At 62.6% G+C, this 57147-nt stretch carries 58 protein-coding genes and 1 tRNA gene (1 of these 59 only partly in view); 30 read left to right on the forward strand and 29 right to left on the reverse strand.

The window, feature by feature from the left end; genetic code table 11:
- Positions 1-88: 88 nt before the first annotated feature.
- Positions 89-697 carry a nucleotidyltransferase domain-containing protein gene (locus PG2093B_RS04155; protein ID WP_207214998.1) on the reverse strand — a complete coding sequence of 203 codons (609 nt, stop codon included), beginning with the start codon at positions 695-697 and terminating at the stop codon, positions 89-91.
- 215 nt (positions 698-912) lie between these two features.
- Here PG2093B_RS04155 and PG2093B_RS04160 point away from each other — a divergent pair, with 215 nt between their 5' ends.
- A complete protein-coding gene (locus PG2093B_RS04160; RefSeq protein WP_129897431.1) occupies positions 913-1290 on the forward strand; it encodes a transcriptional regulator in 378 nt (125 codons plus the stop codon).
- A gap of 128 nt (positions 1291-1418) precedes the next feature.
- Positions 1419-2012, forward strand: coding sequence for a M23 family metallopeptidase (locus tag PG2093B_RS04165; protein WP_165369704.1), 594 nt, complete (start codon positions 1419-1421; stop codon positions 2010-2012).
- A 3-nt stretch (positions 2013-2015) separates the two neighbouring features.
- Here the strand turns inward: PG2093B_RS04165 and PG2093B_RS04170 are convergent, their stop codons facing one another.
- Positions 2016-3467 (reverse strand): hypothetical protein, encoded by a 1452-nt coding sequence (locus PG2093B_RS04170; protein ID WP_129897433.1) that lies wholly within the window; start codon positions 3465-3467, stop codon positions 2016-2018.
- Positions 3468-3642: 175 nt separating this feature from the next.
- The gene (locus PG2093B_RS04175; protein WP_129897434.1) at positions 3643-4863 is read right to left on the reverse strand and encodes an NADP-dependent isocitrate dehydrogenase; all 1221 of its coding nucleotides are present in this window, start codon (positions 4861-4863) and stop codon (positions 3643-3645) included.
- 147 nt (positions 4864-5010) lie between these two features.
- Here PG2093B_RS04175 and PG2093B_RS04180 point away from each other — a divergent pair, with 147 nt between their 5' ends.
- The 10 genes from PG2093B_RS04180 (at position 5011) to rlmN (ending at position 15446) form a co-directional block, all read left to right on the forward strand.
- Entirely contained in the window at positions 5011-6132 is a 1122-nt protein-coding gene (locus PG2093B_RS04180; RefSeq protein ID WP_039171753.1) for a GuaB3 family IMP dehydrogenase-related protein, read from the forward strand.
- Between the two features lie 309 nt (positions 6133-6441).
- The gene (locus PG2093B_RS04185) at positions 6442-6954 is read left to right on the forward strand and encodes a hypothetical protein (RefSeq protein WP_022857458.1); all 513 of its coding nucleotides are present in this window, start codon (positions 6442-6444) and stop codon (positions 6952-6954) included.
- A gap of 37 nt (positions 6955-6991) precedes the next feature.
- Positions 6992-9034, forward strand: coding sequence for an AMP-dependent synthetase/ligase (locus PG2093B_RS04190; protein WP_129897435.1), 2043 nt, complete (start codon positions 6992-6994; stop codon positions 9032-9034).
- Between the two features lie 4 nt (positions 9035-9038).
- Positions 9039-9524 (forward strand): peptide deformylase, encoded by a 486-nt coding sequence (locus PG2093B_RS04195; protein ID WP_026643020.1) that lies wholly within the window; start codon positions 9039-9041, stop codon positions 9522-9524.
- Positions 9525-9773: 249 nt separating this feature from the next.
- Entirely contained in the window at positions 9774-10688 is a 915-nt protein-coding gene (gene rpsB, locus PG2093B_RS04200; RefSeq protein ID WP_022857460.1) for a 30S ribosomal protein S2, read from the forward strand.
- Between the two features lie 72 nt (positions 10689-10760).
- A complete protein-coding gene (tsf, locus tag PG2093B_RS04205; protein WP_022857461.1) occupies positions 10761-11621 on the forward strand; it encodes a translation elongation factor Ts in 861 nt (286 codons plus the stop codon).
- Positions 11622-11813: 192 nt separating this feature from the next.
- Positions 11814-12560, forward strand: coding sequence for a UMP kinase (gene pyrH, locus PG2093B_RS04210; RefSeq protein WP_026643021.1), 747 nt, complete (start codon positions 11814-11816; stop codon positions 12558-12560).
- Between the two features lie 42 nt (positions 12561-12602).
- Positions 12603-13157 (forward strand): ribosome recycling factor, encoded by a 555-nt coding sequence (gene frr, locus PG2093B_RS04215; protein WP_095507706.1) that lies wholly within the window; start codon positions 12603-12605, stop codon positions 13155-13157.
- 119 nt (positions 13158-13276) lie between these two features.
- Entirely contained in the window at positions 13277-14242 is a 966-nt protein-coding gene (locus PG2093B_RS04220; protein ID WP_129897436.1) for a phosphatidate cytidylyltransferase, read from the forward strand.
- A 7-nt stretch (positions 14243-14249) separates the two neighbouring features.
- Positions 14250-15446, forward strand: a complete 1197-nt coding sequence (rlmN, locus tag PG2093B_RS04225) for a 23S rRNA (adenine(2503)-C(2))-methyltransferase RlmN (RefSeq protein ID WP_129897699.1) — start codon at positions 14250-14252, stop codon at positions 15444-15446.
- A gap of 127 nt (positions 15447-15573) precedes the next feature.
- Here rlmN and PG2093B_RS04230 read toward each other — a convergent pair whose 3' ends face one another.
- Positions 15574-16647, reverse strand: coding sequence for a helix-turn-helix transcriptional regulator (locus PG2093B_RS04230; RefSeq protein WP_129897437.1), 1074 nt, complete (start codon positions 16645-16647; stop codon positions 15574-15576).
- Between the two features lie 311 nt (positions 16648-16958).
- Here PG2093B_RS04230 and hisF point away from each other — a divergent pair, with 311 nt between their 5' ends.
- From hisF to PG2093B_RS04245, 3 genes are all read left to right on the forward strand, one after another.
- Positions 16959-17729 (forward strand): imidazole glycerol phosphate synthase subunit HisF, encoded by a 771-nt coding sequence (gene hisF / locus PG2093B_RS04235; RefSeq protein WP_129897438.1) that lies wholly within the window; start codon positions 16959-16961, stop codon positions 17727-17729.
- Positions 17730-17801: 72 nt separating this feature from the next.
- A complete protein-coding gene (hisI, locus tag PG2093B_RS04240; RefSeq protein WP_129897439.1) occupies positions 17802-18209 on the forward strand; it encodes a phosphoribosyl-AMP cyclohydrolase in 408 nt (135 codons plus the stop codon).
- Positions 18206-19762 carry a chorismate-binding protein gene (locus PG2093B_RS04245; protein WP_129897440.1) on the forward strand — a complete coding sequence of 519 codons (1557 nt, stop codon included), beginning with the start codon at positions 18206-18208 and terminating at the stop codon, positions 19760-19762. The genes hisI and PG2093B_RS04245 overlap by 4 nt, the downstream gene beginning before the upstream one ends.
- Before the next feature lie 79 nt (positions 19763-19841).
- Here the strand turns inward: PG2093B_RS04245 and PG2093B_RS08955 are convergent, their stop codons facing one another.
- Positions 19842-19991 carry a hypothetical protein gene (locus PG2093B_RS08955; RefSeq protein ID WP_165364371.1) on the reverse strand — a complete coding sequence of 50 codons (150 nt, stop codon included), beginning with the start codon at positions 19989-19991 and terminating at the stop codon, positions 19842-19844.
- Positions 19992-20209: 218 nt separating this feature from the next.
- A complete protein-coding gene (locus PG2093B_RS04250) occupies positions 20210-20524 on the reverse strand; it encodes a hypothetical protein (RefSeq protein ID WP_129897441.1) in 315 nt (104 codons plus the stop codon).
- A 225-nt stretch (positions 20525-20749) separates the two neighbouring features.
- On the opposite strand from PG2093B_RS04250, the gene PG2093B_RS04255 reads away from it, so the two are divergent.
- From PG2093B_RS04255 to PG2093B_RS04315, 13 genes are all read left to right on the forward strand, one after another.
- Positions 20750-22834: a bifunctional indole-3-glycerol phosphate synthase/tryptophan synthase subunit beta gene (locus PG2093B_RS04255; protein WP_101398661.1), complete on the forward strand. Its 2085-nt coding sequence runs from the start codon at positions 20750-20752 to the stop codon at positions 22832-22834.
- Positions 22827-23723 (forward strand): tryptophan synthase subunit alpha, encoded by an 897-nt coding sequence (gene trpA, locus PG2093B_RS04260; RefSeq protein ID WP_242502822.1) that lies wholly within the window; start codon positions 22827-22829, stop codon positions 23721-23723. Before PG2093B_RS04255 ends, trpA begins: the two co-directional genes overlap by 8 nt.
- A gap of 76 nt (positions 23724-23799) precedes the next feature.
- Positions 23800-24735, forward strand: coding sequence for a prolipoprotein diacylglyceryl transferase (gene lgt, locus PG2093B_RS04265; RefSeq protein ID WP_129897443.1), 936 nt, complete (start codon positions 23800-23802; stop codon positions 24733-24735).
- A 33-nt stretch (positions 24736-24768) separates the two neighbouring features.
- A complete protein-coding gene (gene rpe / locus PG2093B_RS04270) occupies positions 24769-25434 on the forward strand; it encodes a ribulose-phosphate 3-epimerase (RefSeq protein ID WP_039171777.1) in 666 nt (221 codons plus the stop codon).
- A 52-nt stretch (positions 25435-25486) separates the two neighbouring features.
- Positions 25487-25750 carry a phosphoribosyl-ATP diphosphatase gene (locus PG2093B_RS04275; RefSeq protein ID WP_022857478.1) on the forward strand — a complete coding sequence of 88 codons (264 nt, stop codon included), beginning with the start codon at positions 25487-25489 and terminating at the stop codon, positions 25748-25750.
- A gap of 67 nt (positions 25751-25817) precedes the next feature.
- The gene (gene hisG / locus PG2093B_RS04280) at positions 25818-26669 is read left to right on the forward strand and encodes an ATP phosphoribosyltransferase (protein ID WP_039171780.1); all 852 of its coding nucleotides are present in this window, start codon (positions 25818-25820) and stop codon (positions 26667-26669) included.
- A gap of 11 nt (positions 26670-26680) precedes the next feature.
- Positions 26681-27280: a CDP-alcohol phosphatidyltransferase family protein gene (locus PG2093B_RS04285; protein ID WP_129897444.1), complete on the forward strand. Its 600-nt coding sequence runs from the start codon at positions 26681-26683 to the stop codon at positions 27278-27280.
- 3 nt (positions 27281-27283) lie between these two features.
- Positions 27284-28255 carry a DUF881 domain-containing protein gene (locus PG2093B_RS04290; RefSeq protein ID WP_129897445.1) on the forward strand — a complete coding sequence of 324 codons (972 nt, stop codon included), beginning with the start codon at positions 27284-27286 and terminating at the stop codon, positions 28253-28255.
- Positions 28255-28587, forward strand: a complete 333-nt coding sequence (locus PG2093B_RS04295; protein ID WP_022857482.1) for a small basic family protein — start codon at positions 28255-28257, stop codon at positions 28585-28587. Before PG2093B_RS04290 ends, PG2093B_RS04295 begins: the two co-directional genes overlap by 1 nt.
- 3 nt (positions 28588-28590) lie before the next feature.
- The gene (locus tag PG2093B_RS04300; protein WP_129897446.1) at positions 28591-29493 is read left to right on the forward strand and encodes a DUF881 domain-containing protein; all 903 of its coding nucleotides are present in this window, start codon (positions 28591-28593) and stop codon (positions 29491-29493) included.
- Positions 29494-29499: 6 nt separating this feature from the next.
- Positions 29500-29940, forward strand: coding sequence for an FHA domain-containing protein (locus PG2093B_RS04305; protein ID WP_022857484.1), 441 nt, complete (start codon positions 29500-29502; stop codon positions 29938-29940).
- Between the two features lie 98 nt (positions 29941-30038).
- The gene (locus PG2093B_RS04310; protein WP_129897700.1) at positions 30039-30701 is read left to right on the forward strand and encodes a MerR family transcriptional regulator; all 663 of its coding nucleotides are present in this window, start codon (positions 30039-30041) and stop codon (positions 30699-30701) included.
- Complete coding sequence (locus tag PG2093B_RS04315) at positions 30698-31126, forward strand: C4-dicarboxylate ABC transporter (protein ID WP_129897447.1); 429 nt, start codon at positions 30698-30700, stop codon at positions 31124-31126. Before PG2093B_RS04310 ends, PG2093B_RS04315 begins: the two co-directional genes overlap by 4 nt.
- Positions 31127-31266: 140 nt before the next feature.
- Here the strand turns inward: PG2093B_RS04315 and PG2093B_RS04320 are convergent, their stop codons facing one another.
- The 6 genes from PG2093B_RS04320 to PG2093B_RS04345 form a co-directional block, all read right to left on the reverse strand.
- The gene (locus tag PG2093B_RS04320) at positions 31267-31998 is read right to left on the reverse strand and encodes an HAD hydrolase-like protein (RefSeq protein WP_101429520.1); all 732 of its coding nucleotides are present in this window, start codon (positions 31996-31998) and stop codon (positions 31267-31269) included.
- Between the two features lie 72 nt (positions 31999-32070).
- A complete protein-coding gene (locus PG2093B_RS04325; protein ID WP_129897448.1) occupies positions 32071-32418 on the reverse strand; it encodes an RNA polymerase-binding protein RbpA in 348 nt (115 codons plus the stop codon).
- Between the two features lie 79 nt (positions 32419-32497).
- Entirely contained in the window at positions 32498-35098 is a 2601-nt protein-coding gene (locus PG2093B_RS04330; RefSeq protein WP_129897449.1) for a DEAD/DEAH box helicase, read from the reverse strand.
- A 33-nt stretch (positions 35099-35131) separates the two neighbouring features.
- Entirely contained in the window at positions 35132-35449 is a 318-nt protein-coding gene (locus tag PG2093B_RS04335) for a hypothetical protein (RefSeq protein WP_129897450.1), read from the reverse strand.
- A 14-nt stretch (positions 35450-35463) separates the two neighbouring features.
- Positions 35464-37392 carry a helix-turn-helix transcriptional regulator gene (locus tag PG2093B_RS04340; RefSeq protein ID WP_129897451.1) on the reverse strand — a complete coding sequence of 643 codons (1929 nt, stop codon included), beginning with the start codon at positions 37390-37392 and terminating at the stop codon, positions 35464-35466.
- A 145-nt stretch (positions 37393-37537) separates the two neighbouring features.
- Positions 37538-38965, reverse strand: a complete 1428-nt coding sequence (locus tag PG2093B_RS04345; RefSeq protein ID WP_129897452.1) for a UTP--glucose-1-phosphate uridylyltransferase — start codon at positions 38963-38965, stop codon at positions 37538-37540.
- 265 nt (positions 38966-39230) lie between these two features.
- Here PG2093B_RS04345 and PG2093B_RS04350 point away from each other — a divergent pair.
- Positions 39231-39307 (forward strand) — tRNA-Pro (locus PG2093B_RS04350).
- Between the two features lie 112 nt (positions 39308-39419).
- Here PG2093B_RS04350 and der read toward each other — a convergent pair.
- Positions 39420-41561, reverse strand: coding sequence for a bifunctional cytidylate kinase/GTPase Der (gene der, locus PG2093B_RS04355; RefSeq protein ID WP_129897453.1), 2142 nt, complete (start codon positions 41559-41561; stop codon positions 39420-39422).
- Positions 41558-42331: a pseudouridine synthase gene (locus PG2093B_RS04360; protein WP_022857494.1), complete on the reverse strand. Its 774-nt coding sequence runs from the start codon at positions 42329-42331 to the stop codon at positions 41558-41560. The genes der and PG2093B_RS04360 overlap by 4 nt, the downstream gene beginning before the upstream one ends.
- A gap of 159 nt (positions 42332-42490) precedes the next feature.
- Here PG2093B_RS04360 and PG2093B_RS04365 point away from each other — a divergent pair, with 159 nt between their 5' ends.
- A complete protein-coding gene (locus tag PG2093B_RS04365; RefSeq protein ID WP_129897454.1) occupies positions 42491-43462 on the forward strand; it encodes an MIP/aquaporin family protein in 972 nt (323 codons plus the stop codon).
- Here the strand turns inward: PG2093B_RS04365 and PG2093B_RS04370 are convergent.
- The 15 genes from PG2093B_RS04370 to thrS form a co-directional block, all read right to left on the reverse strand.
- Positions 43421-43711 carry a DUF3017 domain-containing protein gene (locus PG2093B_RS04370; RefSeq protein ID WP_101429527.1) on the reverse strand — a complete coding sequence of 97 codons (291 nt, stop codon included), beginning with the start codon at positions 43709-43711 and terminating at the stop codon, positions 43421-43423. The genes PG2093B_RS04365 and PG2093B_RS04370 overlap by 42 nt on opposite strands.
- A gap of 46 nt (positions 43712-43757) precedes the next feature.
- Complete coding sequence (gene purH / locus PG2093B_RS04375; RefSeq protein WP_129897455.1) at positions 43758-45389, reverse strand: bifunctional phosphoribosylaminoimidazolecarboxamide formyltransferase/IMP cyclohydrolase; 1632 nt, start codon at positions 45387-45389, stop codon at positions 43758-43760.
- The gene (locus tag PG2093B_RS04380; RefSeq protein ID WP_129897456.1) at positions 45340-46722 is read right to left on the reverse strand and encodes a cell division protein PerM; all 1383 of its coding nucleotides are present in this window, start codon (positions 46720-46722) and stop codon (positions 45340-45342) included. Before PG2093B_RS04380 ends, purH begins: the two co-directional genes overlap by 50 nt.
- The gene (sucD, locus tag PG2093B_RS04385; RefSeq protein ID WP_129897457.1) at positions 46722-47636 is read right to left on the reverse strand and encodes a succinate--CoA ligase subunit alpha; all 915 of its coding nucleotides are present in this window, start codon (positions 47634-47636) and stop codon (positions 46722-46724) included. Before sucD ends, PG2093B_RS04380 begins: the two co-directional genes overlap by 1 nt.
- Complete coding sequence (sucC, locus tag PG2093B_RS04390) at positions 47633-48829, reverse strand: ADP-forming succinate--CoA ligase subunit beta (RefSeq protein WP_129897458.1); 1197 nt, start codon at positions 48827-48829, stop codon at positions 47633-47635. Before sucC ends, sucD begins: the two co-directional genes overlap by 4 nt.
- Positions 48830-48868: 39 nt before the next feature.
- Complete coding sequence (locus PG2093B_RS04395) at positions 48869-49450, reverse strand: adenine phosphoribosyltransferase (protein WP_129897459.1); 582 nt, start codon at positions 49448-49450, stop codon at positions 48869-48871.
- Between the two features lie 23 nt (positions 49451-49473).
- Complete coding sequence (yajC, locus tag PG2093B_RS04400) at positions 49474-49902, reverse strand: preprotein translocase subunit YajC (protein WP_129897701.1); 429 nt, start codon at positions 49900-49902, stop codon at positions 49474-49476.
- A 64-nt stretch (positions 49903-49966) separates the two neighbouring features.
- Positions 49967-51046, reverse strand: coding sequence for a Holliday junction branch migration DNA helicase RuvB (gene ruvB / locus PG2093B_RS04405; RefSeq protein ID WP_165369705.1), 1080 nt, complete (start codon positions 51044-51046; stop codon positions 49967-49969).
- 5 nt (positions 51047-51051) lie between these two features.
- Positions 51052-51675 (reverse strand): Holliday junction branch migration protein RuvA, encoded by a 624-nt coding sequence (ruvA, locus tag PG2093B_RS04410; RefSeq protein WP_129897460.1) that lies wholly within the window; start codon positions 51673-51675, stop codon positions 51052-51054.
- A 41-nt stretch (positions 51676-51716) separates the two neighbouring features.
- Positions 51717-52298, reverse strand: a complete 582-nt coding sequence (ruvC, locus tag PG2093B_RS04415; protein WP_129897461.1) for a crossover junction endodeoxyribonuclease RuvC — start codon at positions 52296-52298, stop codon at positions 51717-51719.
- Positions 52299-52306: 8 nt separating this feature from the next.
- Positions 52307-53062, reverse strand: a complete 756-nt coding sequence (locus tag PG2093B_RS04420; protein ID WP_026643055.1) for a YebC/PmpR family DNA-binding transcriptional regulator — start codon at positions 53060-53062, stop codon at positions 52307-52309.
- Between the two features lie 63 nt (positions 53063-53125).
- Positions 53126-54316 carry a glycosyltransferase family 4 protein gene (locus tag PG2093B_RS04425; RefSeq protein WP_129897462.1) on the reverse strand — a complete coding sequence of 397 codons (1191 nt, stop codon included), beginning with the start codon at positions 54314-54316 and terminating at the stop codon, positions 53126-53128.
- A 38-nt stretch (positions 54317-54354) separates the two neighbouring features.
- Entirely contained in the window at positions 54355-55377 is a 1023-nt protein-coding gene (locus tag PG2093B_RS04430; RefSeq protein ID WP_129897463.1) for a phosphatidylinositol mannoside acyltransferase, read from the reverse strand.
- Positions 55378-55380: 3 nt separating this feature from the next.
- Entirely contained in the window at positions 55381-56043 is a 663-nt protein-coding gene (gene pgsA / locus PG2093B_RS04435; RefSeq protein WP_129897464.1) for a phosphatidylinositol phosphate synthase, read from the reverse strand.
- Between the two features lie 141 nt (positions 56044-56184).
- Positions 56185-57147 carry the 3' end of a threonine--tRNA ligase gene (gene thrS, locus PG2093B_RS04440; RefSeq protein ID WP_129897465.1) on the reverse strand. 1116 nt of this gene lie beyond the right edge of the window, so 963 of the gene's 2079 nt are visible here — the last part of the coding sequence; its start codon lies beyond the right edge, outside the window; the stop codon is at positions 56185-56187.

Raw genomic sequence — 57147 nt, forward strand, 5'->3', positions numbered from 1 at the left:
GGGAATCATTTCGGACACACGAAATGGCCAGGCGCCATAATGACCGGACACATCATGAACACCCCGACACGCCAATCGGCAGAAGGCTTCAGCTCAGATTAGAGACACATCTTTTGGCGTATAACCCGAGGAATGCGGCCACACGGTGATTGACACTCACCAGGTCTCCACGGGAGGCAGCTTTATGGATCTGCGCGTCGTATGCCGGCAGTGCGCCGTGGAGCAAGGGCATGTTGGCGTGGATGATCGCGTCGCGCAGCGCGTCCGGGTATGGCACGTCGAAGCGCCGTTGGAGGGCCTCGAGGCGGCTGTGGCGGTCGAACACCACCTTGCAAGTGCGTAGGTTGTGCCACATGCACGTTGTATAGCCCAGTGAGGCCTCGTGCCCTTCGACCACGCGGCGCACGTCGGCCGCGAACCCATCCAGGTCGCGGTGCAGCAGGTCCAGATCCACACCGTCGCGGAACGTGCAGTTGTCTTCGTACTCCCAGTAGTGGTTGCCGATCTCCATGACCGTGCAATAGCGGGCGAGCAATGTCCTGCGCACCTCTTCGTCAATCGGTGCGGTGCAGTAGAGATACACGTCGTAGTCGGAACGGGCGTCGTGTAGGCCCGATGCCCGTGATCCGCCGAGTGCGATCGCCTCGACTTGTGGCAGTTCCTGAAGCTGGGCGAACAGTTGGTGTGCGAGGTCCATGATGGCTCCTTTGCGTTGTGGCAGATGCAGGTTGCGCCTCCATGCGCGTACCGCAAGCTCCAACATATCAATACTTTCCGAAAGAAAGAAAATGAGGCCACAAAGTGGACAATCAATCTTGCGTATGATGGCCGAAGAACAATCATGCGATATGGCGTGCGCCGGCAGTGTCGTCGTCCTGCCACGCGTGCGGCCTATGTAGGAAAGAGGTGCGTATGAGTGCCAATGGCATCGACAGGAAGGCGCTTGAGCAGCTCCACGCCGAATCCATGGAAGAACAGGTCTCCTATTACCGGCGCCCGTTCATGGTGCTGTGGGCAGCGGTGCAGGAAGCATCGGTGGAACTCGAAGAGGACTACGGCATGTCGGCCGAAGTCGCGCAGGTATGGGTCGCCGAACAGCTGCGGCAAGTGGCCGATTCGCTCGTCGACCGCCTCGCGGAGAAAGCCGTTGCGCACGGGGTCAGCAAATCCAACGTGGCGCGCGCCGCAGGAGCCGACCCCACAAACGCACTGCGCCGCTTCCCGCGCCTCACCAGTGACGTGCCACGCGAACGGCTCCTCATCGACGATGTACTGGACGCCTTGGAATAGCACGCACACCGAATCCGACACGCCGATGCCGGACCGTCCGACCACATTGCCCCTCCCGCATTGGCACACGGATGCGTGACGGTGCATACTGTGCCCATCCACGGCATCGGCACAGAAAGGACGAGACCATGACACCGAAATCAAGAGAAGAGCACATCGCGCGCATCCGCAGAAGGCGGAGGCTGATCCGCGCGGGAATCGCGCACCGCGAAGGAATGATGCGCCGTGCCGCAGCATTCGCGCTCTGCAGTGCGCTGATGGCGGCCTGTCCGTGGGGGAAGGCCGCCATCAGCGCACAGGCGGGCGAATCGTGTACAGCCGGCATGGTGATGCCGGTGCAAGGCAGTGAGATTATCGCACGGTTCGACGGGCCGTACCAAGCGTGGATGGCCGGGCACCGCGGCATCGACATCCGCGCACAGAAAGGGGATGAGCTCGTCGCGCCCGCCACCGGCATCATCAGCCACGCAGGCACCGTCGCCGGCAAATCGACGGTGAGCATCCGCGTACGGTCATTCACACTCACATTCGAACCGGCGCAGACTGCACTGCCAGTCGGCACGCCGGTACTGCGCGGCAAACCGTTCGCCAAAGTCGCCGGCGGCAGCGACCACTGCGACGATGCATGCGTGCATTGGGGCATCAAGCTGGGCAAAGGAGCCTATGAAGACCCCGAGCGATGGCTCACCCCACAATCGATCCGGCTTGTACCCGTGGCGTAAGGATCACAGTCCGGCTTCGGCGAGCGTGATGTACCCCGGGTCGATGAGCTCGGTCTTCATATTACCCGCGCTCACCGAGAGCAACGGCAGGCTCATCGTCGGCACGTTCTGGCCATAGAGGTCCTGCACACTGACGAAGTCCAGACCGTCAAGGGAATCACCTTGGGCGAAGGCCGCACAGATCCGCGCAAGGTCGGCGGCGCTCGCGACGCGGTCGACGAGGCCGGTCGCCCATTGCTTGCCGTTCACGATGTTGGGCATGGCGCTGATATACGCGCCGAAGCCGGTGACGATGGGCCAGCGGTTCTGCGCCTTCTGGTTCTCCTGACGCACCTCTTCGGGCGTGCTGAGCGAGGGGGCGCGCTTGGGGTCGGGCACGCGGTTTTTCTGCAGGTCCTGCCTGCCCGCGATGTTGCCGACGATGTCGCCGATGGTGATCGACGGGTTGACGTCGGCGGCGGACCCGGTGTACTTGAGTGCGGTGAGGCCCTTGACCACGCCGTTGGCCACATAATCGTTCATCGCGATCACGCCGTCGATGCGCACGTGCCCTTGGCCATTGGCCGGCCGGCCCAGCCGTTGCCGGAACTCCGTCTCGATGCTGTCGGCATCGGTGGCCTTGATGGTCACGTCACGCCAATCCTGCACCGTCGTGGATGCGGTCGTCCTCATCGACGGGCTGAGCACCACGCCCGAGCGGAAATACGGCCCAATGACCTCCCATACCCCACTGAACGCCTCGCGTGCGAATGCCTCGTCGAGCTGCGGATAGTCGGAGTCCGCGTCATAAGGCAGCAGGATCTCGATGTACTTGGGGTTGTACCGGCTTGCGCTGTCCAACTGCAGTTTGCTGACGAGTTGGCGCGCCTGCAGGCGCCCTATCTCGCGGGCCGAGCACAGGCTCACAAAGGCGTCCGGGGTGAACCCTGGCAGGGGGGTGGCAATCACCACAACGTGCATGCCCGCCTTCTTCGCCAATCCGAGCGCGCGTGTCATGCGGCTGAGGGATTCATCCAACGATTCATCAGTGGCGTTTTCTTCGCTGAGTGATTGTGTGACGTAGTCGCCGTAGCGTTTCACCGTGTCGGTCATCGGTGCGGCCGGGGCGACAACGAGCGTCGTGGACTGCGCTTCGGGGTCGGCGCTTGAGCCGTCCGTGGAGCCGTCGAGCGCATCGACGACATAATCCTGAATGCGGTGGCTTTGCCGTTCCAAGTCGGAATCGGCGTGGGTCTGCACATGGTCCGCCTCGAACCCGCGGTCCTCAAGCGAATCCTTGGTGGCGTCGGCGAAGTCATGCCAGGAATTGAGCGGCACATCCTGCGAGACGGTGAATCCGTCGTTCGGCAGGAACAGCGCCACCGACCCCGTGAGCCTTGTCTCTCCGGCCACGGTTGTGGTGCTCGTGGGGGCGGGGCTGGCTCCCGACCCGCAGGCGGCGAGCGGCAACGCCATGCATAGGCATGCCGTTGCCGCCAAGAGTCGTCGTGCCGTTGAGCTGCTGTGGATACCCACCATACAACCGCCTTGTCAAGTCGAACGTGTGCATGTGCACCGCCGATTGTACCCGACATATGGCATAGGGCCCGCCTCCCCTCATGGTCGGCGGGCCCTATGGGTCGGGATTGCGTCAGCGTTCCTGCAGCGCGCGGCGCAGGTTCGTGTCGAGCGCGTCCATGAATCCCTCCGTATCGAGCCACTCGTGGTCGGGGTCGATGAGCATCGCGAGGTCCTTGGTCATCTGGCCGCCTTCCACGGTCGAGATGATGGTCTGCTCAAGGGTTTCGGCGAAGTCGGCCACCGCTGGGGTGCCGTCGAGCTTCGCACGGTGCTTGAGGCCGCCGGTCCACGCGTAGATCGAGGCGATCGGGTTCGTCGAGGTCTTTTCGCCCTTCTGCCAACGGCGATAATGGCGCGTCACCGTGCCGTGTGCGGCCTCGGCCTCGACCGTCTGGCCGTCCGGCGTCATCAGCACAGAGGTCATCAGGCCGAGCGATCCGAAGCCTTGGGCCACGGTGTCGGACTGCACATCGCCGTCGTAGTTCTTGCATGCCCACACATAACCGCCGTGCCACTTGAGCGAGCTGGCCACCATGTCGTCGATCAGGCGGTGCTCGTACGTCAGGCCCTCCTGCTCGAAACGCGTCCTGTATTCGGTGTCGAACACCTCGGCGAAGATGTCCTTGAACTCGCCGTCGTATGCCTTGAGGATCGTGTTCTTCGTGGACAGGTACACGGGGTAGCCGCGCATGAGGCCGTAGTTGAAGCATGCGCGCGCGAATCCGCGGATCGACTCATCGAGGTTGTACTGCACTTGTGCCACGCCGCTGCCGGGGTAGTCGAACACGAGGTGCTCGATCGGCGCCGAGCCATCCTCGGGCGTGAACGTGACGGTGAGCGAACCGGGGCCAGGCACCTTGAAATCGGTCGCCTTGTACTGGTCGCCGAAGGCGTGGCGGGCCACCACGATCGGCTTGGTCCATCCCGGCACCAGGCGTGGGATGTTCGAGATCACGATCGGTTCGCGGAAGATCGTGCCGCCCAGGATGTTGCGGATGGTGCCGTTGGGGGATTTCCACATCTTCTTGAGGCCGAACTCCTCGACGCGCGCTTCGTCCGGGGTGATCGTGGCGCATTTGACGCCCACATGCTCGCGCTTGATGGCCTCAGCCGCGTCGATCGTCACTTGGTCGTCGGTGGCGTCGCGGTTTTCGATGCCCAGATCGTAATAGTCAAGATTCACGTCCAGATACGGCAGGATCAGTCGGTCCTTGATGTCTTTCCAGATGACGCGGGTCATCTCGTCGCCGTCGAGTTCGACGATGGTTCCTTCGACCTTGATTTTGGCCATGGGCTGCTTTCCTCCATGAGTGCTGATGCGTCCAACAGATTCCCCATATGCATAACGCATCCATGTTTCCGGTCGTGCACAATGTCCAAAAACACGTGGTGCACCGTGGCCCGCGCCGTGTCACGGCGGGGCATTAGCCTTGGAGCCATGTCTCAGGAAATTGAAATCGGCCTCGGAAAAAAAGGCCGCATCGCATACGGGCTCGACGACATCTCGATTGTGCCGTCGCGCCGTACGCGCGACCCACAGGATGTGTCGACCGCGTGGCAGGTGGACGCCTACGAATTCGACATCCCGGTGATCGGAGCGCCGATGGATTCGGTCACCAGCCCGAGCACGGCGATTGCGATGGGCAAGCTCGGCACGCTCGGCGTGCTCGACCTTGAGGGCTTGTGGACCCGTTACGACGACCCCGAGCCGATCCTGACCAAAATCGCCGAACTGCCGATCGACGAGGCCACCGCGTACATGCAGCAGGCATATGCCGAGCCGATCAAACCGGAGCTCATCGCAGCGCGCCTGCACGAGATCCGCGACGCCGGCGTCACCGTCGCCGGCTCGCTTTCGCCGCAGCGCACCCAGCAGTACTATTCGACCGTGCTCAACGCGGGCGTGGATTTGTTCGTGATCCGCGGCACGTCCGTCTCCGCCGAACACGTCTCCACCGACCATGAGCCGCTCAATCTGAAGAAGTTCATCTACGACCTCGACGTGCCCGTCATCGTCGGCGGCGCCGCCAACTACACCGCCGCGCTGCACCTCATGCGCGCCGGTGCGGCGGGTGTGCTCGTGGGCTTCGGCGGAGCGGCCGTCTCCGCCAATCGCAACACGATCGGCGTGCACGTGCCGCTCGCTACCGCCATCTCCGACGTGGCCGAAGCGCGCCGTGATTACATGGACGAATCCGGGGGTCGCTACGTGCAGGTCATCGCCGACGGCGGCATGGGCGATTCCGGCAGTTTCGTGACTGCGTTGGCCATGGGCGCCGACGCCGCGATGCTCGGCGCCCCGCTCGCCCGCGCCACAGAGGCGCCAGGGCACGGCACCCACTGGGGCGCCGAAGCGCGCCACGCAAGCCTGCCGCGCGGCATGCGCACGAACGTGGGCACCGTCGGCACACTCGAGGAAATCCTCTATGGACCGAGCCATCTGGCCGACGGCAAGACGAATTTCATCGGTGCGCTGCGCCGCGCCATGGCGTCGACGGGATATGTCGACGTGAAGAACTTCCAGCGTTGTGATGTGGTGGTGACGCCGACCGGACAGTGACCGGGTCTTCCTGCGCATTGGACCGTGTGGGCCGCCGTCCCCTATGGGATGGCGGCCCACACGCGTATATGCGGCGGGGACGAACCGGGGCGTGTAGCAGGTATATATATCGAAATTGTGAAACATTGGATATTCATACTATACATTTTCTTTAATAAACAATATGTGTAGAAAATAGGAATAATTTGTAAAGCTTATTGTATTCCTCCTATTGGCGCAGTCTGTGGTTGCAATAATTGGGCACGGTTGGGCGTAATGCGACCCGACCGGTCCAAGGCGATATGCCACCACAAACAGCAAAGGAGGATAATGACCGAACAGAAGATAGAGGAACTCGAACCGGTCACCCCGTTCATGATGCGAAGGCCGGAGACGCTGCCGTCGTTCGACGGCGTGATTCCACTGCAATCGTCTTCGGAGCCCGCGCGCTACCGTGTTGTATCGTGTCTGTCGCGTACATTCAACGCGGAACAAGTCCACGAACTCGTCATGCACGTGTGCCGTGTGACCTGCGTGGCCGTCGAGATCCTGCGCAGGCGCCAGCCGAGCCGAATCCTCGCGAAATTCGCGGAGCCGGAATGCATCGAACGGCTCGAATACATGCGTTCGCTGCTTTCCGACTACATGGAGGAACTCGCAGTGCTGCACAAGCGGCACATCTACCCGCCAGTTGAGTTCGTCTGGCTCAACGGGGTATTGACGAGCGAATGCAAGCTCGACATCTCGTTGGGCATGCGCGTCGGCGCGCAGACCCATGTGGGAGGCTTGGTGTTCGAGCGCAAACGGGGCCGTTGGATCTGCATGATGGTGGATATCGGCTGACGGCGAGCGTACGGGCGTGTGGGTTATAGTGGAATGCATGCTCAGGGAATATGGACTCGACAACATCTATGTCACCACTCAGAATGACACCGTCTATGCATTGCTTTCGGACCGCGCGTTGGCGGATCCGGACGATCTGATAGCGCAGTGGAAGGATGAGCGCACACGGCAATGGAACGACGTGTACGCCGGTGAGATGTTGGCGCAGGTGCGCAGCGTGGCCAAAGGACTCATGGCGCTTGGCGCGAAGCAGGGGAGCACCGTGGTGATTTACTCCGCCACATGCTATGAATGGGGCGTGCTCGACTTCGCCTGTGCGGCCATCGGCGCGGTCTCCGTGCCGATCTATGAGACCGATTCCATGAAACAGGCTTCCTCGATCGTGCATGAGGTGCACCCCTCGATCGCCTTCGGCGGCGATGAGGCGCACACCCAGACGCTCGAGGCGATCGCCGAGGTTGAAGACGTGCTCGCGCACGTCTTCAACCTGAACAACGGCGCGCTTGAGGCGTTGATCAATCTGGGTGAGGCCGTCGGTGACGATGCACTCGATGAGGCGATCGCGCGCGTGCGCGCCGACGACCTGCTCACCATCGTCTACACATCCGGTTCCACTGGGGCCCCCAAGGGTGCCATGCTCTCCAACCGCAACTTCACGCACATCGTCAAGAACGGCTACGAAGTGCTTCCCGAGATGCTCTATGAGCCAAGCCGCCTGCTGCTGTTCCTGCCCCTCGCGCATTGCTTCGCGCGCTACATCCAATACACGGCCATCGGCGGCCACGGCGTCGTGGGCTATGTGCCCGGCGCCAAGCACCTGCTCGCCGATCTGCGCGGGTTCAAACCCACCTATCTGCTCGGCGTGCCGCGCGTGTTCGAAAAGGTGTTCAACGCGGCCTCGCAGAAAGCCGGCGCCGGATTGCGCGGGCGCATCTTCGCGAATGCGGTCAAGCATTTCGAGGACTGGTCCAAGATGGAAAGCGAGCACAAGCACCCATCACTGGCCATGCGCATGAAGCATTCGTTCTACATGAGCACGGTCGCCACATCGTTCCGCTCCGCGCTCGGGCCGAACCTGCGTTACCTCGCGTGCGGCGGCGCTCCGATCAACACCGACCTCGTGCACTTCTTCAACGGCATGGACGACATCACGTTCATCCAAGGCTACGGCATGACCGAAACGGCCGCGCCGATGATGGTGAATTGGCAGAAGGCCAACCGCCCCGGCTCCGTGGGGCGCCCCGGCCCGGGTATGGCGGTGCGCACCGCCGAAGACGGGGAGATTGAAGTCAAGGGCCCCAACGTGTTCCTGGGGTACTACAAGAACCGCGAGAAGACCGACGAGGTGCTCGAGCCGAGCGGCTGGCTGCACACCGGCGACCTCGGGTACATCGACGACGATGGGTTCCTCTATATCACCGGGCGCAAGAAAGACATCATCATCACCGCCGGCGGCAAGAACGTCTCGCCGGCGCCGATGGAGAACGCGATCAACGAATGCCCGATCGTGGCGCACACGGTCGTGGTCGGCGACAACAAGCCATTCATCGGCGCGCTGGTCACGCTCGACCCGGAGATGATCGGCAGCTGGCTCGCCGAGCGCGGGCTGGACCCCCACATGCCCCTTGAGGACGTGTCGCACAGTGACGCCGTGCATGCGTACATCCAGCAATACGTGGACCAGGCCAACGCCAATGTGTCGCGCGCGGAATCGGTGCGCAAGTTCATCGTGCTGCCGCAGGACTTCAGCGTCGAGGAAGGCACGATGACCGCCAGCATGAAAGTGGTCCGGCCGAAAGTGCTCGCCGCATACGCCGAGGTCATCGAGGGTGAGCTGTACGCTCCTGTCCCGTCGAACCGTCCTGTGCCCGTGAGCATGCAGATCCTGGAAAGCACCACGGAGACCGTCAAGCGGGCGGGTGAATCGATGCGCCACGCCTCTGAGAACGTCTCGCCGCGCGTGCGCCAGGCGATCGACACCGTGCAGGAGCGTCTCGGCGAATGGCAGCAGGACCATGCCGAGACCGCGGAAGACGCATCGGCGGCCAAGGAGCCGCCAAACCAAGAAGAGGAGAGGTAATACCGTGGCAATCCGAGACATACGAGTGGTTCCTGACCCCGTGCTGCGCACGCCGTGCGACCCGATCACCGACATCACGCCGGCCATCCGGCGTCTTGTGGACGACCTGCTCGACACGGTGAACGACCCGGGCCGTGCAGGCGTCTCCGCGAACCAGATCGGCGTAAGCCTGCGTGCGTTCTCCTACAACATCGACGGCACGATCGGATACATCCTCAACCCGGTGCTGGAAGAGACGAGCGGCGAGCAGTACGGTGACGAAGGCTGCCTGTCGCTTCCCGGCTTGTGGTATAAGACGCCGCGCGCGGATTATGCGCGTGTGCGAGGCATCGACCTGGACGGCAACGAGGTCGTGCTCGAAGGCTCCGGGCTCATGGGCCGCATGCTGCAGCACGAGACCGACCATCTTGACGGGCACCTGTACATCGACCGTCTTGAGAAGGACGAACGCCGTGCGGCGATGCGCCGCATGCGCAGCCTGAACGCCTGAGGGCATACCCGCCAAGGCCCGCACCACGCCCATGCCGCGTGGTGCGGGCCTCATGCTACCATGTGCAGTTGGTGCGCCAACCGGCGCCCACCGCGTTCGCGAGCGGTGGCGCCACCCCAATATCGTCAACCGGCGTGCCGCCAAATTCGCGCCATGTACGCGAAGGCCCGTGTCGGTCGGTCATCGCACACGATGACTGCACGCGGGAACGCATGGCCAGGCAATAACCGACAGGAAGGTAGTAATACCATGGCTCAGATTACGATGAGCGAAATGCTGAAGGCCGGTCTCCAGTTCGGCCACCAGACCCGCCGCTGGAACCCGAAGATGAAGCAGTACATCCTCACCCAGCGCAACGGCATCTACATCATCGACCTCTTCAAGACGCTCGACCTGATCGACGTCGCCTACGACTTCATCAAGACCACCGTGGCCCACGGCGGCACCGTGCTGTTCGTCGGCACCAAGAAGCAGGCCCAGGAGGCCATCAAGACCCAGGCCACCCGTGTGAACATGCCTTACGTGTGCGAGCGTTGGCTCGGCGGCATGCTCACCAACTTCCAGACCGTCTCCAAGCGCGTCACCCGTCTCAAGGAACTCGAGGAGATGGACTTCTCCGACGTGCACGGCTCCGGCCTGACCAAGAAGGAGCTCCTGCTCCTTGAGCGTGAGAAGGACAAGCTGGAGAAGCAGCTTGGCGGCATTCGCAACATGAACCGCACACCGTCCGCGATGTTCGTCGTCGACGTCAACAAGGAAGCACTGGCTGTCGAGGAAGCCCACAAGCTGGGCATTCCGGTTGTCGCGATCATCGACACCAACTCCGATCCGGACGTCGTCGAATACCCGATTCCGGCCAACGATGACGCCATCCGCGGCATCGAACTGCTCACCACGCTGTTTGCCGACGCCGTCGCCGATGGTCTGCTGGAGCGCTCCGGCAAGTCCACCAAGGCCGAAGGTGAATCCGATGCGCAGCCGATGGCCGCCTGGGAGAAGGAACTGCTCGAGAACGACGAGAAGACCACCCTGCGTGAAGACGCCGTGGTCACCGAGAACGCCGTCCTCAAGGCCGACGAGAAGGAAGGCGCTTCGTCCGAAGCGGCCCGCGCCGACGCGCAGTTTGAGGAATCCGAAGCGAAGCAGGACGAAGAGTCCAAGTGACGTTTCCCGGTGGCGCGCAAGGCGCGCCACCGCTTCCAATCGTTACACCATTCATCAATCAAGGAGATATCAATGGCAGCCATTACCGCAGCATTGATCAAGCAGGTCCGTGAAGAGACCGGCGCAGGCATGATGGACGTCAAGAAGGCGCTCACCGAAGCCGAAGGCGACGTCGCCCGCGCAAAGGAAATCATCCGCGCCAAGGGCATTCAGGCCGCCGGCAAGCGTGAAGGCCGCAAGGCCCAGGAAGGCACGATCGCCTCCACCGTCGTCGACTCGGCCAACGGCCAGACCGGCTATGCCGTCGAGCTCAACTCGGAGACCGACTTCGTGGCCAAGACCCCGAAGTTCGTCGACTTCGCCGACACCGTGCTCGCCGCGGCCGTCAAGGTCAACGCCAACGGCATCGACGATGTGCTCGCCGCCCCGAGCGACGAAGGCACCGTCAAGGAATCCGTCGAAGAAGCCGCCGCGCTGTTCGGCGAGCATGTCAAGATCGGCCAGTTCGCCAAGATCGAAGGCCCGCGCGTCGAGATCTACGCGCACAAGAAGTCCGCAGAGATGCCGCCGAGCATCGTCGCGATGATCGCCACCGATGAGGCCGGCGCAGCCGTGGCCCATGAGGCGGCCCTGCAGATTTCCGCCATGGGCGCCCAGTGGCTGTCGCGCGAGGACGTGCCGGAGGACATCGTGGAATCCGAGCGCCGCGTCGCCACCGAGAAGTCCCTCGCCGAGGGCAAGCCGGAGAAGATCGTCCCGAAGATCGTCGAAGGCCGCCTCAACGCGTTCTTCAAGGAGAACGTGCTGCTCGAGCAGGCCTATGTCAAGGATCCGTCCAAGACGATCGGCGACCTGTTCAAGGAAGTCGGCGGCCAAGCTCTGGCCTTCGCCCGCCTCGAGGTCGGCAAGGGCCCGGAGGCCGACGCCGAGTGACTTTGACGGCATAGCCCACGCCGGGCATGCCGCACACTGTCGTGACGGGGTTGTCGACGCATGCGAGCCATGCGCCGACAACCCCGTTTTCGTATGCGTCCCGTGGTGTCGCGCGTCATGGGGGCGGTGTCGCACCGGGCCGATACGCTAAACAACGGTAAGACATGAGATACATGTGCAGAAAGGTGCGGCATGGCACTTGACAACACCGAGGACAAACCTCGTAGAGTATTGCTCAAACTGTCCGGCGAGGCATTCGGCGGTGGCCATGTGGGGGTGGACACCGGCGTGGTCCGCCGCATCGCTTCGGAAATCGTACCGGCGGTCGCCCAAGGGGTGCAGGTCGCGATCGTGACCGGCGGTGGCAACTTCTTCCGCGGTGCGGAACTGCAGCAGGCGGGCATCGACCGCTCGCGCGGCGACTACATGGGCATGCTTGGCACCGTCATGAACTGCTTGGCGTTGCAGGACTTCCTCGAGCAGGAAGGGCAGGCCACCCGCGTGCAGACCGCGATCACGATGGGGCAGGTCGCCGAGCCGTACATTCCGCTGAAGGCCATCCGCCACTTGGAAAAGGGCCGCGTGGTCATTTTCGGCGCCGGTGCCGGCATGCCGTATTTCTCGACCGACACGGTGTCGATCCAGCGTGCCCTCGAAATCCATTGCGACGAAGTGCTCATGGGCAAGAACGGCGTGGACGGCGTGTACACCGCCGACCCTCGCAAGGACCCGCAGGCCAAGCGTTTCTCCGCGTTGAGCTACAAGCGCGCCCTGGTTGACAACCTTGCGGTCATGGACGCTTCGGCCATGGCCATGGCGCGCGACAACAACCAGAGCATCCGCGTCTTCGGACTCGAGGAACCGGGCAACGTCACGGGAGCCCTCTTGGGCGAATCCATTGGTACGCTGGTGTCCAATGGAGAATCGCACCTCGCCTGACGGCGGGCGGGCACGACCAATTCCATATCAAAGGAGAACAACATGGCAAATCTTGTGGACCAGGCCAAGGGCCAGATGGAGAAGTCCATCGAATCGACCAAGGAGAACTTCGCGGGCATCCGCACGGGCCGCGCGAACCCGGCTCTGCTCAACGGCATCACCGTCGAGTATTACGGCGCCCCGACCCCGCTGAAGGCCGTGGCGACGATCGGTGTGCCGGAGCCGCGCACGCTTTCGGTGACACCGTTCGACCCCTCGCAGGCGAACGCGGTGGAAAAGGCGCTGCGTGACTCCGACCTGGGCGCAAGCCCGCGCCGCAATGGCGCGCAGATCCTGCTCACCATGCCCGAACTGACCGAGGACCGCCGCAAGGAATACGTCAAGCTCGCCAAGACCAAGGCGGAGGATGGCAAGGTCGCGGTGCGCAACATCCGCCGCAAGGCCAAGGAATCCATCGATAAGGCCGTCAAGGACGGCGAGATGGGAGAGGATGAGGGCGAGCGCCTGCTCAAGGACCTCGACAAGGTGACCAAGCAGGTCACCGACCAGCTGGATGCGCTGCTCGACAGCAAGCAGAAGGAGATCATGGAGGTGTGACCTCCCCATGGTGAACGGGTGCGCCGCATGCATGCCGCCGTCGCACGGCGGCCCTCCATGCGGCGCACCCGTTCGCATTATTCACGACGAACCGGTTTTTCGAAGACGCGAGGCACCGCATGAACTCCACAACACCACCGAACCATCAGGCCGAAGAGGCGATTGACGCCATCAACAAGAAGACGGGCCGCAACATGCCGCAGGCGATCGGCACGGCTGTGGTGCTCATCGTGCTGATCCTTGCATGCCTGCTAATCAGCCCCGCGCTGTTCGCGCTGCTTGTGGTGATCTTCATGATCCTCGGCTTGTGGGAGCTCCGTGTGGATTTCGCCGTCTGCAACCTCAACATTCCGATCGGCACGCTGTGGGTGTGTTCCACCGTCTCGTTGTGCACGGTGTATCTTGCGCCGAACCACGTGGTGGCGATGGGCGCGTGCGCGTTGGGTACGCTTGTGCTTGTGGGGATCATGGCGAGCCTGCAGATATCGCTCAATGGCCGGGCGGGCAAGGCGTTGGCCACCAAAACGCTCACATCGCCGTCGGCGGTGCCGTCCGACGGCACGCCCACGCACAGCAGGCTGACGCATGTGGCGGTCTCCATGTTCACGGTGCTGTACATCCAAGTGCTCGCCTCGTGCATCATCATCCCGCTCACATTCCACGGGCACCCTGTGTCGCATGCCATCATGATCGTATTCATCCCCGCGTTGAGCGATACCGGCGGCCTGTTCGCAGGCGCCTGGCTTGGACGGCACAAGCTGTGCCCAGGCATTTCGCCGAAGAAATCGGTCGAGGGCCTGCTCGGATCGATTCTCTTCGCGATGGCCGGGGCCTACGCCGTGTTCGCCTGCACCTATGACCAGACCATGTGGGCCACACGCTGGTGGGTGCCTGCGGTGGCCGGCGTCATGATCGGTGTCGTCGGCACATTCGGCGACCTGTGCGCCTCGATGATCAAACGCGATCTGGGCATCAAAGACATGGGTCATCTGCTCAAAGGCCATGGCGGTGTGTTGGACCGCGTGGATTCCATTCTGCTGGCCGCACCGTTCACGTGCGTGCTCCTCTGGATGACGGGACTGTGATATGGAGATGGAAACAACCACGACCGAGCATGCCGTGGAAAGCGGCATCACGCCGGGTGGCACGACCGGTGCGTTCCGTGACGTGCTGGCTAAGGACCACGCGCGCCGCGGCAAGCCGCCGGTCCACTTCACCGACATGACGCCCGACGAGCGCATCGAGGCGGCGAAGGGGATGGGCCTGCCGAAGTTCCGCGTCAAGCAGCTCGCCAACCATTACTACGGTCATTTCGACACCGAGGCCGCGCAGTTCACCGATTTTCCCGCCACGGCGCGCCAAGCCGCCCAGGACCTGTTCTTCCCGACATTGATCAGCGAGGTCACACGGCAGGTGACCGATGACGGGCAGACGGTCAAGACGCTGTGGAGCCTGTTCGACGGTTCGAAGATCGAATCCGTGTTGATGCGCTACCCGAACCGCACCACATTGTGCATCTCGAGCCAGGTGGGCTGCGGCATGGGATGCCCGTTCTGCGCCACCGGCAAACTCGGTTTGACCCGCAACATGTCCACTGGAGAGATCCTCGAACAGGTGCGCATCGCCGCGCGCATGATGAGCCGCGGGGAAGTGGCAGGAGGTCCGGGCAGGCTCAGCAACATCGTGTTCATGGGCATGGGGGAGCCGATGGGCAATTACCGCTCCATCATGAGCGCCGTGCGGCAGATCAGCGCCATGCCTCCTGAAGGGTTCGGCATCTCCGCGCGCAACATCACCGTGTCCACGGTGGGTGTGGTGCCGGGTATCCGCAAACTGGCGCAGGAGGGCATCCCCGTGCGCCTCGCCGTGTCACTGCACGCCCCGAACAACGACCTGCGCGATGAGCTTGTGCCGATGAACAAACGCTTCAATGTCGAGCAGGTGCTCGATGCGGCGCACGACTATTATCTGGCGAGCAAACGCCGCGTGAGCATCGAATACGCACTCATGCGCGGCATCAACGACCAGGCCGAGCATGCGCGCCTCCTGGCGAAGAAACTCAACCATTACGGTGACAATTGGGCGCATGTCAACCCGATTCCACTCAACCCGATCGAAGGGTCGAAGTGGACGGCCTCGAAACCCGAAGATGAGCAGCGGTTTCTCGAGATCCTCAACAACGCCGGCGTCACCGCTACACTGCGTGACACGCGCGGGCAGGACATCGATGGCGCCTGCGGACAGCTCGCCGCCAAGACGATCGACACGACGATGCCGCAGATGTCCTGAACGGCCTATGGCGGCTGGGGCGGTCAAGGTCGCGATGACGGATCATGTGAAAGGCTCTGTGAGACGGATTCGAATCCGTCTCACAGAGCCTTTCACACATCAGGGTCAGCTTCCGCCAGCCCATGGATCACACGATGATGTCGTCATCATGCTTGCCGTGGGCTGCCTTGACCGCTTCGATGATGACCGAGGAGATGCCGCACAGCAGGCCGCCGATGACCCACGACAGCCAGAACAACCCACGTGGACCTCCATCAAACCCGAAGAGCATCGTCAGACCGACAATCGTGGCGATCATCATGATCGTGCCGCAAATCGCGCCATTGACCATGTCATACGAGTCATTCAGGCCCTTCGCCTCACGGTACTCCCGCTCCGCGTCCTTATTGTATTCGGCAAGATTGAGACGGCCGAAGTGCATACCTCCATACACGATGGCCGCCACACCACAGGCCACGAGCATCAGGAACACACCAATCGGCCACCCATCCTCTGTATGCAGATACTCGTTGACGAAAATCAACTGCGCAAGTCCGACAAGAATCAGGCCGATGCCGCCAACAAGCGCAACCGTCAACGTGCGCCGCGCCTCCGCATGATCATGCTCGGTATAGAAATCCTCAACATAGGGATGACTGCGCATGAACGCGGAATGCCCAAGCCCGGCGGGAACCAGAAACACCAAGCCAATGATGACCCCAAGCACAATGCACAGGAACATGAGGAAATCATTGAACGGACTCACCCCAAGGATGGAATTGTCCGCATCGAAAAACATCCCGGCGCCGACACCGAAAATGATGGCAAAGATGCCAGCCGGAATCTTCGCGTCAAAACTGCGCATATGGGCCTCATACCCCGTGATGTCCCGCGGCAATGGCGCGGGATTCTGCTGGAGCATGGACAGCGGCGGGCGATCACTGATCGCCGCTGGGACACCCGTGTCGTCTGGCTCATCGGCGTGCCCCTGCGCGGGTGACGCGTTCCGACGTGGCCGGGCCACATCGCCGATGACAAGGTCGTCGAGCGTGACGTCGAACAGGTCGCAGATCACGAGCAGCTTATCCATCTCCGGGTACGCCTTCTCGCTCTCCCACTTGCTGATGGCTTGGCGGGAGACGCCCAGAAGCATTGCCAATTGCTCTTGCGTCATGTTTCGCTGCGCCCGCAGATACTGCAGGTTGGTCTTGAAATTGCTCATCATCCTGTCCTTATGTTCGAGTCGCTCCCATTCGAAGAAGGAGCCATGGCCTCACTATGCAACACAACGAGACGATCCGTCCATCATCTTCTGGTTGCATCACACAACGCAACCGCAATTCGGCACGCAACCGATGGTTGCATCCGCGACATTCCAACGATTCCACACATACAGCACCAGCGGCGCGCACACGAACCCATTTCACGATGTGGGCGCCAAACCGTACACCAAAACCGATGTAACAGGGAATCAGTACTCTTAACACCAGCACAACCGGCTACGCGCACCCGAGTAGAGATGGAGACCCAAACATGTCGTTGGCGGTACGAGTGATCCCTTGCCTGGACGTCGATGCAGGACGCGTCGTCAAAGGCGTCCACTTCGAAAACCTCAAGGACGCCGGTGACCCCGTGGCGCTCGCTGCCGAATACTACCGCCAGGGCGCCGATGAACTCACGTTCCTCGATGTGACCGCCTCCAGCTCGCACCGGCAGACGATGGTCGACGTCGTCACGCGCACCGCCGAGCAGGTCTTCATTCCACTGACCGTGGGCGGCGGTGTGCGCACACCCGAAGACGTCGACTCGCTGCTGCGCTGTGGCGCGGACAAGGTCGGTGTCAACACGGCGGCGATCAACGACCCCACATTGATCAGCCGTGTGGCGGAACGTTTCGGCAGCCAGGTGCTCGTCCTTTCTGTCGACGCGCGCCGCGAACAGGGGGAGTGCCACACCCAGTCGGGCTTCGAGGTCACCACCATGGGCGGCCGCAAATCCACCGGCATCGATGCGCTGTGGTGGGCCAAGCGCGCCGAGGAATTGGGCGTCGGCGAGATCCTGCTCAATTCGATGGACGCCGACGGCACTCAGCAGGGGTTCGATTTGGAGATGATCTCGGCGATGCGGCGTGAGGTGTCCATCCCGATCATCGCCTCAGGCGGCGCGGGCAAGGCCGAGGATTTCCCGCCGGCGATCGCTGCGGGCGCCGACGCCGTGCTCGCAGCGTCGATCTTCCACTTCGGCAAGGTCACAATCGGCGAGGTCAAGAGCGCCCTGCGCGCCGCAGGCTACACCGTGCGCTGAAGCCACGCACTGGCGGCGGAGGCCAAGCCCGTTTACAATGCTTGGGGTAAGTGTGATATCTGGATGGAAACGATGAACGACGAACAATTCGACAATGCAGTGACACTCGATCCGCGCATCAAGGCGCGGCTCAAATACGACGGGCTCGGCCTCGTCGCCGCCGTGGTGCAGCAGTACGATTCCCGTGAGGTTCTCATGGTCGGCTACATGAACGATGAAGCCCTGCGTCGCACGCTCACCGAAGGGCGCGTGACGTTCTGGTCGCGTTCCCGGCAGGAGTATTGGCGCAAAGGCGACACATCGGGCCATGCGCAGTATGTGAAGGCCGTGCATCTGGATTGCGACGGCGACGCGCTGCTCGTCCAAGTGGACCAAGTGGGCGCCGCATGCCACACCGGCAAGTATTCCTGTTTCGACGAGGGCGGCCCGCTGCCGGTCGTGGTGGGCTCCCGTGACCGCAGTGAGGAGGAGACGCGATGACGCAGTGCAGTGTGGCCAATCTGGAGTGGGGCGAGACCTGGCCCTCGCGTGAACAGTTCCAGACACTGGCCGATGAAGGCTACCGCATCATCCCCATCGTGCGCCGCCTGCTTGCCGATTCGATCACGCCCGTCGGATTCTACGAGCGTCTGGCGAACGGAAGATCCGGCACTTTCATCCTCGAATCCGCGGAATACGGAGGATCATGGAGCCGCTACAGCTTCATCGGCGTCAATGCGATGGCGCAGTTGCGCTCAGATGGAGGCCAAGCGAGCTGGCTTGGCACCGTGCCCGTGGGCGTGCCCACCCATGGTGATGTCATCGACGTGGCCCGTGCCACGCTCGAAGTGCTCAAGGCGCCACATGTCGAAGGACTGCCCAACCTCACCAGTGGATTGGTGGGCACCGTCGGGTGGGACGCGATCCGGCATTGGGAGCCCACGTTGCGTGCCACGGCGCCAGACGAGACGGGGCAGAGCGAGCTCGTGCTCGCGTTGGCGACCGACATCGCCGTCGTCGACCACGTCTCCGGTTCCGTGTGGCTCATCGCGAACGCCGTGAATGTGAACGACAAGCCCACCCGTGCCAACGAGGCGTACCGGGCCGCGGTCGCCCGCCTCGACACGATGGAGCGCGACGCCGCGACACCGACGCCAGGAGAATTCCGCGTCAACGTGCGCGACACTTCCATGCCCCAGCCTCAATTGCGCTTCCGCACCGCGAAGCAGGTGTATGAACAGGCGGTCGAGCGGTCGCGCCAGCACATCATCGACGGCGACGTGTTCCAGGTGGTGATCTCGCAGCGCCTCGACATCGATTCGCCGGCGGACCCGTTCGACGTCTACCGCGTGCTGCGCACGCTCAACCCCAGCCCGTACATGTATTTCATGGCCCTCACCGACGCGCAGGGCCGTGATTTCAACGTCATCGGATCAAGCCCCGAAACGCTTATCAAAGTCGACGACGGGCAGGCGATGACCTTCCCGATCGCCGGGTCACGCCCGCGCGGCGCCACACCCGAGGAAGACGAGTTGTTGGCGAAGGAATTGCTCGCCGACCCCAAGGAGACGAGTGAACATGTGATGCTCGTCGACCTGTCGCGCAACGACCTGAGCCGGGTGTGTCTGCCGCAGACCGTCGAAGTCGTCTCATTCATGGACATCAAACGGTTCAGCCACATCATGCACATCTGCTCGACGGTCACCGGAACGATCGATCCGGCGCTGTCCACGTTCGACGTGTTCACGTCCGCGTTCCCCGCGGGTACGTTGTCCGGGGCTCCCAAGCCGCGCGCGGTGGAGATCATCGATGAGCTCGAGCCAGCCGACCGTGGCATCTATGGCGGTACGATCGGCTACTTTGATTTCTCCGGCAACATGGATATGGCGATCGCGATCCGCACCGCGTTCATCCGTGACCATGAGGCCAGCGTGCAGGCCGGTGCAGGGCTTGTGCTTGACTCGGTGCCCGCCACGGAATGGCAGGAGACGCGCAACAAGGCCGAGGCGAGCGTGGAAGCCATCCAGATCGCGGCCCAGCTCAAGCGACTGTAATCGCGCACGCGTATACGACAGCAGCCCGCAGAACGTCATGTTCCGCGGGCTGCTGCGTGGTGTGGGGATGGGCGCTGAACTACTCGGCTTTGTCCTCATGGTCCTTCTTCATTTCGTCGAGCTTGGCCTCTGCCTTGCCCTTGAGCTCTCCGGCCTTCATCTTGATTTCGTCGGCCTTGACTTCTGCCTTGCCCTTGAGTTCACCGATTTTTTCTGCCATATCAGCCATGATAGGCTCCTTTCGTGGTTGCCGCCGTTTGTGCGGCTCATCCCATTACACCATGCGCGGCGAGCGCGCCGTACCGGATTCCTCGTGTGGGTGAATGCCGGCCGGCCCTTGAGGTGTGCTATGAGGGTGCCTTGGCGCTATGGCATAAGGATGGGGCTGCGATCTAATCGAATCGCAGCCCCCATCACACAGGCTATGCCTGAAGCCAAGCAGGCGAATCAGTCATCGAGGTCCAGCTGACGGCCGAAACGCTCGTTGAGCTCCACCTGATCCTCGGTGGCCTTGGCTTCCAGATCGGCTGCCTTGCCGGCCGCCTTGTCCTTCTTGTCGTCGGCCTTGTCGGTGATCTTCTTGAGCTTCTTCTCGGGGTCGCCGGCGGCTTCGCGGATCTTGTTGTCTTCCTTGGCGATTTCCTTGGCCGCATGCTCTTCGGCGCGCTCGGCGCGCTTCTCGTCACGGTTCGCTTCATGTTCCTCGTGACGTTCTTCCATGTGGTCCTTGAACTCTTCGAACTTTTCCTTGATATCTGCCATAACCGGCTCCTATCTACAAATGAATGCTACGTATTCATTAGACCACGTTTCGCATCGGTCCCCGGGTTTTTCGCCCTATAGGGAAAAACGGCGCGTCCGCATCCATGCCTCGCCCGGGTGCGGTACCGCCCCCCCCCACGGCTCACCATGCAAGACGGCGCTTCAGAGGTGTAACCCGCTTGCTTTACAGTTACGCATGTCGGCAAACTCATTGAAGGAGGACCATTGTCTGTGCTTGACGAACTGGTAGCGGGCGCGCTGGAAGACCAGCAGGCCCGTGCACGCGAAACGTCACTGGATGAGCTGAAGGCCATGGCGGCCCAGGCTCCCGCCCCCCGTGACGCCAAGCGATGGCTCAGGCACGATGACGGCATTCCGGTGATCGCGGAGATCAAACGTGCATCCCCGTCGAAAGGCCACCTCACCGACATCCAGCATCCGGGGGAGCTTGCGGCCGAATATGCCGCCGGCGGCGCGTCCGCGATTTCCGTGCTCACCGAAGGACGTCGGTTCCTCGGCTCGCTCGCCGATCTCGACGAGGTTCGTGCGGCCGTCGACATCCCGGTGCTACGCAAGGATTTCATCACCACCGACTACCAGATCTGGGAGGCGCGTGCACACGGCGCCGACCTGGTGCTGCTCATCGTCGCCGCGCTCGGCGATGACGAACTGGCGCATCTGCTCGCACTGACGCACGAGCTCGGCATGACCGCCCTCGTAGAGACGCATACGCGCGAAGAGATCGACCGTGCGATAGCGGCCGGTGCACAGGTGATCGGCATCAACGCGCGCAACCTGAAGAATCTCAGGGTAGATGTGGGCACATACCGCGAACTCGCGCACAATCTGCCCGATGATGTGATCAAGGTGGCGGAATCCGGCGTGTTCGGCGAAGTCGAAGTGCAGGACTACGGGCGTGCCGGTGCGGACGCCGTCCTCGTGGGCGAGGGCGTGGCCACGGCGCACGACCATGAACTCGCAGTACAACGTCTAGTAAAGGCAGGAGCAACAGTGAAAGCTTCGGAACAGACCCCGCTGAGCACGCACGAAGGGCCGTACTTCGGCGAATACGGCGGCCGGTATGTGCCGGAGGCGCTCGTCAGCGCCCTCGACGAACTCGAGCGTGTATACGCGCAGGCCAAGGCCGACCCAGAATTCCACAAGGAGCTCGCCCGTCTCAACCAGCAGTATGTCGGGCGTCCATCGCCGCTCACCGAAGCGCCGCGCTTCGCCGAGCGCATCAAAGAACGTACCGGCTTGGACGCGCGCGTCTTCCTCAAGCGTGAGGACCTCAACCATACCGGCGCGCACAAGATCAACAACGCGATCGGGCAGGCGCTGCTCGTCAAGCGCATGGGCAAGACGCGCGTCATCGCCGAGACCGGCGCGGGGCAGCATGGTGTGGCCACCGCCACCGTGTGCGCGATGATGGGGCTCAAGTGCCGCATCTACATGGGACAGATCGACGCGCGCCGCCAAGCGCTCAATGTGGCCCGCATGCGCATGCTCGGCGCCGAGGTCGTGGAGGTCACCCTCGGCGACCGGATCCTCAAGGACGCGATCAACGAGGCATTGCGCGACTGGGTCACCAATGTGAAAGATACCCATTACCTGCTCGGCACCGTGGCCGGACCACATCCGTTCCCCGCGATGGTGCGCGACTTCCAGAAGATCATCGGCGAGGAGGCCAAGGAGCAGCTGCAGGAATGGTACGGCATCGACCATCCCGACGCGATCTGCGCATGCGTGGGCGGCGGATCAAACGCGATCGGCATCATGAACGCGTTCCTCGACGACGACCGGGTGAACCTGTACGGGTTCGAAGCCGGCGGAGAGGGCCCCGAATCCGGGCGCCACGCGATCCGGTTTGCGCCGGGCACAGGCGAGCTCGGCATGTTCCAAGGCGCCAAGAGCTACCTGCTGGAGAATTCCGAAGGCCAGACGCTTGACACCTATTCCATCTCCGCCGGCCTCGACTACGCGTCCGTCGGCCCCGAGCACGCGTGGCTCAAGGACATCGGCCGCGTGACCTATTCCTGGGCCACCGACGGCGAGGCGATGAGCGCGTTCAAGGACCTGTGCGAGACCGAGGGCATCATCCCCGCTATCGAAAGCTCGCATGCCATCGCCGGCGCCTACAAGGCGGCGCTCGACCTCAAGGCCAAGGGCTACGAGCACCCGGTGATGATCATCAACGTCTCGGGCCGCGGCGACAAAGACATGAACACGGCCGGCAAATGGTTCGGCTATCTGACCGATGAACAGAGCAAGGCACTCGAAGCGAACGGAGCACAGGGCAACAATGCGTGAATTCAACGAGACGATCATCGAAGTGGAACAGGACGGCACCCCCTCGGGCCAGCCGCTGGGCATTAGCCATGCGCCGAGCCGTTGCGGCGAGCTCTTCGCCCGCTACAAAGAGCGCAACATGCCCGCCTTCATCGGCTATCTGCCCTTTGGATTCCCCGACACGGAGCTGTCGCTTGAGGCCTTCCGCACTATGGTCGACAACGGCGTGGATATCGTGGAGATCGGCCTGCCGTATTCCGACCCGGTCATGGACGGCCCGGTGATCCAGGCGGCCAGCCAGATTGCGCTGCGCAACGGCGAGCGTATCGCCGACGTGTTCCGCGCCGTGGAGACGGTGGCCAATGCCGGGGGCATCCCGCTCATCATGAGCTATTGGAACCTCATCTTCCATTACGGTGTGGAACGTTTCGCCGCTGATTTCGCGAATGCGGGCGGCGCGGGCCTCATCACGCCCGACCTGATTCCGGACGAGGCGGGGGAGTGGATCGAGGCGTCCGACCGCCATGGGCTCGACCGCATCTTCCTCGTATCGCCCGATTCCACCGACGAGCGCCTGCGCATCGTCGTGAAGAACGCGCGCGGGTTCGTCTACGCGGCATCACGCATGGGTGTGACCGGCGAGCGCGATACGATCAACGCGTCGCCGGAGCGTCTTGTGGCGCGTGCCCGTGCAGCCGGTGCGCAGAACGTGTGCGTCGGCATCGGCGTTTCCACCCCGCAACAGGGTGCGACCGTCGGCCAATACGCCGATGGCGTCATCGTGGGATCGGCCCTCGTGCACACGCTGCTCGATGACCAAGGCGATGTCAAGGATCCGGTACAGGGCATGGGCGCGCTGGCGAACACGACCGCCTCCCTGGCCGAAGCCATCCATCACTGCAGGCTGTAATGCTTCTTGGGCGGGGCGCTACACCGTGGTGTGGCGCCCCGCCCAATATCGTTTGCGGTCGCTACCATCGGGCAGTATGAACCTCGCCTATATACCGTCGCCGACGATTTCCCAGTTCCAGATCGGTCCCGTGACGATTCACATCTACGCCCTCACCATGCTCATCGGCATCATCGCCGCGGTATGGATCACCAGCATCCGTTGGAAGCGCTACGGTGGCACATTCGACCAGATCCTCGACACGTCGTTGGTCGCGGTGCCGTGTGGCATCATCGGCGCGCGCCTGTACCACATCATCACCACGCCGGAACGCTTCTTCGGCCCCAATGGCGACTGGGTGGAGATGTTCCGCATCTGGAACGGCGGACTTGGCATCTGGGGTGCGATCGTGCTCGGCGCCCTTGGCGCGTGGGCGTGGATGCGGCACAAACATTACCCGATGGCATTGCTCGCCGACGCCATCGCTCCGGCGTTGCTTGTGGCCCAGGCCATCGGCCGCTTGGGCAACTGGTTCAACCAGGAGCTGTATGGCAAGCCGACGACGCTGCCATGGGGATTGAAGCTCAACACGCAGGGCTCGGCCATCGGCAACAGCGAACAATGCTACGACGGCGCCACATGCCCCACCGGCACGCTGTTCCACCCCACGTTCCTGTACGAGATGGTCTGGAATCTCATCGGTGCCGCGCTCATCATCTGGATCGGGCGCAAGACCGTGCAACTGCTCAAGGCCGGATCGCTGTTCGCGCTGTATATGATCTGGTATACGGCGGGCCGCACCTGGATCGAGATGCTGCGCATCGATTTCTCGCACGAGATGCTCGGTCTGCGCGTCAATGTCTGGGTCTCGATCTGCGTGTTCATCGCCAGCGTCATCGCGTTCATCGTCATCCAACGGGTGGGGCAGCCCACGCCTTTGCTCGCCGAGCGACTGCGCACATCCACCGAGCTCGAGGCCCGTGAGCTCCTCGAACGGGAGCAGGCGCGCAAGGCCAAGCCTTCGCGGAACTGACGTTCGTCGCCAAGCCAATTTAGAATGGAAACCATGGAAATTCAAATCGCACCAAGCATCCTATCCGCGGATTTCTGCAATCTTGAGCGGGACCTCGAAAAGATCTCCAATGCCGACATGGTTCACGTGGACGTGATGGACCACCATTTCGTGCCGAATCTGACCATCGGCGAGCCCGTCGTCAAGCGCATCTGCGAAGTCACCGACCTGCCGGTCGACGTGCATCTGATGATCGAGGATCCGGACCGTTGGGCGCCCGGGTACGCTGAGCGCGGTGCGCATTCCGTCACCTTCCACATGGGAGCCACCCACGCCCCGGTGCGTCTGGCCCGCCAGCTGCACGACATGGGTTGTGAAGCATGGTTCGCGGTGCGTCCGGCCGAACCGGTCGAGCCGATCTTCGACATCCTCGAGGAGTTCGATACGATTCTCATCATGACGGTCGAGCCGGGCTTCGGCGGCCAGAAGTTCCTCGCCAACCAGATGGCCAAGGTGCGCCGTCTGCGTGACGAGATCACCCGCCGTGGCCTCAAGACCAACATTCAGGTCGACGGCGGCGTCAGCCCCACGACCGCGCCGATCGTGGCCGAAGCGGGCGCCAACATCCTCGTGGCCGGTTCCGCCGTATATGGCGCTGACGACCCGGCGGCGGCCATCAACCAGATTCGCGACGCGGCTGCAGCCGCCTACCGCGACTGACCGCACACACACCGAATCAGCCCCATTGTCGGAAAGAGAGCATCACCACACCATGAAGACGTTTGAATCGCTGTTCGAAGAGCTCAGCGCCAAGGCCGCCGCAGGCACCGAAGGGTCCAAGACCGTCGACGAGCTTGCCAAGGGCACGCATTTCATTGGCAAGAAAATCATCGAAGAGGCCGGTGAGACCTGGATCGCCGCCGAATACGAAGGCGCGGACCGCACCGCGGAAGAGATGAGCCAGCTGCTGTACCATGTGCAGGTCATGATGATCGACCGCGGCATCACGCTCGAAGACATTTACAAGAATCTGTGAGGACGGCGCCCGCGAGGGCGCCTTGCCGTTGCGGCCACCTGCACGGCACAACATCTGGAGGAACACCATGCTGCGAATCGCAGTACCCAACAAAGGCATGCTCTCCGAACCGGCATGGACCATGCTTTCCGAAGCCGGATACCGTCTGCGGAGCAACCCACGCCAACTTGTTGTGGAAGACCCCGACAACGATGTGGAGCTGTTCTACCTGCGTCCGCTCGACATCGCCGTGTATGTGGGACGCGGCACCATCGATGTCGGCATCACCGGCCACGACCTGCTGCTGAACTCGGGCACCGACGCCGAAGAGGTGATGGACCTGGGGTTCGGCGCCTCGACGTTCCGGTTCGCTGCGCCCCAAGACTCGGATATCCGTGAGCTCGCCGACATCCAAGGCAAGCGCGTGGCGACATCGTTCGACAAGCTCGTGCACGACTATCTCGTGGAGCAGGGCATCGAAGCCGAGACGATCCATCTGGATGGTGCGGTGGAGTCCTCGGTGCAGCTTGGCGTGGCCGACCTCATCGCCGATGTGGTGTCGACCGGCACCACGCTGCGTAATGCGGGCCTTCGCATCTTCGCCGACCCGATTGTGCATTCCGAAGCGGTGTTGATCCGTTCCCCGCGCTTGGACGCCCAGGACGAGAGGCTCATCCGCCTGTCGCGCCGCCTGCAGGGTGTGCTCACCGCCAAGCGGTATGTGTTGATGGACTTCGATATCCCGGTCGAGAAGGTCTCGGCAGCCGTCTCGGTCACGCCTGGATTCGAAAGCCCCACGATTTCCCCATTGCACGACAAGCAGTGGTCCGCCGTGCGTGTCATGGTGCCCAAGGCGCAGGTCAATCAGGTCATGGACCAACTGTACGAGGTCGGAGCGCGGGGCATCATCGTCACGGCGATCCAGGCGTCGCGCATGTAGGTCGTGGTTGCATGGCCTCTGAAGACAGCAAATACAGCCCGGAAGCCCGCGATGTGATCTTCACGGTGCCCAACGCGATCAGCGCGCTGCGCATCATCTCCATCCCGTTCATCGCATGGCTCATCGCCGAACACCGCATGGTGGGGGCACTGATCCTGCTCGCCATCTCGTCGGCGTCCGACGGCGTCGACGGACTCATCGCGCGCAAATGCAACCAAGTGAGCAAGATTGGGCAGATCCTCGATCCGATCGCCGATCGTCTGCTCATCCTGTGCAGCATCCTCGCGCTTGCCGTGTGCAATGTGGTGCCATGGTGGATGGTTGTGCTTGTGATTGCGCGCGACGTGGTCATGGGCCTCCTCACCCTTGCCTTGGCCCAGCATGATTATGGTCCGCTGCCGGTGCATTTCGTCGGCAAGACGGGCACGGCGGTGCTGCTCATCTCGATCGTCGGCCTGATGGTGGCCGACATCGACCGGTCGTTCATGCCTTTCAACTGGCTGCACTTGGCCGCCATCGCCTGCGCCATTTGGGGCATTGGTCTATATTGGCTTGCAGGCGCGCTGTATCTGCGCCAAGGAATATCGTTGCTTCGCAAGGATCGAGAATAACCATTGCCACAAGAGCATTCCACACCGCCGGCGTACTCGGTTCCCCCCAATCAGGAACCGGTACGCCGGCGCGCTGTGTTTTCGGCGGGATTCGCCGACCTTCCCTCACACCATGCGCAATCGCCCGATGAAATCTCACACACTCCACGGCGCAGGCGCACCGGAACCGATTCGCTGCAGCTCATCGACGATCTGATCAACCGCCCGGTCGACCAGTTGTACAGCGATGCCCGGCTGGTGAGCAAGCCGGATTCCAAGATCGTGTACTGGGGCACCCGCATTGTCGTGTTCCTCATCTGCATTGCGGTCGGGTTCGCGGGCTGCCAGTTCGTGCGCCTGCTCAACACCGATCCTCGCAAACAGGTGCGCGAGTCGCTGGCGAGCGAGCTGGCCGCGGAGAACACGCGTCTTGAATCGCTTGAATCGGAGAACATGGATCTGCGCAAGCAGATCGAAGCGCAATCGGCGTCTGCGACACAATCGGCGGCCGAGCGCATTGTGAAAGAGAACGAGGCTGCGGCCGGCGGTACGGCGGTCGAGGGGGAGGGGATCGTCATGACGATTGCGAACCCGCTTGCCGCACGCAATGACGACGCAGGATCGTTACCGAGGGAAGCCACGGCAGACCGCTTGCGCGTCGTGACTGACACCGACCTGCAGCTGCTCGTCTCGCTGATGTGGCAACACGGTGCCGAGGCGATTGCAATCAACGACAACCGTTTGGGTGTGCAGACGTCGATCCGCACCGCCGGCAACTCGATCCTCATCGGCACCACGGCCATCGAAAGCCCATACAAAATCCAGGCGATAGGCGACAAGAACGCGCTGGCGGACGCGATGAGCGAACGGTCGCTCCCTGCGCTGTACAGTGATTTCAACAGGTCGGGCATGCATCCGCAGATCAGCAAGACCGATTCGATGCGCCTTGAGGCAGCGCCCATCGGCAAGCTGACCTATGCACAGAAGGAGGAGTGATGGCAGCAGTATTTGGACTCATCATCGGAGTGGTCGTGGGATTGTTCGTGCGACCGGACATCCCCATATTCCTGCAGCCCTATCTGCCGATCATGGTGGTGGCGGCACTTGATGCGCTGCTCGGCGCCGCGAGGTCGTACTTCGAACGCAACTTCTCCGACAAGGTCTTTGTGATCTCGTTCCTTTCGAATGTCATCACCGCCACACTGCTCGTGCTGCTCGGCAACCAACTGGGGGTTGGTTCGCAGCTGTCGACGGCCGTGATCGTGGTGCTCGGCATCCGCATCTTCTCGAACGTCTCGGCGATCCGCCGGTTCATCTTCCAGGGGTGAGGCATGAGCGACGAGCACACACTGCCACTGCCGCCGCGTGGCGAGGCGGATGCCGGCGATCGGCCGGCACAGGAACTCGACCTCATCAAGAAAATCGTCTCACAGCACAACAAAGACAAGGTCAACGACAACACGCAGACCGGCGCGTTTCCAGTGGTGAGCAAGCGCAAGGCCAAGACGAAGGGCAAGGGCAAATCCAAACGACTGTCCACGTCATCCCGTTCGGTCAAGGCGCGCTTGGGCACCGGTGTGCTCATCGCCGTGCTGTGCGCGTTGCTCGCCTACGGGTATGTGATCCAGATCAACAACAAAGACCTCACCTATGAGACGATGAGTGAAACCGAACTGACCCGCCTGATCAGCGAGAGCAATACTCAGGTGCAGCGGCTCGAGCAACGCAAGGCCGAACTGACCCGGCAATTGAATTCGCTTGAGGAGGCCGCCGACAAGGAGGCACAGGCAGCGCAGATCGCGAAGGAGAACGAGGAATCGAGCGGCATCCTGTCGGGCAGGCTGCCGGCGCACGGCAAAGGCATTGTCGTGCGCATCACGCAAGGCGCCAAAGCGCCGATCGACGCTTCGACGATGTTCAACCTCATCGAGGAGCTGCGCAATGGAGGCGCCGAGGTCATCGCCATCAACGATGTGCGCGTCGTGACGTCCACCTACGTCAGCGAGTCGAACAACGGACTCGTCTGCGACGGCAAACTGCTTGAATCGCCCTATGTGGTCAAGGCGATCGGCGACCCGTCCAACCTGCAGAACGCGGTGAACCTCGCTGGCGGCGTCGCGTCGCGGCTGACCGTGAAATACGGCGCGACCGTCACGACGGAAGTCTCGGATGACGTCAACATCACCCAGACCCAGCCGGTTGAACGGTATAAGTTCGCAAAGATTGTAGAATAGGGAATTATGACAGATCCGATTCCAGGCGCAGGCGAGACGACCATCATCGGCTTGCCCGCCATTCAATTTCCAGTAACCAGTTCAGGCGACCGCCCGTTGACGCAGGAGGACCTCGAGACGATCACACGGCTCGCCGACAACACGGCGTTGCTCATCGCCACACGTTCCGCGCTTTCCGGTTCGCGGTACCTGCTCGACGAGGACGAAGTGACGGTTGGGCGCGACCCCAGGTCAGACATCCTGCTCGACGATTCCACCGTCTCGCGTTCGCACGCGGTGTTCCGCCGCGTGAACGGGCAGTACGAGGTCGTGGACGCAGGAAGCCTCAACGGCACCTATGTCAACCGTCAACGCGTCGATCAGGCGTTGCTCAAAAACGGCGACGAAATCATGATCGGCAAATTCAGACTCGTCTACTTCACCAATTCAGCTATCCGCGGACAATGAATGCGCCGTTGACCAGACGCCATGGGGCACCCGCACACCTTGGTGATGAGGATTCACCGAAGTATGTGGATGTGCCATTGATCGATGTCGATGATGTGATGGTGCAGGGGGAGTTGTTTCCCCTGCGTGACCTGCATGAGCCGTTGCGTGGGTACCGTGGCACCGTCGCCTCGCGTGTGGCCGGTATCACGTACCGGCAGCTTGATTATTGGGCGCGCAAACGCATCGTCGTGCCATCCATCGCGCCATCGAGCGGTTCGGGGTCGCGTCGGCTGTATGCCTTCCGCGATGTGGTCATTCTGGCCGTGTCGAAGAAACTGCTCGACATCGGTGTGAACCTGCAGAACGTGACGAACGCGGTCGAATACCTGATGCGCCAGCCGTCGGACCGTCTCGAGCATATGACGATACTCTGCGATGGGCAGCAGGTCGAGGAATGCGTCGAAGGCGAGCAGATGGCGCAGATGCTCAGCAGGGGAGAGGCGGTCTTTGGGGTATCCGTTGGCGCGCTGTGGCACCGCATCGACGACGCCCTCGCCACGGAGGAGCATGTGGAAGTGACCGACGCAGCCGTCATCGACCGGTCACTGCCGGTCAACCGTTTGGCGGCGGACCGCCTGCGCGAGACGCTCGACAAACGGCGTGTCCAACGTGAGGCGATGGTGTCCGCAGCAGCCGTTGGCGCTGTCTCGCCGACATTGGCCGACGTGGATCCGTCGGCGGCACATCAACCCATATTAAGTCGAGGAACATTGTCATGAACGCTTTACCAGCCATGCTGTGGATCATCGGAGCCGCAGTGGCGTTGCTTGTCTGCGTGGTGACCGTGATGAACAGCCATTACCGGAATGGTCGCGCCAGCGAGGTGCGTCCGGTGAGCTGGACGGTGATCGGCGGCCATGTGGCCTCATTCGTGCTGTTGGCGGCCCCGTACGTGGTGTATCTGGCGAACAGCGAATCCATAGGCGCGCATGCGCGGTCGTTGTACACCAAACTCGGCTGGGCGTCCGCGGCCGTGGCTGTGGCGCTTGTGACGGTCGAACTCGTGTTGATGTACCTGCAGGCACGGCGTGCGATGCTTGCACAGGAGGCGCGCGCGACGGTGCAACAGGATGCAGCGCCGTCATCTGAGACCGGCGGCAATGCCACCGATGATGACGATGACAAACCATCGTCGTTGTGGTGAATCGGGCACGTAGTTGATGGAGCACAAAAACAGCGGGTGTCGATCATCGGGGGATGATCGACACCCGCTGGTGCATATGCCATATATTGCTAATCTGACATAACGTACATTATCGGCTAAACAGGGATTACTGTGAATCCTTATGCAGTGGCCTTGTCCGCGAAGTATTCCTCCACGGCTCCGGACAGTTCGTCCACATGGTCGATCACACGGTATGCGCCGTGTTCGACCAGTTCGTTCGGCTCGGCGTAACCCCAGCCGCAGCCCAGACAATCCAATGCGCATGCCTTGGCGCCATCCACATCGGTCCAACGGTCGCCGACCATGAGCGCACGGTCATCGAGCTCGCGGTTGAACCCGATGTTGTCGAACGCATACCGGATCACCGAGGCCTTGTCCACGCGCGAATTGTCGGTGCTGGCGCCATAGATGCCATCGACGAGTTCGGTGATGTGGAAATGGTCACACACCGGCTTCGCTTGGTATTCGGGCTTGCATGTGGCCACGGCAAGGTAATAGCCGGCCTCGCGCAGCTTCGTGAGCTGTTCGGGAATGCCCGGATACAACGTGTTGTACAGCCGTCCCGGCACCTTGTGCCCGGGGTTGTTCGGGTCGTCGAACACCGCTGCGTCACCGTAATAATGCCGGTACACACGCACGGCCTCATCGAGCTTGTTGTCGGGAATGTGGTTGCGCTTCATCGATTCGAAGATCGCCGGCCCGATGAAACGCTGCAGTTCCGCTTGGTCCGGAACCGGTACACCGACCGCTTCGAACGCCTTGATCACACAGGCGATGATGCCCGGATCAGATTTCGTCAATGTGCCGTCGAGATCCAACAGGACCACACGTTGTGGATGAGCGAATTCCATGCCGCCTCTTCCCTAGTTCGTCAATTGGTCATTCAAAGATGCGTCCCGGCGAGGTGGGACGCACGGCCGGACTCACTCGTAGTCCGGAATCCAGCCATCCCGGTGCATTTGGAGGCGCTTGTCCAGCAGGGTCTTCAGTTCGTCCTCACTGCGGCGTTCCAGAAGCATGTCCCAGTGCGTGCGCGTCGGCTTGGCGACGTCGTCGCCGGTGTTGTCTTTGTCGTCCTCACGATGCGCGGTCGCGCCGCAACGGCACTCCCATTCGTTCGGGATGTCGGCTCCTTCGGCGAACGGCAGGATCGTACGGTGCCCGCGTGGGCATACATATGCGACCTCCATGCGCGCCGCGAAGTCGACGTTGTCGTCGGACTCGAGCGACTTCGCTCCAATGCTCATGCCGCGTAGGCTGCGTTCCGCCATACCTGTGCCTCCTCTTGATTACACAACGATTCCACGCTACAAAACAGTTCGGACGATGGGTTTATTCCTGCGCTATGCGTCAGTCCACACCGGAATACGCCACGATGCCGCGGTTCACCGCATCGAACGCCTCACGTGCACGGGCGGCGAGCATGGCATGCTGCTCCCCCATGTACGGTTCGGCCACGGCAATCTGCTGCAGCACGTCGGCGAGGCGCTTCGCGTTGCGCACGAAGTCACCACCCGTCAATTCGGTGTGTTCGAGCACCTGCGCCAGACTATCCCCGCAGGCCCAGTCGTAGATGATGTCCACAATGCCGAAATCCAGTGGCTGCAGATAGCTGTCCATGCCGGCGTCCTCACACAACACGAGCACCTGTTCGTCAAGGTACTTGAGTTCGCGCGCCCGTTGGGCGACAAGGCCATGCGGGCCACCCGGGTAGCGACGGGGTTCTCCCCCTTCGCCACGGCGCGCCTCATACAGCAACGACGAGAGCAATGCCGCGATCTGCGGGGCCGATAGGTCGTCGAGCACGCCTTCGGTGATGGCCTGCGCCAACACAAGGTCGCGCTCGGAATACAGGCGGCGCAGCAACTGGCCCTGCTCGGTGAGCGTATAGTCGCGCACGCCATCGTGATCAGTGCGTTCCAAGTACCCCAGACGGTCGAGGATCTCGCAGATGCGGTCGAATTGGCGCGCCACGGAGCCGGTACGCGAATCGTACCGTTGGCGTAGGCGCTCCAGTTCACGCGTCTCACGCATCCACCGGCGCCCCCACTTCATGTGGTCCTGGAAATCCGGGCATTGCTTGCACGGATGGTCGTGCTCAAGCTCCTTGAGCTTGGCGATCTTGGCGTCAAGGCGGCGGAAGGCGCGGGATTTGTCCGCGTTCGTGGCGAACACCTCATGCTTGAGCTTGCGGCGTTCGTTCTTCTGCAACTCGTTGAGCTGCATGCGGATGCGCAACAGGTCGGTGAAATCGCCGTATTCGCACGTCATGGCCTCGGCATACCCGGCAAGGGCCGCGGTGAGTGCATCGATGCGCGCCTCGATCTGCCATGCCGACTCGTTCGCCTCCCACTGGGCGAACGAATGGTCAAGCGTGATGCGCGCCGTCTCGTAATCGCTCGTGTTGAGCAGGTTGACGGCCATGTTGAACGTCGGCTTGAAACTCGAATGCAGCGGGTAGACACGCTTGCTCGACAGCGCGACCGCCGTTTCCGGAGTGAATCCACGGTGATCCACGACGACAGCGTTGCCGATCGTGTCGATGCCGCGGCGGCCGGCGCGGCCGGTCAATTGCGTGTACTCCCCCGGCGTGAGGCCCACGATGCCGGTGCCATCGTATTTTTCGAGCTTCTCGACGACGACGCTGCGCGCCGGCATGTTGATGCCGAGGGCAAGCGTCTCCGTGGCGAACACCACCTTGATGAGCCCCTCTTCGAACAGGCGCTCCACAATCTGCTTGAACAACGCCACCATGCCGGCGTGGTGCGCGGCGAAGCCCTCTTCGAGGGCGTGGCGGAAGCGCGCGAAATGCAGCGTCTTCAGGTCGTCATGCGTCAGCTGGCCTTCGATCATCTCATCGACGATGCTGCGGATACGCAGCGCCTCGTCATCGCTTGTAAGGCGCAGGCCGGCGTCAAGGCATTGGTCGACCGCCTCGTCGCAGCCGTTACGCGAGAATATGAAATAAATCGCCGGCAGCATGCCCAGGAAATTGAGTTCGTCCACGACCGCCCAGCGTTTCGGCTGGTAGCGTTCCACCTGACGCGCCGACCGTGATTCCGGCCTGCCGTGGCGTCCGCGCCCCTTGCGCCTGTCCGGCCGTTCGGCGCCGCGACGACGTTGCTCACGACGCATGTATTCGTCGAGTCGGTTCGTCAGGCGGGCATTGAGTTTCGTGGTGGGCCGGCCATTGTCGTCATGCCGGTACAGGTCGAACAATTCGGGTTCGGTGCGTGGATCGCGCTGGATCAGCACGTATTGCTCAAGCGGCACCGGACGGTGTTCCGACACGACGAGCTTGGTCTCGCCACGCACCGATGCGATCCAGTCCGCAAAATCCTCCACGTTCGAGACCGTGGCCGACAGGCCGACGATGCGCACCGACTGCGGCAGGTGGATGATGACCTCTTCCCACACGGGACCACGGAACCGGTCGGCCAGATAATGCACCTCGTCGAGCACGACATAGCGCAACGCCTGCAGTGTTGTGGAATGCTCGTACAGCATGTTGCGCAGCACCTCGGTCGTCATGACCACGATGTCGGCTTCGGAATTGATCGAGGTGTCACCGGTGAGCAACCCCACTTTGTCCGGGCCGTACAATGCCACGAGATCATGGTATTTCTGGTTGCTCAACGCCTTGATCGGCGTGGTGTAGAAGGCCTTCGCGTTCTGCTGTTGCGCCAGATAGACCGCGAAGTCGGCCACCACGGTCTTGCCGGCGCCGGTCGGGGCCGCCACCAGTACATTGGACCCCTGTTCCAGTGCCTCGTTGGCATCCGTCTGGAACAGGTCGAGCTCGAACGGCAGTGTGTCGGCGAACTTGGCCGCGATGGATCGGCGTTGCCGCTTGACACGGTCGAACCGTGCATACCGTTCGGCCGGCGTCAGTTCACGCTCCTCGCCCGTATCGTCTGGTGATGGTTTCCTTGACTTGTGATGACGTGCCATAACCCTTCATCTCGTCATAAACAATCGGTGGTGTCAGTCATTGAATGTGGACCAGCGGCTCCACGTGCGCACATGGCGTTCCTCGCGCCGTTGACGGCGTTCGATGACCTCCACATGGGCATCGGAGTAGCGTTCCGCGGCCACACGTAATGGTTCGGTGAAAATCGGGCGCTGGGGTGCCTGCACCGTGCCGTCATGCTCGCCCATGCGGCCCAGGCGTTCGGAGATCTGCGCTCCGGTCTCGCTGACGTCATGCAGCGCGCGCATGCCATGCACCGCCGCATACATGCAGCCGGCGATGAGCATGCCAAACATGAACAGCGCCAGGATAAGCCAAATCCACCAAGGCATAGGTGCCACTCCCCTCAGGATGCCGATTCTTCTGTATCTTGGGCGGTCTCCTCGGAGATGCTCAATTCACGTTGTGCACGCGCCACCATCATCGACCGCAGCGTTTCGGGAGCCACCGCCACAATATGGCGTGCGTGCGCAATACAGAACGCGACGAACCACGAATCGGAACGGACGAACAGATGGACTTTCTCTCCTTCGCCGCATGGTTCGACATGCGCATCCGCAAGCGTTTTGATGAACTGCAGATGGGGCTGGTCGGTGATGAACACCGCCGGCGTGGCAGTGTCGGTGATCCATTTGCGCAAATCGCTGACCGAGACGTCGGGTACATGCAACTCGGCGGTCGGTTCGACGATCTGCGCCTCTTCGATGCGTGAGATTGTGAGCACCTGCCAGATGCGCGGCTCACCGGTCTCCTTGTTGATTGTCATGTCTTTGCGCACGAGGTCCTGCAGGTCCTGCGGCGCCACATCGGCCACATCGGTCCACATGGCCGCGTAGTACACGCCCTCGTCCACGTAGATCTTGGACGGTGCCACCAGGCGGCGCAGATTACGCCCGGCGCCGTCTCGGTACACCATGTTGAGCAGCTTGTGCTCTTTGATGGCGTTCTTGACCGCAGTGAAGTTCCGCGGTTCGACCTCATAGCCGGTCAGGCTGAGCCACGGTGTCTCCCCTGGTGCGACATGCTTGACGAGGCGTTCGTAGAGATCCTGCGCCTGTTCACGTTGGTCGGCGGGCAGCAGCGACGCGTGGGCGAGGTAGTTCACCGATGCGGTGAGCATGCTCATGTATTGCGGTGAAATGCCGGCCAGACGTTCCAACCCCAGCGAGTTGGTGGCCGAGACGATGCCTTCGGCGTCGAGCAGTGACCAGTCGATGTCGAAGAACTGGCTGCCAGCCATTTCGCCGTCATCGGAGACCGTGGTGAGCGTATTGATGTCTTTGTGGATCGTGGCCACGTACTTCTTGAGCTCATCGTCGCTTTTCGGCTCGCCGATGAACCGGGTGGCCAATTCGGGCAGGGAATACTCCTCGCCCAGATGCGCCGAAAGGAACAGCATGAGGCGCAGCCTGCGGTCCACTTCACTGCCGGTCTGGAACGAGCTCTTCTTGCCGTGCTTGCCGTCGGTCTCTTCCTCGTCGCCATCGCCGTCCGCTGATTCAATGGATTGGGCGCGCACTTTGGCGGCCGAGGAATTGGCGGAATCATCGGCAAGCTGGAACTGCGTGGCCGCGTTCAGGCGGCGCCGGAAGGCAGCCACTGCCTCGGGCGGGCTCACGACCGACGAATTGGGGTGCTCCAGCACGAACATGGCCAGATCGTCCGCATCGGTGTAGGCGACGTTGAGATGTTCCTCGCCCACTGCCACGGTGGCTGCGAACCGGCGGGAATCGACTTCCTTGACGAGGTTCTCCGGAATGTGCTGGGTACCCAGACCCGGAGCCATCGAGTCAAGGCCAAGACCCGGGATCGGCGTCTGCGGCACGCGGGGCGCGGTGCGTGAGGCATGCTGCTGCGTGTGCGCCGGTGCGGACGACATCGACATGGAACGGGCCAGATAGTTCGCCGCGGCGAGCACGGGCAGGTCCGCCTGCTGGAAGCGCAGGCGGATGCGTGGCTCGTCACCGAGCTGCAGGCGGTAGGAGGCGAAATCCTGACCTTCGGACTTCGAAGAATACTCAGGTTGGCGTGATTCGATTGCGATGCCCATGGCCGCCAGCTTGGCGCGGTCTCGCTGAAATTGCTTGGCGAACGCCGCCTTTGCGGCTTGGTCGGCAAGTTCGCCGTACGAATCGGCGTATGCCTTCACTCGTTGGGCGATCTGGCGGGATGTGAGCCATTGCGGGAATGCGGATGAAAGCACTGCCAGCACATCGAGCTCATGCTTGCCCCACTTGTCAGAAAAGCGACGCCTTCCGTTACTACCCTCAGCCATTAGTCCTCACGTATCATTAAAGTTTCCAGTAAGTGTGTGCCATGTGTTCATCGCGCACACCCGTTATCTATGATAGAGGGGTTTTGGGGGAACGTTGGACAAAATCCCAAAAAAACCCTGATTTTCTTATATCGCGAACACACCATCACAACCATTCATCTGGTTCTATGCCCTGCGGTCCCACATATTCGCCGTTGGGCACATAGCTCGGATGCCCTTCGTCCTCCAAACGGGCGGTGCCGAACAACGAGACATTACGGCCGAAGGTCCAATCCCCCTGCACCTCGAACGACGCGGCAGCCGCGATGGACGGCACGCCGTACGGGAACCGTTCTTCAAAATCGCGGATGTTCTTGTAGAACCGTTTGTCGAGCGTCACGTTCGGGAAGTGGTAGTCGCCGTCTTCCATCTCGTACGAATCGGTCAGGTGGAACCGGTCGGAACGCATGATGAACAGGTCGTCCGTCGTCTTCACCGGCAGGAACCGCATGCGGTCCACCTCGACGCAGATCGAGCCGTTGAACAGGTTCACCGCGGCGCCCATCGCCGTTTCGAGCTGCACGACCTTCGTCGAAGTCGGGTCGGTGGGGTCCACCGTCTTGTAGTTGCGGATCACCGGTAGAGGGAGCACGCCGTTGTATTCGGCGAGCTTCTTGCGCAACACGTCGATGCGTACCCAGATGTTGTTGGTGTTGAAGAACGGGTGCTTGTGGATGTCCATCGCGTCGTCGCGGTCTTCATCCGCCACCTGCGTCATCTCGCGCAGTATCAGCCGTCCGGTCACCGCGTCGCGCACGATGTGGCCGCCCTTGCGGTCGGCTTCGGTGCGCCGTGCCACCTCGATCATGAACGGGGCGCCGGTGTTCTCGAAATGCTGGGCCAGCGTACGCGAAGGGCGGGCACCGAGATTGTCGGAATTGGAGATGAACAGATAGCGGTAGCCCTGCTCTTCGAGGATGTCGAGCAGGCCGGACTCCCACAGCGTGGAGTACAAGTCGCCATGCCCGGGCGGACACCATTCCAGATCCGGGTTCGTCTCCCACGTCACCGGCTCGCCGGTGGAGACGTCGATCTTGGGCTCGACGTGCTGGATGATCTCGACGGGCACGGTCTCCTGATGGAAATGGCGGTCCTTGGCCACCGCCGCCATGGTGTCCTGCGATGTGCGGAACGAGTTCATGAGGGTCAGGGGCAGATCCACGCCCAACCGTTTGCGTGCCGTGACGACCTGGCCGATGATGATGTCAAGGAACCGCATCGGCTTGGCCTTGTGGCGGCGTACGGGGAGCAAGGATTTCGCATAATCCAGCCCCATCGACGTGCCCAATCCCCCATTGAGCTTGAGGAACGCCGTCTTGGCGAATGCGTCCACGGCCTTCTCGTGATTGATGGTCTCATACACATCGTGGAAGCTCGGAATGTCCGTGATCGGCTCAATGTCCTCTTCGCGGATCCAACTGGTGTCCTCTTCGTTGCTCCAGATTTCGTACAAGTGCTCGAACTGCGCGATGGCGGTGTCGCTCATGCCATGTTCCCGCATCTTGTGTTCGGAACGTTCAAATGCGTCGGCCATGGTGGTGACCAATCCCTTTCTACTTATCAATCTCGTGTAATAGTGTAGCGACTATATTCCGTAAATGTCTAATTCCCGACTAATACGCTTACATTATTCCGTAATGAACCATCGTAATTCCTCATTTGCTGATGCAGCGAAAAGCTGAATGATTCCTTGTGCGCCTTAGGGGGTGCTATACGGTTTTCATAATTCTCGGGCAGCCAATTGGCGTGTTGCGTCCAACCGTATGCTATATTGTTTTCTTGGTGCTTGCCGCACTGTTCGGACCATAGCGCAGTTTGGTAGCGCACTTGACTGGGGGTCAAGGGGTCGCGGGTTCAAATCCCGCTGGTCCGACCACATGGTCCCCGGGACGTCATCGACATCCCGGGGACCACTGGTATGTATGCGCGGTGGGCTGCCCCCTACCGATGTATGGCGGGGACGGCAGCCCACCGTGGCGCGGTGCATATCACTTGCGGCGTTTCTTCTCCCGGATATTGACGGAGATCTGGATGGGCGATCCCTCGAAACCGAACTCCTCGCGCAATGAGCGTTCCAGGAATCGGCGGTAGCCGTGCTCCAGGAAGCCGGTCGCGAAAATGACAAAGCGCGGAGGACGGCTCGAGGCCTGTGTCGCGAACAGGATGCGCGGCTGCTTGCCGCCACGCAGCGGATGCGGATGGGCGGCCTGGATCGTGCCCAGGAACGCGTTGAGCTTGCCTGTCGGAATGCGTTTGTCCCAGGACTCAAGCGCCTGCGTCATCGCACGGGACAGCCGGTTCGTGTGCCATCCGGTCTTTGCGGAGAGGTTGACGCGTTGGGCCCAGGTCACACGGTCGAATTCCGTCTTCCACAGGCGTTCCATGCGCTGCCTGTCGAACTCGTCCATGAGGTCCCACTTGTTGAACACGAGTACCACGGCGCGCCCCGCGTCCACAGCCGAACTCATCACCTTGAGGTCCTGGTCGGAGATGGGCTGCGAGGCGTCGAACAGCACCAATGCGAGCTCCGCGCGCTCAATTGCCGCCTGCGTGCGCAACGACGAATAGTACTCGGCGCCGGACAGCTTGTGCTGGCGCCGTTTGATGCCGGCGGTGTCGATGAACAGGTAATCCGTGCCGTCGATGTCCACGATTTCATCCACAGGGTCACGTGTGGTACCCGCCAGGTCGTTCACCACGGAACGTTGCTCATGCGCCAGCTGGTTGAGCAACGACGACTTGCCCACATTCGGGCGGCCGACAAGGGCCACACGGCGTAGATGCGATGGCGTGAGGAACCCGGATGTGCGCTCCGCGCCCTTCAACGCATCCATGGCGGCGTCGAGCAGATCGCCCACCCCCCTGCCATGCATGGCGGAAATGGGGTACGGTTCGCCAAGGCCGAGCTTCCAGAATTCTGCGGCCATGTACTCGCTCATCTGGTCGTCGACCTTGTTCACCGCCACGATGACCGGCTTGCCGGCGGCACGCAGCATGCGCACGATGCGCTCGTCGGTCGTCGTCAGGCCCACCTGGCCGTCCACGACGAACACCACGGCGTCCGCAAGCTCCACGGCGATCTGCGCTTGCGACGCAATGGCGGATTCGATGCCCTCGACGTCGGCTTCCCATCCACCGGTGTCCACGAGTTTGAAATCGGTGCCGGCCCACTCGGCGTCGTAGCTCACACGGTCGCGCGTCACGCCGGGAGTGTCCTCGACGACGGCGGCGCGCCTGCCGAGCACACGGTTGACGAGCGTGGACTTGCCCACATTCGGACGGCCCACAATGGCGAGCACCCCGACTTCCTTCTTGCGCTCGGTGTTCTCGCCGGAGACGAACGCCGAGCCGTCAATGAGCGCTTCATCGCCCTCGTCGAGCTCATACCCTTCGAGATTGGATGCATATTCGGCGTATTCCTGCTCTTCGATGGCGTCGTCGACGAGTCCGATCATGATGTCGAGCGTCTGCTCGAACGTCAGGTCGGAATTGTCGATCGTCGTCACGCCGTCCTCGGCAATCGTGAAATTGGTGACCTTGGAGTCCGCGGCGTCGCGCGCGGCGACGTTTTCGGCGCCGGCCACCCCGGCGCTCGCCTGATGTGCGCGGCGCGCCTGGCGCACATCGTCGCGCGCCGTCAGCAGGATGCGCACTTCGGCGTTCGGCGCCACCACATCGGTGATGTCGCGGCCCTCGACGACGATGCCGCGCCCCTCGGAAAAGCCCAGTTCCGTCGATTCCTCGGCGATGTACGCGCGCTGTGCGGCAATGAGCACATGGCGCACGGGGATCACCGAAGACACGACCGAGACATGCGCGCTGATCTCGCTGGAGCGGATGGCCTCACTGATGTTCTCGTGATTGCAGAACACACGGTCGTCGTCTGGCGTGTCGGGGTCGACGCTGATGTCGAAGTGGCCTTCCGTGAACAGTGTGGCCACGGTCTCGGTGACCACACGCTCGTCCACCGGCGTGGCGTCAAGGTCGATGCCCTGATGCAGGCACCACCATGTCGCGGCGCGGTACATGGCGCCAGTGTCGAGGTATGCGAAATCGAAATACTTCGCCAGCGCCTTGGCGGTGGATGATTTGCCGACCCCGGCGGGGCCGTCCATGGCTACGCGAATCACAGTCCGACCTCCTTGGACAGCGAACGGACCTCCGTCTGCGACAGCACACGGTAGGAACCGGGCTTGAGGTCGCCGAGCTTGATCGGGCCGATCTGCGTGCGCACCAAGCGGCGCACCGGGAAGCCGATCGCGCCGAAGATGCGGCGCACGATGCGGTTCTTGCCCGAATGCAGCGTGACCTTGACGATGGTGTTCTCGCGGTTCGAGTCGATGATCGAGCAATGGTCGAGCTTGATCCAGCCGTCATCGAGCTGCACGCCGGTGCGCACCAGACGACGGCAGACATTGCCGCTCATATGGCCCTCGAGCGTGGCGATGTACGTCTTCTCCACCTCGTACTTCGGGTGCATCACATGTTGGCTCAGCTCGCCGTCGTTCGTCATGAGGATGAGGCCCTCGGAATCGTAGTCGAGGCGCCCCATGTGGAAGATGCGCTCGTATTTGTCACCCACGATGTCGCGCAGCGTGTAGCGGCCCTTCGGGTCCTCCATGGCGCTGAGCACCTTGCGCGGCTTGTTGAGCGCGAGGGTGACGTGGTTGGGGTTGAGGCGCACGCGGGAACCATCCACGCGCACCTGTTGTGTATGCGGGTCGACCCGTGTGCCCAATTCGGTCACCAGTTCGCCGTCGATTTCGACGCGGCCGTCGGTGATCATCTCCTCGCACTTGCGGCGCGACCCATACCCCGCCTGGGCGAGCAGTTTTTGCAAACGTATGCCTTCATGCTCGGTGTTGCGGGTTTTCTTTGCTTGACTATATGCGTGTGGCATCGTTCTCCCAACGTGGCCGTTCCAGTATCGGTGCATCCTCGCGGAACCGCTTTGTGGCTGGCAAGGGCACTGGCTAGTATTGTACAGCGTGACTGCCGAACACAGGCAGTCGCGTCACGGGCCCGGCCCGATGACGCCATACAAGGATAAAGGAAAGATATGACTGCTGTTGACAACGAAACGCTCGCGCCCACCCGGCGCCAACACAGCATCTGGTCGCGCATGTGCGCGGAATTCGCGGGAAGCCTGCTGATCTGCTTCTCCATCTACATCATGTGTTCGTTCGGTTCCGCGTTCTACAACGTGAACCTCGCCTACATCGCGTTGGGCACCGGTGTGGTGTACGCGGCCATGACCGCCATCTTCGCCAAGGTCTCTGGCGCACAGTTCAACCCGGCCATCACCGTGGCCGCCATGCTCACCTCGAAGACCCGTGTGATCGACGGTGTGCTGTACATCATCGCACAGCTGCTGGGCGCGGTCGCGGCCGGCGCGCTGTTCCTGTTCCTGCTGCCGTCCTCCGAGTCGGTGCCGGTGAGCCAGTGGCTCTCCCTCGTGGTCAATGGTTACGCGGAAGGCTCGTCGCTGTACGCGACGCTCACGCAGATGGGCCTCACCTACAGCGTGGCCATGGCCATTGTCATCGAACTCATCGCGTCGATTATCGTTGTGGCCGCCGCCATGCAGTCGATGAAGCGCGACGGCGCCCCCACCCGCCAGCACACGCTGATCATGGGTCTGGCCTATGCCGCGGCGACCGCGATGGCCTACCCGGTCACCGGCGCCGCCGTGAACCCGCTGCGCCCGACCGGCATCGCCGTGTTCGCGTCGAACAAGAGCCTGACGGTCAACCCGCTCTCGCAGCTGTGGGTCTTCTGGGTCAGCTCGATCCTCGCCGCGGCCCTCGTGGCACTCGTGATGATCGTGGCGCAGCTGCTGTCGAACCGCTCGGCCGGCAAGGATGGTTCCGATGACGTGGCTGAAGCGGCCATGGTCGAAGACCAGACCGCGAACGATGCCGACATCCCCTCGGTCGAGGATGAAGTGGCCACGACGGCGCTCACGGGCACCCAGGCCGATGCCGATTACTCAGTGATTGAGCAGGAGGATGCTCAGGTAGAGCGCCAGTAGCGCCACGCCGAACCCGATGCCGCAACAGGCATCGAACGGCACCGAGCGAATCTTCCAAGGGCTGCGCTCGCGCAATGCGAGGCGCAGCACACCGGAACCGATGGCCGCCACGGCAAGAACAACCGTGGCGGCCATCGTGTATCCGAACGCCGCCAAGGCCGTGGCGACGATGACGCACACGCACACGCACCACTCGAACCACGGTTTGCCCTCATGGCGTTCCGAGACGAATGGATGATGGCTGTTCATGCCGTCCACGACCTTTCAGCGACTGGATGGATTGAATATGCGGGGATCAGTGGAAGAAGTGGCGCGTACCGGTGACATACATGGTCACATTGGCCTTGCGTGCCGCCTCGAACACCTCTTCGTCACGGATCGAACCGCCGGGCTGCACAATGGCCTTGACACCGGCGTCGATGAGGATCTGCGCGCCGTCCGCGAACGGGAAGAACGCGTCGGACGCAGCTACGGCGCCCTGCGTGCGGTTACGTCCCTCATCGAGCGTGTTGGCGCGTTCGACGGCGAGGTTGGCGGAGTCCACGCGGTTGACCTGGCCCATGCCGATGCCGACGGTGGCCATGTCATCGGCGATGAGGATCGCGTTGGACTTCACGCACCGCACGGCACGCCATGCGAACTCGAGTTCCTTGAGGGTCTGTTCGTCGGCGGCCTCACCGGCGACGAGCTTCCAGGCATCCGGCATGTCGCCGGTGGCGTCGATCAGATCGGTGCTCTGCACCAGCAGGCCACCGTCGATCTGGCGGAACTGGAGCTTGGACTTCGGCGGCTCGGCCACCTTGAGGATGCGCAGGTTCTTCTTTTTCTCCTGCAGCAGGGCCAGCGCCTCGGGCTCATAGTCGGGCGCCACGATCACCTCGGTGAAGATGGGGCGCACGCTCTGCGCCATGTCGAGCGTCACCGTGCTGTTGGTGGCGATCACGCCGCCATAGGCGCTCATCGGGTCGCACGCATGCGCCTTGCGGTGTGCTTCGGCGGCCGTGGCGGCCACTGCAAGACCGCACGGGTTGTTGTGCTTGACCACGGCGACGGCGATCTGCGGGGCGAAATCCCACACGGCGCGCCATGCGGCGTCGGCATCGACGTAGTTGTTGTAGCTCATCGGCTTGCCGCCCAGCTGCTCCGCGTTCGCGAACCCGCGTGTATTGAGCGGGTCGAGGTACAGCGCGGCGTCCTGATGAGGGTTCTCGCCGTAACGCAGCACATGCGCACGGTCCCACGACCGCGTGTAGGTCTGCGGGAACTGCTTGAGCTTCGCCTCCTCCACGGCGTCGGTGCCCTCGCTGTTGTCTTCGATTGAAGCGGGTTTGGGCCAGTGCGCGCTCGTCCACTCGTTGATCGTGGCGTCATAGGCCGCGGTGTGGGCGAAGGCCTTGCCGGCGAGCCAACGGCGTTCGTCAAGCGAGAATCCGGTGCCGTCGGCGATACGGCCAGCGACGAGCGCGTAATCGGCCGGGTCGGTCACAATGGCCACGGTGGCGCTGTTCTTGGCGGCGCCACGCACCATGGAAGGGCCTCCGATATCGATCTTCTCGATGATGGCCGCGTTGTCGGCGCCCGAACGCACGGTGTCGGCGAACGGGTAGAGATTCACCACGACCAGGTCGAACGGCTTGATGCCGAACGATTCGAGCTGCCGGGCGTGGTCCGGGTTCGTCATGTCGGCGAGGATGCCGGCGTGGATATGAGGATCGAGCGTCTTGACCCTGCCATCAAGGCATTCCGGGAAGCCCGTGACCTGCGAGACCTCCGTCACCTGCACGCCCAGCTCCTTGAGCTTGGCCGCGGTGGAACCGGTGGAGACCACTTCGGTTCCGGCCTGAATGAACGCCTGGGCGAGGACTTCAATGCCTTCCTTATGGTATACGGACACCAAGGCCCGTCGTAGCGGTCGGTTCGTCGTCACCTTGCTTCTCCTTCTGTGGTGTTGAGTTCACCACGCGATGGGTGGACTCCGGCTTCTCTGTTACTTGGTCCTCGCCAAGGGGCTTGGCTGAGGAGGAATGGGAACCGGCCGCGTGCCGTGCCATACCCCAACGTACGGCGAACACGACGGCGGTGATGGCGAGCACCGCGCCCCACGCGATGAACAGGCCAATGGAGCATGGACGCGCCACCGCGTTGGTGGCCTGACGCACGTCCACGCCCACATGGGCGAGGCGGTGCGATCCCAACGAACCATTGGCCAGGGGGAACACGATTGCGTTGACGATCGACAGCACCGCGGCGCTGATGCAGAATGCCCCAGCCGGGTAAGCGAAATCCATGAGCAGGCTGCGCATGTCAAGCGAATCCTGCTTGAGGCGGATATGGAAGCCGCTGCGTGCGAACAACATGGTCAGCCCCACTGCAACGCCCCAACCCAGTGGGATGAGCATGACGGCCGTGCGCAGCGCATCGTGGTCGATCGCTTGCGGGAACAACGCGAACAACGGCAGTGGTGGCAGGTCCTGCGTCGTGGACGACCACAGGGTGTAGCTGGCAGCCTCACCGATGGAGAATCCGGCGCCGAACAGCCATGAGACGGCCCACAGGCAGACATTGGGCAGCCACGCCAGACCGATGACGCACATGAGCACGCGCGAACCGGCCTGCATATGGAGCGCGTCGAACCAGGCGGACATCTGATGGTGGCCGAGCGCTATCCACACGATGACGGTCCCCAGACCGACAAGCGCCACCCCGGCAAGCAGGACCAGCGCCGTGCGCACGCCGACACGGATGGAACGGCGTACCGGCGCCGACGTGTACCGGCGGATGTAGTTCTTCGCCACAGCAAGCAACGGCATATGGGGCACCGCCGCGAGCAGGTAGCCCAGTGTGTAGATGAGCAGGGCCTTGCCCATCACCACGCCGGTGCTGTCTTCGAGGCGTACGTGCAATCCGTTCATCAGCATGTGCTGCAAGAACAGCCAGACCACGGCGCCCGAGACGAACGCCCGCGGATCGGTGCTGGTCCTGGTGCAGACCGTGCGGATCAACGCGATCAACAGCACGGTGAGCAGCAATGGAGTCACACCCATTACGATGGAGCCGCCCTGGAACCCGACGCCCTCGCTGAGCAGGATGACCGCCTTGGACAATGGAACGGTCTGTGCCGACAGCACATTGCTGCCTTCCTCCATGGCCGCCACGAGCAACACGAGTGCCGTCATCAACCCCAATGGCACGGCATAGATGAGCATCGCCGCCACTGCGGCGGCGATGCCTTTGATCCATGGAACCAGACGTTTCTCCATTACAGCGAAGCGAGTACCTCGCGCATGAAGGCGGCCGCCTGTGCGGGCGTACGCCCGACCTTGATGCCCACCGCTTCAAGCGCCTCCTGCTTGTCTTGGGCCGTGCCCTTGCCCCCGGACACGATGGCGCCGGCATGGCCCATCTGTTTGCCTTCGGGGGCGGTGAACCCTGCGATGTACGCCACGACTGGCTTGGTCATGTGCTCATGTGCCCATTGTGCGGCGTCCTGTTCGGCACTGCCGCCGATTTCGCCGATCATCATGACGGCCTTCGTGTCCGGATCGGCTTCGAATGCGGCCAATGCCTCCTGCAATGTGGTGCCGACAATCGGGTCGCCACCGGCGCCAAGGCATGCGGTGAATCCGATGTCGGAGAGTTCGCCCATGAGCTGGTAGGTCAACGTGCCGGACTTGGACACGAGTCCCAATGGGCCTCGCGACACGATGCCGTCGGGGATGATGCCCAGATTGACGCCATGCGATTCGCTGGACGAGGCGAGGGTCATCAGACCCGGGCAATTCGGGCCGACGATGCGCACGCCGTTGCGCAGGGCGAGTTCCACGAAATAGGCGCTGTCCGCGACGGGAATGCCTTCGGTGATGACGACAACGACGTCGAATCCGGCCTCGACGGCCTCGACGACCGCGCCCTTGGCGAATTTCGGCGGCACGAACACCACGCTGGCCCCCGCACCGGTGGCGGCCTTCGCCTCTTGGCATGTGGCGAACACCGGAATGTCGCGCACCGTGCCGTCTTCCATCGTGAATGGCACGGTGGTGCCGGCCTTGCGTGGATTGACACCGCCTACGATGTTGGTGCCGGCCTTGAGCATGCGCGCGGTATGTGTCATGCCCTGATGCCCGGTCATGCCTTGTACGATGACCGGTGCGTCGTCCTCGATGAAGACGGTCATTTGGTCTCCTCCCCGCTGTTGGCCGCAAGGCGTGCCGCTTCGGCCGCCGCGAGTTCCATCGTCTGTTCCACATGGATGTTCGGCCGTCGCGCCTGCGCGAGGATGCGCAGGCCTTCCGTGGCCGCGTTGCCGTCGAAACGGACCACGAGCGGCTTGGTCACGTTGAGTTCGTCGATGGCTTCGAGAATGCCGAGCGCCACCTGTTCGCACGAGGTGATGCCGCCGTACACGTTGATCAGCACGGCACGCACCTGCGGGTCGGACAGCACGATCTCGAGGCTTGTGCACATCGTCTGCGCCGAGGCGCCGCCACCGATGTCGAGGAAGTTGGCCGGCTGCACGCCGGTCCCCTGTTCCTGGCCGGCGAACGAGACCGCGTCGAGCGAGCTCATGACAAGGCCCGCGCCGTTGCCGATCACACCGACCTGGCCGTTGAGATGCACATAGTGCAATCCGTGCTCCTGGGCCCTGCGCTCATAGGGGTCGGCCTCGTCCGCGTCATCGAACTGCGCCCAGCCGTCGTGGCGGAAGGCGGCGTTGCCGTCGAGCGAGATCTTCGCGTCAAGCGCGCACAGGTGCTTGCTCGTCTCGTCGTCCGGGTCGCCGACCTTGGCGAGTGGATTGATCTCCACGAGTGTGGCGTCGTTGTGCTTGAAGCATTCCCACATACGCAGCAGGATCTGCGCGGCCTGCGCCTCATCGGCATGGTAGAACCCGATGCTGCGGGCCATCTCCATCGCCGCATCGAGGTCGAAATCGTCAAGGGCGCTGATATGCAGGCGCTTGACCGATTCGGGGTGCTCGCGGGCGATCTCCTCGACCTCGGTGCCGCCGTTCGCGGTGGCGAGCACATCGAAATCGCGGGATGTGCGGTCCACGGAGATCGACACATAATACTCATGGAGGATGTTCTTGGCCTCCGCCACAAGCACGCCGCGCACCTTGTGGCCGTGGATCGTCATGGGCAGGATCTGCTGTGCCGCCTGGACCGCTTCGTCACGGTTGTGCGCGATCTTGACGCCACCGGCCTGTCCGCGGTGGCCGATCTTGACCTGCGCCTTGATGACCACGGGGAATCCGATGGTCTCCGCGGCTTGGGCCACATCCTGTATGTTGCGTACGAAGATGGCCTTCGGGGTTTCGATCCCTTGCTCTTCCAGCAGGTCCCTGGCCTGGTATTCGTAAAGATCCATGAATCCCTCTTGGTAGTGGATGGGTATGGAGCCTGGACTTCAGGCGGGCATCGTCAGCAGCGAGCTCGTCGGGTAATCGCCCAGCGCCTGCAGGCCCTGAAGGCCAAGCAGCTCCATGACAAAACTAAAACCAGCGACCGTGCCGCCGCATTGAATGACCAAATCGCGGGCAGCCGAAGCGGAACCTCCGGTGGCGATCAGGTCGTCGACGATGAGGATGCGTTCGCCAGGTGCAATCGCCTCGCGCTCGATTTCGATCGATGCCTCGCCGTATTCAAGGCTGTAGCTTTCCGTGCATGTGGGCGGCGGCAACTTGCCGGCCTTGCGCACCGCGATGAAGCCCTTGCCCAATTCGGCGGCCATGGCCGGCCCGAAAAGGAATCCGCGCGCTTCGAGTCCCGCGATGGCGTCGAAGTCATCGATGCCGACCGGGAGGTTGGCTGTCAATGCGTCCAACAGGATGCGCAGCCCGCGGGCGTCGGCGAACACCGGCATGAAATCACGGAACATGATGCCCTGCTTGGGAAAATCGGGGACCGAACGGATGAGGGAGATGAGATAGTCCGCATCCGCGGCGTCAAGCGTTGCGGATGCGGCAAGGGTGATGTCCGAATGGGTCATGATGCCTGTGGTTCCCGGTCCGTTCACTGCTTCGGCATGGGAGCCTGGTTGTCGGTATCCGTTTCGGTGAAGGTCTCTTCGACCGTGGCCTCGATCTGCTGGGGCTGCGCCTCCTGGGTTTCATCCTGCTGGTCGGCGCTGTGGTCGATGGGGTTGCCGTTCTCGTCCACGTCGTCGTCGCTCACATAGGCGGGGCGCACATACTCACGGCTGATCGCGCGGAACGTGAAGCGCAGCAGGCTGCCTTCGCTGTCGAGCACGATCTCTTCATACTGTTCGTCGACTTCGACGACCTTGCCGATCAGGCCACCGATCGTCACGATTTCGGTGCCCGGCGCCAGATTGCTCCAGAAATTCTTGCGTTCCTCCTGCTGCTGCTTGGCCTTGCGGGTCTGGAAGAACATCATGCCGATCATGAAGACGAGCAGGATGATGAGGAAAAGATATTCCATTGGCATGGGTGGGCTCCTTGAACGTGGGAATGGGGTAAGCCGATGGCCTTACGGAAGGTTCAGTCTAGAATAGCTTGCTGACATCGCCTGCGGCGTCGTCGGCCGGTACGAGGCCGAGGTGCTCCCATGCCCGCGCCGTGGCCACGCGGCCTTTCGGCGTGCGCATCATGAACCCTTCGCGCACCAGATAGGGTTCGCAGACCGTCTCCACGGTCTCCGCCTCCTCCCCGACCATGGCCGAAAGGTTGTTGAGTCCCACGGGGCCGCCGTTGAAGTTGCGGATGAGCGCATTGAGGACCGCCATGTCGAGGCGGTCCAGCCCCTCGGTATCGATCTGGTACAGCGCCAACGCCTCTTTGACGTCGTCGGGCTCCACTTGCTCAAGGTCATGCACCACCGCCCAGTCGCGCACACGGCGCAACAGCCTGTTCGCGATGCGCGGTGTGCCACGTGACCGGCGCGCGAGTTGCGCCGAGGACCCGGGCGCCAATGGCAGTGACAGGACCGCCGCGGACCGTTCGATGAGTTTTTCGAGCTCGTCGTCGGGGTAGAAATCCAAGTGCGCGGTGAACCCGAAGCGCGCACGCAATGGCGAAGGCAGCATGCCTTCGCGCGTGGTGGCACCGATGACGGTGAAGCGCGGCAGTGTCAGGGGGATCGACGAGGCGCCCGGACCCTTGCCCACCATGACGTCCACACGGAAGTCCTCCATCGCGATGTACAGCAGTTCCTCCGCGGCGCGGGGCAGGCGGTGGATCTCGTCGATGAAGAGCACCTCCCCTGCATCGAGCGAGCTGAGGATCGACGCGAGGTCGCCCGCGTGCTGGATGGCGGGGCCTGATGTCACGCGGATCGGCACGCCCAATTCGTTGGCCACGATCATCGCGAGGGTGGTCTTGCCCAATCCGGGAGGCCCGGCGAGCAGGATGTGGTCCGGCGGCACTTCGCGTTTGCGGGCGGCATCGAGGAACAGCTGGAGCTGCGCCTTGAGCCGGGGTTGCCCGATGAAGCCGTCGAGGATGTGCGGGCGCAGCTCCTCGTCGCTCACCGGCTCGTTGCCGATGGCGTTGGCGGAGACCATGCGCAGCGACTCCTCGCTGGCGCCCAGATTGTCCATGCCGCCTTGTGCGGTGTCGTCGAACATGCCGTTCACCTCCCCGTGTCAAGCGCGGCCAATGCCAGCCGCAGCACCTGTGGTACATCCTGTGTGGCAAGCGGTGTGGCGAAGTCATGGTCGCCCATCACCTCGTCGATCGCGGCCTGCGCGTCCTGATGGCGCCACCCCAATGACATGAGCCCCTCGAGCACGTGATGCATTCCCACGTCGTCCGGCGCCCTGAGCGTGGATGTGGGTTCCGTGGGGGCCACGGCGGCGAAGTCGATCGACCCCTTGAGCTCGAGGATGATTTTCTGCGCGCCTTTTTTTCCCAGGCCCGGGGCCTTGGCCAGTGCCGTGGCGTCCTCGTCGTGGATCGCCTGGGCCAATTGACGCGACGGCAGTGTGGAAAGCAGCGAGAGCGCCACCTTGGGGCCTATTCCGTTGACTTTGAGCAGTTGCAGGAACATGCGCTTGGATTCCATGGACAGGAACCCGTACAGTGTGATCGCATCCTGTGAGACCATCATCTCGGTGTGGACCACTGCGGCGTTGCCGATGTGCAATGTGGCCAGGTCGGCGTTGGGCATGCGCACCGCGAAGCCGATGCCGTTGACGTCGACGACCGCGGTCGTCGAGTCGACGGCGGCCACGGTGCCGGTGAGCTGACCGATCACGGGACCCTCCTAGGACGGTATTCGAACATATGTTCGGCAGTTTACATGCCTCTACGGACTCCCCTGCCCCGTGTGGCATGCTGCGCGGCCTGCGCCCATTGGCGTTGCGCGGGCGTCAGGTGCTGTTCACGCTCACCGCCCTGCAGCGCGCCTTGCGGACGCAATGCATGGCAGATGGCGATCGCCAATGCATCCGCGGCGTCGGCTGGTGTGGGCAGCGTGTTGAGGTTGAGCAGGCGCGCCACCATGCGTTCCATCTGGATTTTCTCGGCCTTGCCGTTGCCGGTGATGGCCAGTTTCGATTCGGTCGGCGTGTGCAGGGCGATGGGGATGCCGCGTTGCGCGGCGGCGAGCATGGCCATGCCTGCCGCCTGCGCGGTGCCCAGCACAGTGTTGCGGTTCTCTTGTGCGAACACGCGTTCGATCGACACGGCGTCTGGGATGAACTCGTCGAGTTTGGCCGCCAGTCCGTTGTAGATCGTCAGCAACCGCAGGTCCTGTGAGATGTGCGGGTCGGAACGCACCACGTCGACGTGCATAAACGAAAGCCGGCGGTTGGCGCCGGCTTCGATCACGCCGACCCCGCACCGGGTGAGCCCGGGGTCAACGCCTAGGATGATCACGGGAGCGGTTACTCCTCGTCAAGCTGGGCCATGACCTCGTCGGAGGCGGTCCAGTTGCTGTAGATGTTCTGCACGTCGTCGAGGTCATCGAGGTTGTCGATGAGCTTGGCGACCTTGCGGGCATCGTCGAGGGTGAGCTCGACTTCGTTCTTCGGGTTCATCACGATCTCGGCCGAATCATAGTCGATGCCGGCGTCCTGCAGGGCCTGGCGCACCGCGATCAGGTCGGACGGGTCGGTGAGCACCGTGTAGGTCTCGCCGTCGTCGGTCACGTCCTCGGCGCCCGCTTCGGCGGCCTTCTCGAACAGGTCGTCGAAGTCCACGCCTTCGGCCGGGACCTCGATCGCGCCCTTACGCTCGAAGTTGAAGCTCACCGAACCGGTTGTGGCGAGCGAACCGCCGCCCTTGCCGAGCGTGGAACGCACATCCGCGGCCGCACGGTTGCGGTTGTCGGTGAGGCATTCGATGATCAGGCCCACGCCGGCCGGCGCGTAGCCCTCATACACGATCTCCTCGTAGTTGGCGCCGCCGGCTTCCTCGCCCGAGCCGCGCTTGACGGCACGCTTGATGTTGTCGGCCGGCATCGAGTTCTTCTTCGCCTTGTAGATGGCGTCATACAGCGCCGGATTGCCATCCGGGTCGCCGCCGCCCTGACGGGCCGCGATCTCGATGTTCTTGATGAGCTTGGCGAACAGCTTGCCGCGCTTGGCGTCGATCGCTGCCTTCTTGTGCTTGGTGGTCGCCCACTTGGAATGCCCTGACATATTGCTCCTAGATGGGTAGTGGATTGATGGACATACGGTAATCGAGTTGATTCTAAGGCGGTTCTACGACAAGGCCTGCCGGTACACGGCCAGCACCTCGTCCACAACGGTCTCCCAATCGAAGTCTTGGGACCGCTTGAGACCGGCTGCGGCGAGCCGTTCGCGCCGTTGATCGTCGGCGAGCAGCTCGCATATGCGCGCAGCGCAATCGTGCCCGTCCTTGTTGGAGAACAGGGCGGCGTCCTCCCCCCGCTCGGTCACATCGACGAAGGCGGGCAGGTCGGAGGCGACGATGGCGCAGCCTGCGGCCATGGCCTCGGCAAGTACGATGCCGAAACTCTCACCGCCGGTCTGCGGTGCCACATAGACGTCGAGCGACTTGTAGAACCGAGCCTTGTCGTCATCATCCACACGCCCCAGGAATTCGAAATGCTCAAGCAGCCCCTCGCCATCTTCGCGTTCGAGGATGGTTTTCTCGGCATCCTTACGTCCGTCGCCGACCACCAGGAACCGCGCACCCGGGTACTGGCGCAGCACCTGCTGTGCGGCGTCGACGAACACCGGGAACCCCTTGCGCTCCTCCTCAAGGCGACCTAGGAACCCGATCGTGGGGCGTTCCGCAGTGCCCTGCCATTGCGCGTTGGGTGTGGCCCGCAGGTATGCGGAACGGTCGATGCCGTTGGGAATGACGGTTCTGCCAATGTCTTCGGGCAGATAATGGTCCGCGGTGCGGCCGGCCGCCGGGGAGACGAAGATCGCACGGCTCAACGGCGTGAGATACGACCGCAGATACCGCTCGAAGATGTGCAGTGCGCGCGGATACGGTTCGATGCTCGCATGGAAGGTGGCGACCATGGGCGGCGCGTCATGCATGACGAGCGGCTTATGGCTGACCGACGGCGCCTCCGGTTCGTGCAGATGCACGATGTCGAACTGCCCCTGCCGCACCCAGCGTCTCGTCTGCAATCCGGCGGCGAGGAAATAGCTCAGATGCGCCCATGACCCGTTGTAGGGGATGGCGAATGACGAGCCGTTCGTGTGCACCCACAGCGGCATGTCCTTCGTGCGCCGTCCTGGTGCGAACACCGAGACGGAATGCCCGCGGCGCATGAGCGCCTCGGAAAAATCCCGAATATGGTTCTGTACGCCGCCGGGCGTCTCGAACGAGTAGGGGCAGACGATGCCGACACGCAGTGGGCGTCCGTCTGCCTGCACATGGTGCACATGGTTGGGTGATGGTTCCTGCGAAGACATATAGAGCATTGTGACCGACCGAATGGACTTCACAGTCGTCACTGGGCGTGCGCGCGCAGCGCTGCGACTCGTTCCGGCACGTCCTTGAGCCGCGACAGATCGAGGTCCTCAAGGAAGATCGGCTGCAGCATATGCCAATCCTCGGGGTGCGCGGCAATGCCCTGCGCCCACACGTCGACCCACGCCTGGCTGATGGCGTGAATCGCCTCCTCACGCTCAAGGGAACGATACTGGTCGATGTCCACCGGCCCGCTGATCTCACAGACATACCCATAGGGAGTGCCCGCCGCCTTCCTGCGGGCGCCGGTGAGCCGTTCACGGTAGGTGTTGGCCACATACAACGGCAAACCCGTATCATAGGCGAGGGTCGCCGGCCCCCGGGCCACACGGATCGTCGACCCGAAGGCCTCGACGAATTCGCCGTGACGGCTCAGATCGCGGTCGGCGAGCAACGGCACGACCACATGGGGTTTGGCGAGCTCGTCCTCAAGCCGTTCGGTCAGATGGGGTGTACCGGTCAGCAGGATGCGGATGCCGAGGTGCTCGCGAATCGCCACGAACACCTCAAGCATGCGTGTGTCGGCCAAACGCTCGGCCACGGTCGTCACAGGGGCCAGCGCATACCGTGCCCAGAATCCGTCGTAGTCCCAATTGCCCTGATGTCCCATCGCAATGGGCGCGGACCGGTTCCCCTGGCTCGGTGCGGTGAGCTCGAAGAGCGACTGCAGTCCGGAACCTGTGCCGCGGATACGGGCCTTGAGCTGGCGCTCGCTTCTCGCCCCGACGGTGAGGGCCTCCGAAAAATAGGTGAAATAGGAACGCATGCCGCGGCGTGACATCCGCCGCAGCGCTTTGGCGTCCACAGGTGCTGGCTGTGCGCCGGCGGCGTCCGGCCGGGCACAGGACCATGTGAGCACGTGGCTCAGATTGCGTTCAAGCTGACGCACCGATCCCACGCGCAACAGCCATGCCACGTCCGCTGCGGCAAGGAACGCCCCGCGGATAACCCGTTCGGGCAGCACGCTCGGATGGTTCGCGAGCCACGCCATCATATTGGCCATCGGTCAGCCCTCGGTGGGAGCGTCCAGTGTGGCTTCGATCGACACACGGGCCTCATGGATGCGTTGGAAGATCGTGATGGTACCGAGCACGGCGAGGATGCACATTGTGGCCATGAGCCACAGGTCCTGATGGGTCAGGCCGCTGATGGCCATGCCGACGAGGATGATCGTCAGCCTGTCCGAGCGTGTGGCGATGCCGCCTTTCGCTTCGGCACCGACGGATTCGGCGCGTGCACGGATGTATGACGTGACGAACGACGTCATGATCGCATAGATGGCGGCGCCCATGCCGACGAGTGCGGTGACGTCATGCCGCTGGCCTGCCAGCAGCGCCACGTTGTCGCGCATGAAGAAATAGATGATGACGCCCAGGAGCACGGCCCAGTCCGCTACGCGGTCGAGCGTGGAGTCGAGGAAGGCGCCGAAATGTGTGCCGCCGTTCGTCAGTTGCGCGACCGAGCCATCCAGGGAGTCAAAAATGACGAGCAACGTCAGGACCAACGCCCCCCAGAACAGCCATCCGGTGATGCCGGTGGCGATGCCCACGATCGTGGTGCCGACTGCGCCGATCACCGTGACGGCGTTGGCAGTCAGGCCGATCTTCACCATACCCTTCGCGATGGGGTTGATGATTCGCTTGAACCATGGTCGAAGCTTTTCCAGCATGTTGTATTCCCGGTGTCAATCTGTGGATGTGTGAACATAATGCCCTATGGGCATGGACGGCATGCGGCCACCCCTGCCCCGAACGAGGGCGAGGGGCCGCGAACAGGGGGTGCATAAGCCCCATTCGCGGCCCCTCGGATATCACTCGGCGTCGGTGTCAGACACGTCGAACTCGACGTTGTCGACCGGCTGGCCGGTGGCAGCCTTGAAATCGTTGGCGGTGTTGACCTGCACACGCTTGGCGACCGCCTCGAGGATCCACTCCTTGGCCTGGTCCACCGGTACGCCGTTGAGCTGGCTGCCGTCACGGAAACGGAAGCTGACAGCGTTGTTGTTCATATCCTCTTCGCCCACGATGATGATGAACGGCACTTTCGACTTGGAGGCGTTGCGGATCTTCTTGCCGAACCGGTCGTCGGACAGGTCGGTCTCCACGCGCACCATGTCCTCTTCGAGCGATTCCATGAACCGCTGCAGATGCGGGGCGAATTCGTCCGCGACAGGCACGCCGAGCGCCTGCACCGGGGCGATCCACGCCGGGAACGCGCCTGCATAATGCTCGAGCAGGATCGCGAAGAAACGCTCGATCGAGCCGAAGAGCGCGCGGTGGATCATCACCGGGCGCTGGTGCGTGCCGTCCGGCGCGATGTATTCGAGCTGGAAGCGCTCCGGCAGGTTGAAGTCGAGCTGGATCGTGGAGACCTGCCATGTACGGCCGATCGCGTCGCGCGCCTGCACCGAGATCTTCGGCCCGTAGAATGCTGCTCCACCCGGATCGGCCACGAGTTCGAGCCCGGATTCCTCGGCCACTTCGGCGAGGGTGTTCGTCGCCTCTTCCCAGATCTCGTCCGATCCGACGAACTTGTGCTCGTCTTTCGTGGACAGCTCGAGGTAGAAGTCGTTCAGGCCGTAGTCCTTGAGCAGGTTGAGCACGAAGTTGAGCAGGTTCTTGAGCTCGTCGCGCATCTGCTCGCGCGTGCAGTAGATGTGCGAATCGTCCTGGGTCAAGCCACGCACGCGGGTCAGGCCGTGCACGACGCCCGACTTCTCATAGCGGTAGACGGTGCCGAATTCGAAGAGGCGCAGCGGCAGCTCGCGGTACGA

The sequence above is a fragment of the Bifidobacterium pseudolongum subsp. globosum genome, assembly GCF_004155535.1.
In the GTDB taxonomy this organism is placed as follows: Bacteria; Actinomycetota; Actinomycetes; order Actinomycetales; family Bifidobacteriaceae; genus Bifidobacterium; species Bifidobacterium pseudolongum_C.

Coding starts and splice junctions, on each gene's coding strand:
- PG2093B_RS04340 (WP_129897451.1), bottom strand. CDS start 37,392: ATGGCTGAGGGTAGTAACGGAAGGCGTCGCTTTTCTGACAAGTGGGGC.
- PG2093B_RS04305 (WP_022857484.1), top strand. CDS start 29,500: ATGACAGATCCGATTCCAGGCGCAGGCGAGACGACCATCATCGGCTTG.
- PG2093B_RS04175 (WP_129897434.1), bottom strand. CDS start 4,863: ATGGCCAAAATCAAGGTCGAAGGAACCATCGTCGAACTCGACGGCGAC.
- PG2093B_RS04345 (WP_129897452.1), bottom strand. CDS start 38,965: ATGGCCGACGCATTTGAACGTTCCGAACACAAGATGCGGGAACATGGC.
- PG2093B_RS04310 (WP_129897700.1), top strand. CDS start 30,039: ATGGTGCAGGGGGAGTTGTTTCCCCTGCGTGACCTGCATGAGCCGTTG.
- PG2093B_RS04430 (WP_129897463.1), bottom strand. CDS start 55,377: ATGGCCAATATGATGGCGTGGCTCGCGAACCATCCGAGCGTGCTGCCC.
- PG2093B_RS04325 (WP_129897448.1), bottom strand. CDS start 32,418: ATGGCGGAACGCAGCCTACGCGGCATGAGCATTGGAGCGAAGTCGCTC.
- PG2093B_RS04185 (WP_022857458.1), top strand. CDS start 6,442: ATGACCGAACAGAAGATAGAGGAACTCGAACCGGTCACCCCGTTCATG.
- PG2093B_RS04190 (WP_129897435.1), top strand. CDS start 6,992: ATGCTCAGGGAATATGGACTCGACAACATCTATGTCACCACTCAGAAT.
- PG2093B_RS04380 (WP_129897456.1), bottom strand. CDS start 46,722: ATGGAGAAACGTCTGGTTCCATGGATCAAAGGCATCGCCGCCGCAGTG.
- PG2093B_RS04285 (WP_129897444.1), top strand. CDS start 26,681: ATGGCCTCTGAAGACAGCAAATACAGCCCGGAAGCCCGCGATGTGATC.
- lgt (WP_129897443.1), top strand. CDS start 23,800: ATGAACCTCGCCTATATACCGTCGCCGACGATTTCCCAGTTCCAGATC.
- PG2093B_RS04155 (WP_207214998.1), bottom strand. CDS start 697: ATGGACCTCGCACACCAACTGTTCGCCCAGCTTCAGGAACTGCCACAA.
- PG2093B_RS04425 (WP_129897462.1), bottom strand. CDS start 54,316: ATGTCTTCGCAGGAACCATCACCCAACCATGTGCACCATGTGCAGGCA.
- PG2093B_RS04360 (WP_022857494.1), bottom strand. CDS start 42,331: ATGCCACACGCATATAGTCAAGCAAAGAAAACCCGCAACACCGAGCAT.
- sucD (WP_129897457.1), bottom strand. CDS start 47,636: ATGACCGTCTTCATCGAGGACGACGCACCGGTCATCGTACAAGGCATG.
- pyrH (WP_026643021.1), top strand. CDS start 11,814: ATGGCACTTGACAACACCGAGGACAAACCTCGTAGAGTATTGCTCAAA.
- PG2093B_RS08955 (WP_165364371.1), bottom strand. CDS start 19,991: ATGGCTGATATGGCAGAAAAAATCGGTGAACTCAAGGGCAAGGCAGAA.
- PG2093B_RS04170 (WP_129897433.1), bottom strand. CDS start 3,467: ATGGCGTTGCCGCTCGCCGCCTGCGGGTCGGGAGCCAGCCCCGCCCCC.
- PG2093B_RS04180 (WP_039171753.1), top strand. CDS start 5,011: ATGTCTCAGGAAATTGAAATCGGCCTCGGAAAAAAAGGCCGCATCGCA.
- hisG (WP_039171780.1), top strand. CDS start 25,818: ATGCTGCGAATCGCAGTACCCAACAAAGGCATGCTCTCCGAACCGGCA.
- hisF (WP_129897438.1), top strand. CDS start 16,959: ATGTCGTTGGCGGTACGAGTGATCCCTTGCCTGGACGTCGATGCAGGA.
- PG2093B_RS04250 (WP_129897441.1), bottom strand. CDS start 20,524: ATGGCAGATATCAAGGAAAAGTTCGAAGAGTTCAAGGACCACATGGAA.
- PG2093B_RS04300 (WP_129897446.1), top strand. CDS start 28,591: ATGAGCGACGAGCACACACTGCCACTGCCGCCGCGTGGCGAGGCGGAT.
- pgsA (WP_129897464.1), bottom strand. CDS start 56,043: ATGCTGGAAAAGCTTCGACCATGGTTCAAGCGAATCATCAACCCCATC.
- PG2093B_RS04395 (WP_129897459.1), bottom strand. CDS start 49,450: ATGACCCATTCGGACATCACCCTTGCCGCATCCGCAACGCTTGACGCC.
- frr (WP_095507706.1), top strand. CDS start 12,603: ATGGCAAATCTTGTGGACCAGGCCAAGGGCCAGATGGAGAAGTCCATC.
- rpsB (WP_022857460.1), top strand. CDS start 9,774: ATGGCTCAGATTACGATGAGCGAAATGCTGAAGGCCGGTCTCCAGTTC.
- rlmN (WP_129897699.1), top strand. CDS start 14,250: ATGGAAACAACCACGACCGAGCATGCCGTGGAAAGCGGCATCACGCCG.
- PG2093B_RS04365 (WP_129897454.1), top strand. CDS start 42,491: ATGACTGCTGTTGACAACGAAACGCTCGCGCCCACCCGGCGCCAACAC.
- PG2093B_RS04275 (WP_022857478.1), top strand. CDS start 25,487: ATGAAGACGTTTGAATCGCTGTTCGAAGAGCTCAGCGCCAAGGCCGCC.
- PG2093B_RS04330 (WP_129897449.1), bottom strand. CDS start 35,098: ATGGCACGTCATCACAAGTCAAGGAAACCATCACCAGACGATACGGGC.
- PG2093B_RS04295 (WP_022857482.1), top strand. CDS start 28,255: ATGGCAGCAGTATTTGGACTCATCATCGGAGTGGTCGTGGGATTGTTC.
- PG2093B_RS04220 (WP_129897436.1), top strand. CDS start 13,277: ATGAACTCCACAACACCACCGAACCATCAGGCCGAAGAGGCGATTGAC.
- PG2093B_RS04315 (WP_129897447.1), top strand. CDS start 30,698: ATGAACGCTTTACCAGCCATGCTGTGGATCATCGGAGCCGCAGTGGCG.
- yajC (WP_129897701.1), bottom strand. CDS start 49,902: ATGGAATATCTTTTCCTCATCATCCTGCTCGTCTTCATGATCGGCATG.
- sucC (WP_129897458.1), bottom strand. CDS start 48,829: ATGGATCTTTACGAATACCAGGCCAGGGACCTGCTGGAAGAGCAAGGG.
- tsf (WP_022857461.1), top strand. CDS start 10,761: ATGGCAGCCATTACCGCAGCATTGATCAAGCAGGTCCGTGAAGAGACC.
- hisI (WP_129897439.1), top strand. CDS start 17,802: ATGAACGACGAACAATTCGACAATGCAGTGACACTCGATCCGCGCATC.
- rpe (WP_039171777.1), top strand. CDS start 24,769: ATGGAAATTCAAATCGCACCAAGCATCCTATCCGCGGATTTCTGCAAT.
- ruvB (WP_165369705.1), bottom strand. CDS start 51,046: ATGTTCGACGACACCGCACAAGGCGGCATGGACAATCTGGGCGCCAGC.
- PG2093B_RS04420 (WP_026643055.1), bottom strand. CDS start 53,062: ATGTCAGGGCATTCCAAGTGGGCGACCACCAAGCACAAGAAGGCAGCG.
- PG2093B_RS04230 (WP_129897437.1), bottom strand. CDS start 16,647: ATGAGCAATTTCAAGACCAACCTGCAGTATCTGCGGGCGCAGCGAAAC.
- PG2093B_RS04165 (WP_165369704.1), top strand. CDS start 1,419: ATGACACCGAAATCAAGAGAAGAGCACATCGCGCGCATCCGCAGAAGG.
- PG2093B_RS04245 (WP_129897440.1), top strand. CDS start 18,206: ATGACGCAGTGCAGTGTGGCCAATCTGGAGTGGGGCGAGACCTGGCCC.
- PG2093B_RS04370 (WP_101429527.1), bottom strand. CDS start 43,711: ATGAACAGCCATCATCCATTCGTCTCGGAACGCCATGAGGGCAAACCG.
- PG2093B_RS04320 (WP_101429520.1), bottom strand. CDS start 31,998: ATGGAATTCGCTCATCCACAACGTGTGGTCCTGTTGGATCTCGACGGC.
- trpA (WP_242502822.1), top strand. CDS start 22,827: ATGCGTGAATTCAACGAGACGATCATCGAAGTGGAACAGGACGGCACC.
- PG2093B_RS04335 (WP_129897450.1), bottom strand. CDS start 35,449: ATGCCTTGGTGGATTTGGCTTATCCTGGCGCTGTTCATGTTTGGCATG.
- PG2093B_RS04160 (WP_129897431.1), top strand. CDS start 913: ATGAGTGCCAATGGCATCGACAGGAAGGCGCTTGAGCAGCTCCACGCC.